The 55743-nt window shown below is 66.9% G+C and carries 52 protein-coding genes (2 of these 52 cut by a window edge); 29 read left to right on the top strand and 23 right to left on the bottom strand.

The annotated features are described in order from the left end of the window. Positions 1-7, top strand: the end of a protein-coding gene (locus I8J34_RS06605) for an acetyl-CoA C-acyltransferase family protein (RefSeq protein ID WP_214360595.1). Its footprint begins 1175 nt before the window's first position; only the last 7 of its 1182 coding nucleotides appear in the window; the start codon falls outside the window, past its left edge; the stop codon is at positions 5-7. A 55-nt stretch (positions 8-62) separates the two neighbouring features. Here the strand turns inward: I8J34_RS06605 and rsgA are convergent, their stop codons facing one another. Together rsgA and I8J34_RS06595 are read right to left on the bottom strand one after the other, a co-directional pair. Beyond that, positions 63-953, bottom strand: coding sequence for a ribosome small subunit-dependent GTPase A (rsgA, locus tag I8J34_RS06600; RefSeq protein WP_214360594.1), 891 nt, complete (start codon positions 951-953; stop codon positions 63-65). Positions 954-963: 10 nt separating this feature from the next. Then, a complete protein-coding gene (locus I8J34_RS06595; RefSeq protein WP_214360593.1) occupies positions 964-2217 on the bottom strand; it encodes a M48 family metallopeptidase in 1254 nt (417 codons plus the stop codon). Positions 2218-2301: 84 nt separating this feature from the next. On the opposite strand from I8J34_RS06595, the gene orn reads away from it, so the two are divergent. Next, positions 2302-2853 (top strand): oligoribonuclease, encoded by a 552-nt coding sequence (orn, locus tag I8J34_RS06590; protein ID WP_214360592.1) that lies wholly within the window; start codon positions 2302-2304, stop codon positions 2851-2853. Between the two features lie 18 nt (positions 2854-2871). Here the strand turns inward: orn and I8J34_RS06585 are convergent, their stop codons facing one another. The 3 genes from I8J34_RS06585 to arsC all read right to left on the bottom strand — a co-directional run bounded on the left by I8J34_RS06585 (position 2872) and on the right by arsC (position 5302). After that, a complete protein-coding gene (locus I8J34_RS06585; protein ID WP_214360591.1) occupies positions 2872-4470 on the bottom strand; it encodes an ArnT family glycosyltransferase in 1599 nt (532 codons plus the stop codon). Positions 4471-4596: 126 nt separating this feature from the next. After that, complete coding sequence (rpmE, locus tag I8J34_RS06580; protein WP_214360590.1) at positions 4597-4815, bottom strand: 50S ribosomal protein L31; 219 nt, start codon at positions 4813-4815, stop codon at positions 4597-4599. Between the two features lie 133 nt (positions 4816-4948). After that, positions 4949-5302 (bottom strand): arsenate reductase (glutaredoxin), encoded by a 354-nt coding sequence (gene arsC, locus I8J34_RS06575; protein ID WP_214360589.1) that lies wholly within the window; start codon positions 5300-5302, stop codon positions 4949-4951. A 54-nt stretch (positions 5303-5356) separates the two neighbouring features. On the opposite strand from arsC, the gene I8J34_RS06570 reads away from it, so the two are divergent. The 5 genes from I8J34_RS06570 to I8J34_RS06550 all read left to right on the top strand — a co-directional run bounded on the left by I8J34_RS06570 (position 5357) and on the right by I8J34_RS06550 (position 9698). Continuing rightward, positions 5357-6337 (top strand): tRNA dihydrouridine synthase, encoded by a 981-nt coding sequence (locus I8J34_RS06570; protein WP_214360588.1) that lies wholly within the window; start codon positions 5357-5359, stop codon positions 6335-6337. A 10-nt stretch (positions 6338-6347) separates the two neighbouring features. Beyond that, a complete protein-coding gene (gene trmB / locus I8J34_RS06565) occupies positions 6348-7025 on the top strand; it encodes a tRNA (guanine(46)-N(7))-methyltransferase TrmB (RefSeq protein ID WP_214360587.1) in 678 nt (225 codons plus the stop codon). 79 nt (positions 7026-7104) lie between these two features. Further along, complete coding sequence (locus I8J34_RS06560; protein WP_214360586.1) at positions 7105-7731, top strand: UPF0149 family protein; 627 nt, start codon at positions 7105-7107, stop codon at positions 7729-7731. 187 nt (positions 7732-7918) lie between these two features. Continuing rightward, positions 7919-9148, top strand: a complete 1230-nt coding sequence (locus tag I8J34_RS06555) for an ABC transporter substrate-binding protein (RefSeq protein ID WP_214360585.1) — start codon at positions 7919-7921, stop codon at positions 9146-9148. A gap of 190 nt (positions 9149-9338) precedes the next feature. Further along, positions 9339-9698, top strand: coding sequence for a YkgJ family cysteine cluster protein (locus tag I8J34_RS06550; protein WP_214360584.1), 360 nt, complete (start codon positions 9339-9341; stop codon positions 9696-9698). Here I8J34_RS06550 and I8J34_RS06545 read toward each other — a convergent pair whose 3' ends face one another. Continuing rightward, complete coding sequence (locus tag I8J34_RS06545; protein WP_214360583.1) at positions 9699-10541, bottom strand: DUF4922 domain-containing protein; 843 nt, start codon at positions 10539-10541, stop codon at positions 9699-9701. It lies immediately after the preceding gene. Positions 10542-10639: 98 nt separating this feature from the next. Between I8J34_RS06545 and I8J34_RS06540 the strand changes: the two genes are divergently transcribed. Next, complete coding sequence (locus I8J34_RS06540) at positions 10640-11029, top strand: response regulator (RefSeq protein WP_214360582.1); 390 nt, start codon at positions 10640-10642, stop codon at positions 11027-11029. On the opposite strand, the gene I8J34_RS06535 is transcribed toward I8J34_RS06540, so the two are convergent. The 3 genes from I8J34_RS06535 to I8J34_RS06525 form a co-directional block, all read right to left on the bottom strand. Then, positions 10991-12709, bottom strand: coding sequence for a potassium channel family protein (locus I8J34_RS06535; protein ID WP_214360581.1), 1719 nt, complete (start codon positions 12707-12709; stop codon positions 10991-10993). The genes I8J34_RS06540 and I8J34_RS06535 overlap by 39 nt on opposite strands. Continuing rightward, a complete protein-coding gene (locus I8J34_RS06530) occupies positions 12706-13089 on the bottom strand; it encodes a DUF6394 family protein (RefSeq protein WP_214360580.1) in 384 nt (127 codons plus the stop codon). Before I8J34_RS06530 ends, I8J34_RS06535 begins: the two co-directional genes overlap by 4 nt. Positions 13090-13153: 64 nt before the next feature. Next, on the bottom strand, positions 13154-13543 hold the full coding sequence (locus I8J34_RS06525) for a YchJ family protein (RefSeq protein WP_214360579.1): 390 nt from the start codon (positions 13541-13543) through the stop codon (positions 13154-13156). A gap of 273 nt (positions 13544-13816) precedes the next feature. Here I8J34_RS06525 and I8J34_RS06520 point away from each other — a divergent pair, with 273 nt between their 5' ends. From I8J34_RS06520 to acnB, 5 genes are all read left to right on the top strand, one after another. Then, positions 13817-15949, top strand: a complete 2133-nt coding sequence (locus I8J34_RS06520) for a TonB-dependent receptor (RefSeq protein WP_214360578.1) — start codon at positions 13817-13819, stop codon at positions 15947-15949. 3 nt (positions 15950-15952) lie between these two features. Further along, a complete protein-coding gene (locus I8J34_RS06515) occupies positions 15953-16246 on the top strand; it encodes an iron transporter (protein WP_214360577.1) in 294 nt (97 codons plus the stop codon). 1 nt (position 16247) lies between these two features. Continuing rightward, positions 16248-17786: a PepSY-associated TM helix domain-containing protein gene (locus I8J34_RS06510; protein WP_214360576.1), complete on the top strand. Its 1539-nt coding sequence runs from the start codon at positions 16248-16250 to the stop codon at positions 17784-17786. Beyond that, on the top strand, positions 17779-18102 hold the full coding sequence (locus I8J34_RS06505) for a DUF3325 family protein (protein ID WP_214360575.1): 324 nt from the start codon (positions 17779-17781) through the stop codon (positions 18100-18102). Before I8J34_RS06510 ends, I8J34_RS06505 begins: the two co-directional genes overlap by 8 nt. Before the next feature lie 656 nt (positions 18103-18758). Then, on the top strand, positions 18759-21356 hold the full coding sequence (gene acnB / locus I8J34_RS06495) for a bifunctional aconitate hydratase 2/2-methylisocitrate dehydratase (RefSeq protein ID WP_214360574.1): 2598 nt from the start codon (positions 18759-18761) through the stop codon (positions 21354-21356). 184 nt (positions 21357-21540) lie between these two features. Here the strand turns inward: acnB and I8J34_RS06490 are convergent, their stop codons facing one another. After that, entirely contained in the window at positions 21541-22461 is a 921-nt protein-coding gene (locus I8J34_RS06490) for a LysR substrate-binding domain-containing protein (protein ID WP_214360573.1), read from the bottom strand. A 263-nt stretch (positions 22462-22724) separates the two neighbouring features. Between I8J34_RS06490 and I8J34_RS06485 the strand changes: the two genes are divergently transcribed. Then, entirely contained in the window at positions 22725-24080 is a 1356-nt protein-coding gene (locus I8J34_RS06485; protein WP_214360572.1) for a dicarboxylate/amino acid:cation symporter, read from the top strand. Further along, positions 23995-25677, top strand: a complete 1683-nt coding sequence (gene cuyB / locus I8J34_RS06480) for a cysteate racemase (protein WP_230411735.1) — start codon at positions 23995-23997, stop codon at positions 25675-25677. The genes I8J34_RS06485 and cuyB overlap by 86 nt, the downstream gene beginning before the upstream one ends. A 33-nt stretch (positions 25678-25710) precedes the next feature. Here the strand turns inward: cuyB and I8J34_RS06475 are convergent, their stop codons facing one another. The 4 genes from I8J34_RS06475 to I8J34_RS06460 form a co-directional block, all read right to left on the bottom strand. Then, the gene (locus I8J34_RS06475) at positions 25711-27144 is read right to left on the bottom strand and encodes an aldehyde dehydrogenase family protein (protein ID WP_214360571.1); all 1434 of its coding nucleotides are present in this window, start codon (positions 27142-27144) and stop codon (positions 25711-25713) included. Between the two features lie 161 nt (positions 27145-27305). Further along, the gene (locus I8J34_RS06470; protein ID WP_214360570.1) at positions 27306-27707 is read right to left on the bottom strand and encodes a tautomerase family protein; all 402 of its coding nucleotides are present in this window, start codon (positions 27705-27707) and stop codon (positions 27306-27308) included. A gap of 47 nt (positions 27708-27754) precedes the next feature. Beyond that, on the bottom strand, positions 27755-28363 hold the full coding sequence (gene gstA, locus I8J34_RS06465) for a glutathione transferase GstA (protein ID WP_214360569.1): 609 nt from the start codon (positions 28361-28363) through the stop codon (positions 27755-27757). A 35-nt stretch (positions 28364-28398) separates the two neighbouring features. Beyond that, a complete protein-coding gene (locus I8J34_RS06460) occupies positions 28399-28830 on the bottom strand; it encodes a DoxX family protein (protein WP_214360568.1) in 432 nt (143 codons plus the stop codon). 125 nt (positions 28831-28955) lie between these two features. Here I8J34_RS06460 and I8J34_RS06455 point away from each other — a divergent pair, with 125 nt between their 5' ends. Continuing rightward, complete coding sequence (locus tag I8J34_RS06455) at positions 28956-29846, top strand: LysR family transcriptional regulator (protein ID WP_214360567.1); 891 nt, start codon at positions 28956-28958, stop codon at positions 29844-29846. Positions 29847-29850: 4 nt separating this feature from the next. Here I8J34_RS06455 and I8J34_RS06450 read toward each other — a convergent pair whose 3' ends face one another. After that, positions 29851-31344, bottom strand: a complete 1494-nt coding sequence (locus I8J34_RS06450; RefSeq protein WP_214360566.1) for a CoA-acylating methylmalonate-semialdehyde dehydrogenase — start codon at positions 31342-31344, stop codon at positions 29851-29853. 22 nt (positions 31345-31366) lie between these two features. Then, on the bottom strand, positions 31367-32701 hold the full coding sequence (gene aptA / locus I8J34_RS06445; protein WP_230411734.1) for an omega-aminotransferase AptA: 1335 nt from the start codon (positions 32699-32701) through the stop codon (positions 31367-31369). A 66-nt stretch (positions 32702-32767) separates the two neighbouring features. On the opposite strand from aptA, the gene I8J34_RS06440 reads away from it, so the two are divergent. Next, the gene (locus tag I8J34_RS06440) at positions 32768-33685 is read left to right on the top strand and encodes a LysR family transcriptional regulator (RefSeq protein WP_214360565.1); all 918 of its coding nucleotides are present in this window, start codon (positions 32768-32770) and stop codon (positions 33683-33685) included. On the opposite strand, the gene I8J34_RS06435 is transcribed toward I8J34_RS06440, so the two are convergent. Next, on the bottom strand, positions 33673-34908 hold the full coding sequence (locus I8J34_RS06435; protein WP_214360564.1) for an MFS transporter: 1236 nt from the start codon (positions 34906-34908) through the stop codon (positions 33673-33675). The two genes, I8J34_RS06440 and I8J34_RS06435, sit on opposite strands and share 13 nt — an antisense overlap. Positions 34909-35009: 101 nt before the next feature. Between I8J34_RS06435 and I8J34_RS06430 the strand changes: the two genes are divergently transcribed. Continuing rightward, positions 35010-35909, top strand: a complete 900-nt coding sequence (locus tag I8J34_RS06430) for a LysR substrate-binding domain-containing protein (protein WP_214360563.1) — start codon at positions 35010-35012, stop codon at positions 35907-35909. Here the strand turns inward: I8J34_RS06430 and I8J34_RS06425 are convergent. The 3 genes from I8J34_RS06425 to trxA form a co-directional block, all read right to left on the bottom strand. Next, positions 35890-37179 carry a glycerate kinase type-2 family protein gene (locus I8J34_RS06425; RefSeq protein WP_214360562.1) on the bottom strand — a complete coding sequence of 430 codons (1290 nt, stop codon included), beginning with the start codon at positions 37177-37179 and terminating at the stop codon, positions 35890-35892. The two genes, I8J34_RS06430 and I8J34_RS06425, sit on opposite strands and share 20 nt — an antisense overlap. Before the next feature lie 128 nt (positions 37180-37307). Next, positions 37308-38564, bottom strand: coding sequence for a transcription termination factor Rho (gene rho / locus I8J34_RS06420; protein ID WP_214360561.1), 1257 nt, complete (start codon positions 38562-38564; stop codon positions 37308-37310). Positions 38565-38719: 155 nt separating this feature from the next. Next, positions 38720-39046, bottom strand: a complete 327-nt coding sequence (gene trxA / locus I8J34_RS06415) for a thioredoxin TrxA (protein ID WP_214360560.1) — start codon at positions 39044-39046, stop codon at positions 38720-38722. 266 nt (positions 39047-39312) lie between these two features. Here trxA and fdxA point away from each other — a divergent pair, with 266 nt between their 5' ends. The 5 genes from fdxA (at position 39313) to ilvN (ending at position 44320) form a co-directional block, all read left to right on the top strand. Then, a complete protein-coding gene (gene fdxA, locus I8J34_RS06410) occupies positions 39313-39636 on the top strand; it encodes a ferredoxin FdxA (RefSeq protein ID WP_214360559.1) in 324 nt (107 codons plus the stop codon). 160 nt (positions 39637-39796) lie between these two features. Next, the gene (locus I8J34_RS06405) at positions 39797-40246 is read left to right on the top strand and encodes a CBS domain-containing protein (RefSeq protein WP_214360558.1); all 450 of its coding nucleotides are present in this window, start codon (positions 39797-39799) and stop codon (positions 40244-40246) included. 150 nt (positions 40247-40396) lie between these two features. Next, a complete protein-coding gene (locus I8J34_RS06400) occupies positions 40397-42073 on the top strand; it encodes a long-chain-fatty-acid--CoA ligase (protein ID WP_214360557.1) in 1677 nt (558 codons plus the stop codon). A gap of 261 nt (positions 42074-42334) precedes the next feature. Further along, positions 42335-43999 carry an acetolactate synthase large subunit gene (gene ilvB / locus I8J34_RS06395; RefSeq protein WP_214360556.1) on the top strand — a complete coding sequence of 555 codons (1665 nt, stop codon included), beginning with the start codon at positions 42335-42337 and terminating at the stop codon, positions 43997-43999. 12 nt (positions 44000-44011) lie between these two features. Further along, positions 44012-44320 carry an acetolactate synthase small subunit gene (gene ilvN, locus I8J34_RS06390; RefSeq protein WP_370661880.1) on the top strand — a complete coding sequence of 103 codons (309 nt, stop codon included), beginning with the start codon at positions 44012-44014 and terminating at the stop codon, positions 44318-44320. A 49-nt stretch (positions 44321-44369) separates the two neighbouring features. On the opposite strand, the gene I8J34_RS06385 is transcribed toward ilvN, so the two are convergent. The 3 genes from I8J34_RS06385 to I8J34_RS06375 are packed head-to-tail and all read right to left on the bottom strand — an operon-like array spanning position 44370 to position 50165. Continuing rightward, positions 44370-45797 (bottom strand): efflux transporter outer membrane subunit, encoded by a 1428-nt coding sequence (locus I8J34_RS06385; RefSeq protein ID WP_214360555.1) that lies wholly within the window; start codon positions 45795-45797, stop codon positions 44370-44372. After that, the gene (locus tag I8J34_RS06380; protein ID WP_214360554.1) at positions 45790-48987 is read right to left on the bottom strand and encodes an efflux RND transporter permease subunit; all 3198 of its coding nucleotides are present in this window, start codon (positions 48985-48987) and stop codon (positions 45790-45792) included. The genes I8J34_RS06385 and I8J34_RS06380 overlap by 8 nt, the downstream gene beginning before the upstream one ends. 2 nt (positions 48988-48989) lie before the next feature. Then, entirely contained in the window at positions 48990-50165 is a 1176-nt protein-coding gene (locus I8J34_RS06375) for an efflux RND transporter periplasmic adaptor subunit (RefSeq protein ID WP_214360552.1), read from the bottom strand. 27 nt (positions 50166-50192) lie between these two features. Between I8J34_RS06375 and I8J34_RS06370 the strand changes: the two genes are divergently transcribed. The 6 genes from I8J34_RS06370 to leuC all read left to right on the top strand — a co-directional run. After that, a complete protein-coding gene (locus I8J34_RS06370; protein ID WP_214360550.1) occupies positions 50193-50918 on the top strand; it encodes a TetR family transcriptional regulator in 726 nt (241 codons plus the stop codon). 75 nt (positions 50919-50993) lie between these two features. Next, positions 50994-52142: a chorismate synthase gene (aroC, locus tag I8J34_RS06365; protein ID WP_214360549.1), complete on the top strand. Its 1149-nt coding sequence runs from the start codon at positions 50994-50996 to the stop codon at positions 52140-52142. 74 nt (positions 52143-52216) lie between these two features. Beyond that, complete coding sequence (locus I8J34_RS06360; RefSeq protein WP_214360548.1) at positions 52217-52465, top strand: HP1242/YdcH family protein; 249 nt, start codon at positions 52217-52219, stop codon at positions 52463-52465. Between the two features lie 86 nt (positions 52466-52551). Then, positions 52552-53709 (top strand): MFS transporter, encoded by a 1158-nt coding sequence (locus tag I8J34_RS06355; protein ID WP_214360547.1) that lies wholly within the window; start codon positions 52552-52554, stop codon positions 53707-53709. After that, a complete protein-coding gene (locus I8J34_RS06350; protein WP_214360546.1) occupies positions 53702-54520 on the top strand; it encodes a M48 family metallopeptidase in 819 nt (272 codons plus the stop codon). Before I8J34_RS06355 ends, I8J34_RS06350 begins: the two co-directional genes overlap by 8 nt. 89 nt (positions 54521-54609) lie before the next feature. Beyond that, positions 54610-55743, top strand: the 5' portion of a protein-coding gene (gene leuC, locus I8J34_RS06345) for a 3-isopropylmalate dehydratase large subunit (RefSeq protein ID WP_214360545.1). It continues 279 nt past the right edge of the window; 1134 of the gene's 1413 nt are visible here — the first part of the coding sequence; its start codon is at positions 54610-54612; its stop codon lies off the right edge, out of view.

Here is a 55743-nt window from a genome sequence, read left to right as displayed (position 1 = left end):
CATGTAAGTGTTTCTCGCATCAAGGAAAACCCCGCTTCGGCGGGGTTTTTTCATGGCCTTTGCTACCAGCCTTGCGAAAGACGCTTGGCGTTCTGGATCTCGTGTTTCAGCAGCCGGTAGTGATTGAAGCGGCGTTCGGCAATCCGGCCGTCGGCCACGGCGGCGAGCAAGGCGCAGCCGGGTTCGGCGTCATGTTGGCAGTTGCGGAAGCGGCAATGGCCGAGCAAGGGGGCGAATTCGCGGAACCCGTGGAGCAGGTCGTCTTCGGACAGATGCGCCAGGCCGAAGGCCTGCAGGCCGGGGCTGTCGATCAGTGCGCCGCCGTCCGGCAAGGTATAGCGCCGAGTGGCGGTGGTGGTGTGCTTGCCGGTGTCGAGCGCCTCGGAGATCTCCCGGGTGGCGGCGTTGGCGTCGGGGATCAGGGCGTTGGTGAGGGTCGATTTGCCCATGCCGGACTGACCGACCAGCACGCTGGTTTCACCGACAAGCAAGGGCGCAAGCACGCTCACATCGTTCTGGGCCGACAGCTCGATCACGTCGTAGCCGAGCGCGGTGAACATGGCCAGGCGCAGGCGGGCGTCGGCCAAGCCGGCCTGGATGTCGGCCTTGTTGAGCAGGATGCGTGCTTTCAGGTGCTGATGCTCGGCGGCGCACAGGCAGCGTGAGATCAACTCGTCGCTGAAGCTCGGTTCGGTGGCCACCACGATCAGGATCTGGCTCACATTGGCGGCGAGGAGCTTTTGCCGGAACGCATCGGAGCGGTGCAGCAGGCTGTCGCGCGCCTCGGCGCGCTGGATCACGCCATAGCCGTCGCTGGTGGGCTTGAATTCCACGCGGTCGCCGCAGGCGAAATCGATGCGCTTGCCCCGTGTGACACAAAGCCAGCGTTGCCCCTCGTGGTCCAAGACGTCGAACTGGCGGCCAAACGACGCGACGATGGTGCCGCGCCTCATCGGGGAAGTCTCAAGACAGGCGTTCCTGCAGGTGGTGGATGCGGATGCTGGCCGGCGGGTGCGAATCGTAGATGCGCGAATAGAGCGGATCGGGCGTGAGCGTGCTGGCGTTGTCGCGATACAGCTTGACCAGGGCACTGATCAGCGCCTGAGCATCGGATTGCTCGGCTGCGTAGCTGTCGGCTTCGAACTCGTTGCGGCGCGACCAGGCGCTCATCAGCGGCGCCAGCGGAAAGCTGAACACCGGCAGCGCGACCATGAACAAGGCCAGCGCCATGGCCGTGCCTTGGGCGCTTACGCCGAGCCCGTGAAAGAACCAGGGCGCTTCCATCAGGATCGACAGGAGCCATAGCACGCCCAACATCAATGCGCTCATGACGATCAGGCGCTGGGTCACATGGCGGCGTTTGAAATGGCCCAACTCATGCGCCAACACCGCTTCGACCTCGACCGGCTCGAGGGTCTCGAGCAGGGTGTCGAAGAACACGATCCGCTTGCTTTGCCCGAAGCCCGTGAAATAGGCGTTGCCATGCGCCGAACGGCGCGAGCCGTCCATCACGAACAGGCCGTTGCTGCGAAAGCCGCAACGCGCCAGCAGGGCGTCGATGCGCCCGCGCAGGCGCTCATCCTCGAGCGGGGTGAAGCGGTTGAACAGCGGCGCGATGAAGGTCGGCCAGACAAGCAGCACCAGCACGTTGAAGCCCAGCCAGAACAGCCACACCGACCACCACCAATGCGCGCCCATGACGTTCACCAACCACAGCACGGCGGCGATCAGGGGCAGGCCGATGAGCGCCGCCAGCACCAGGCTCTTGGCGGTGTCGGCCAGGAACAGGGCGAGGGTCATCTTGTTGAAGCCGAAGCGCGCTTCGGTCACGAAAGTCCGGTAGAGCGTGAGCGGCAGATCGACGAGCGCGCCGAGCACGCCGATCGAGGCGAGGAAGGCAGTGCCGTGCAGCAGCGTGCCGGCGGGCCACAGGGCGGTCCAAGTCGAATGCAGCCATTGCAGGGCGCCGCCGAGGGTCAGCAGCAGGATCCAGGCGGCGCTGAGCAGGATGTCGATCCGCGCCAGTCGAAGACGCGCCACGGTGTAGTCGGCCGCCTTGTGATGGGCGGCGAGTGAGATCTGCTGCGCAAACTCGGCCGGTACGTGCTCGCGATGGGCCTGGACGTGCTTCTGGTGGCGTCGGCCCAGCCACAGCTTGAACAGGGCGGTGACCAACAGTACGGCGACAAAGAGACTGGTGAAGAGGGTATCGGTCATGCGCGGTCAGGAAGGGGGCGGGCCCGCCGAAAGGTGGGCGAACTATGACACAATGCGCGATTCTCAACGCTTCGCGGCAAAATTATGGCACAGGATCCCAATCACCTGATCTGGATCGACATGGAGATGACCGGGCTTGAGCCGGACTCCGACCGGATCATCGAAGTGGCCATCGTGGTCACCAACAGCGAACTCGAAACCGTGGCCGAGGCGCCGGTGCTCACGGTGCATCAGTCCGACGCGGTGCTCGATGGCATGGACGAGTGGAACACCCGCACGCACGGCCAGTCGGGCCTGACGGCGCGGGTGCGGGTATCAACGCTGGACGAGGCGGCGGTCGAGGCGCAGATGCTGGCTTTTCTGGCCGAGCATGTGCCCGAACGGGCTTCGCCGATGGCCGGCAACTCGATCTGCCAGGACCGCCGCTTTCTGGCGCGTCACATGCCGAAGCTCGAAGCCTGGTTCCACTACCGCAACCTGGATGTATCCACGCTCAAGGAGTTGGCCAAGCGCTGGCATCCCGAGGTGTACAAGGGCATCCAGAAGCAGGGCAAGCACGAAGCCCTGGCCGACATCTACGAGTCGATCGAAGAATTGAAGCACTACCGGGCGACCTTCCTGCGCCTGCCCGGCTGAGGTCGATCACCGCCCGCCTCAGTCGGGCGGTTGCGTGACCAGGCTGAGCACTTCGCGCCGGCTGCCGCCGCCGCGTTGGTGATGCCACAGCAGGGTGCCGGTGGTGGGCAAGTCGCTGCCGGAGACCAGGATCCACGGGCAACTGGCGTCGCTGAACGGTTGGGGGCGCAGGCCGGCCCGGTAGTCGAGGCTGACGGTCAGGCTTGGCGACAGGCCGATGCCGGAGATGCATCCCGGCGGCGGATGTGCCTCCAGATACTCGGATAGCGCCGAGACCGCGCTCGCATGCCCCTTGCTGTAGTCGAACCACGGTTGCAGCAGAATCACCGCCAGACACCACAACATGGTCATGCCGGCCGCCGAGTTCTGCGCGCCGCGGTAGGGGCTGCGCTTGGCGATGGCCAGCAGCCAGATCCAGCCGGCGCACAGCGCAAGCGCCAGCAGCGGCGGCCAGAGCCGGCTCTCCAGGGCGAAGTCGGGCGTGATCTTCGCCAGATGACGAGCCAGCCCGGGGGGCCAGTCGAAGGCCATGGCGCTCCAGGCCGTCCACGCCAACAGGGCAAAGGTGGCAAAGGTCATCCCGCCGAACCAATCGAAGGCATTGGCCGCACCGCGGCGCAAGGTGGTAACGCCGGCTGCGGCGGCCAGTGCCAGCGGCAGCAACAGCGGCAGGAAGCCCGCCGGTCGCAGGGTGCCGCTCAGGCTGGTGACCAGCACGGCGAGCACGATGGCCGCGCCGATGGTGCGCCAGGCGCGCCTGCCCAGATGGCGCCTCTCGCGCCACAGTGCCCAGCCGGCAATCGGCCACAGCGGCCAGGTGAACCAGCCGAGCAGACCCAACCAGTCGGCGGCTTCGGCCAGTTTGCGGGTGTGGGGCGTGCTGGCTTCGATGCTGGTCGACCACCACAGCGCCAGGAGGTCGGGCGCCGTCGATGCCATCGGTACGATCCACAGGCCGGCGACCACGAGCGCTGCGACGACGCCGATCAGAATGGCCGTCAGCCCGGGCAGCAGCAAGAGCAGCGGCGCGGTCATCAGCAGCGCGTTCAAGCCGTTGGCCAGGACAGCCAGACCGACGCCGACACCGGCGACGACGGCGCCGACACGCGGACGCTTCAAGGCTCTGGCCATGCCCCACAAGGTGACGGCCTGCGCCGCCATGACCGCCAGCAGCGGCTGGGTTTCATGGACATGCACCACCAGCCCGAGGCTGGCGACCAGCAGGAGCAGGGCGGGGGCATGCGCCTGCTCGCCATGCATGCGCCGGGCGGCGTCGGCCGTCAGCCACAGGGCGAAAGCCGCAAAGAGGGCGCTGGCCAGACGTGCCGCATCGTGCAGCGGCAGCACGGTGCCGAGGGCCGACGCGCTGATCGCGCCGAGCCAGTAGTAGAGCGGGCCGAAATCGAGATGTGGCGCACCGGCTAGATGGGGCACCAGCCAGTGTCCGTCGCGCACCATGCCGAGAATCGGGCCGAAGAAGCGGCCGTCGTCCCCCCGCCAGGGGGCATGGCCGGTCAGGCCGGCCAGCAGGTAGATGGCGATCATCGCCCAGAGCAGGGCGGTGCGCGGCGGCGGCGGCAGGGCGGGGGCGAAGGGATCGTGGCGGCGGGTCGTCATTCGGGGAGCATTGGCCGTTCAGGCGTGCGAATTTTACGCCAGCAGGCGTGCGAGGGGATGCGTGCCCGGGCTGGCGGACAATAAAAAAGGCAGCCAAGGCTGCCTTTTTGCAACGCGGGCGAGTGATCAGCCCAGGCGCTGGACGTTGCCGAATTTCTGGCGGAAGCGCTCGACGCGGCCGGCGGTATCGACGATCTTCTGCTTGCCGGTGTAGAAGGGGTGGCACTCGGAACACACTTCAACCGTCATGGCGGCCTTGCCGACCGTCGAGCGGGTCACGAAGGAGTTGCCGCAGCTGCAGGTGATGGTGACGTCCTGGTACTTCGGGTGGATATCCGCTTTCATGGTGTTCGTCTCTGCTGCGGGCGGCGATTGTGACCGCCCTGATCTGGAAAAACGAGCATTATCCCTGATGATTTCAGCGAAATCAAGCAGGTGGGGCCGCTCCGGGAGTGGTGCTGAGGTAGAATCCGCGGACTCAGTCGAGCAGTTCGAGCACCTTTTCGGGCGGGCGGCCGATGACCGCCCGGTCGCCACAGACCGCAATCGGGCGCTCGATCAACTTGGGGTGATCGGCCAGGGCGTCGAGCCAGGCATCGTCATCGAGGGTTTTGCCCTGGTAGAGCGTCTTGAAAACGTCTTCGCCACGGCGCACCAGCGCCTCGGGGGCGATGCCCAGTTGGCGGGTGATTTGCGCCAGGGCCGCGCGAGTGGGCGGGTTTTCCAGGTAATTCACCACCTCGAGCGGCACGTCGGCCTCTTCGAGCAGGGCAAGGGCGGCGCGGCTCTTGGAGCAGCGCGGATTGTGGTAGAGGGTAATGGCGTCGGCCATGGGTGTCGATCCGGAGAGAAACAAGGGCATGAGTTTACTGTGTTGGAGGTCGTCGTGAAGCTTTTGCTGGCGCCCATGGAAGGGCTGGCCGACGAGGTGCTGCGCGACGTGCTCACCCGGTTGTCGCCCTATGATCAGGCGGTGAGCGAGTTCGTCCGCGTTTCGGCGACCGTGTTGCCGCAGCGCAGCTTCTTCCGCATCAGCCCGGAGCTGGCCCGCGGCGGGCGCACCGCGGCGGGCACGCCGGTGCAATTGCAGCTGATGGGCTCCGATCCGGGGCTGATGGCCGAGAACGCGGCGCGGGCACAGCGCTGGTCGCCGGCTGGCATCGATCTGAACTTCGGTTGCCCGGCGCCGACGGTCAATCGCCATCGCGGTGGCGCCGTGCTGCTCGACGAACCCGAGACCCTGCATGCCGTGGCCTCTGCCGTGCGCGCGGTGATGCCGCGCGGCGGGCCGCCGCTGACCGCCAAGATGCGTCTCGGCGTGCGCGACACGCGGCTGACCCTGGCCTGTGCCGAGGCGCTGGCAGAGGCGGGCATCGAACGTATCGTGGTGCATGCTCGCACCAAGCTCGAAGGCTATCGCCCGCCGGCGCACTGGGCCTGGGTGGGGCGAATCGCCGAGCAGGTGCGTGTGCCGGTGGTGGCCAATGGCGAGGTGTGGTCGGTGGCCGACTGGCAGCGCTGCCGGCAGGAGAGCGGGGTGGCCGATGTGATGATCGGCCGCGGCGCGGTGGCCGATCCGTTTCTGGCGCGCGACATCCGCGCCGGCGTCATCCATGCGGCGGACGATCCGCGCGCAGCCGACTGGGCCGAGTTGCTGCCGGCCATCGCGCTGTTCTGGGCACGGGTGCGCAGCAAGCTGCAGGCGCGTCATGCGCCGGGCCGGCTCAAGCAGTGGCTGGGCTTCCTGCGCCGTCGCTTCGTACAGGCCGAGGCGCTCTACCAGGCATTGCGACCGCTCGACGACGTGCATGCCATCGATGCGGTGCTGGTGCAGGCCGGCGCCGGTCTTCCGGCCCGGGCGGCCTAGGACTTCTGCCATGAGCTACGCCAATTCACGCATTCCGGTCAGTGCCCAGCAAGGGGTGCATGAGGACCTGCTCCGTCAGGTCGAGCGCCATCGCGACCATCCCTTTCGCAAACCTTTTACCGACTACAACCGCGAGGCCTTCGCGCAAGCGCTGGCCGGCTGGGACCGCAGCGCACCGCTGATTCTCGATGCCGGCTGCGGCGTGGCGCACAGCACCATCGCCCTGGCGCGCGCCTATCCCGACCATTGGGTCATCGGTGTCGACCAGTCGGCCGAGCGCCTGGGGCGGCGCAAGCCCTATCCCGAAGCGCTGCTGCCCAAGAACATGGCGCTGGTGCGGGCCGATCTGGTGGATTTCTGGCGCTTGATCGAGACCGAGGGCCTGCGCCTGGCGCGGCACTATGTGCTGTACCCGAATCCATGGCCGAAGATCGGCCATCTCGGGCGGCGCTGGCATGCGCACCCGGTGTTCCCGACCCTGCCGCGGCTGGGCGGTGTGCTCGAATGCCGCACCAACTGGCAGGTGTATATCGAGGAATACGCCGTGGCGCTGGGCGCGCTGATCGGCCAGACGGTGGCCTGGGAAACCTTCGCCGCCGACGTCCCGCTGACGCCCTTCGAGCGCAAGTACCGGGACTCCGGCCAGCCGCTCTACCGCGCCGTGGTGGATCTGGACGCGCGCGGCTGAGTTGTTGTTGCGGCGCACCCCGTCTTGGGGCATGCTGGCGGACGCCGGTGATCACCGGTGTCATCCAAGGGAGAGGCGCATGAACACCACGCAACAGGGCTCCGTTTGCCTGAGCGATTCGGAAATGGACGCCTTCGAGGCGCTGCTCGCGTCGGACGTGGTCCCCGATGACTGCATGAGCCTGGAGATGCTCGATGGCTACCTGGCGGCCGTCATCGTCGCGCCGATGCCGCTCAAGACCGTCGAGTGGCTGCCGTCGGTGTGGTCGGAGTCGGAGGTCGACATGCGTGGTGCCGGGGTGCAGAAGGTGCTCTCCCTGGTCCTGCGTTACCACGACGAGCTGGTCGAGACGCTGGGCGACCCCGAAGGCTGGGCGCCGTTTTTCTATGGCGGCGACGAAGAGGCCGACGGCACCCGCCTGGGCGACGAATGGATGACCGGCTTCGAACTCGGCCTCAGCCTGTGGCCCGAGGATTGGGCCGACGATCTCGACGGCCATGATGCCGCCACCTTCGAAGGCCTGATCGAGCGCGCGATGGCGCCGTGGGCGGACGACGACATGGCCGAGGCCGACGACGACACCCGCATCGAGTGGCTCACCGCCACGGCCGCCGCGGTGCGTGCGATGCGCCATCTGCGCGACGCCTGCGGACTGCCGCCAGTGCCGCACGCGATGGTGGTGCCCGGCGCACCGGTCGGCGCCTGAGCTGCTCGATCCAATGATTTGCCGACCTTGGCCGACACGTTGGGCAGCGACTGTGCGATCCTATTCCCCCTATCGCTTCAGGGGTTTTCCCTGATCGGGAAACACCTGATCAGGGAAAGAAGTGGATTCAATCTAGACTTCACGACGACCGTCATGCCCACAAATGACGGCATGACGGAGACGCTCCATGACCACACCGCAATCCTCCCGGCGCCGGGCCAGCCTGCTGTCGGCCCTGTGTCTTGCGTTCGGCATCGCCGCCGCCCCGGCCCATGCCGACGATCCGATCAAGATCGGCCTGTCCGGCCCCTTCAGCGGCGGCAGCGCGCCCATGGGCAACAGCATGCGCCTGGGCATCCGCATGGCGGTCGACGAAATCAATACCTATGTCGGTGGCGTGCTCGGCCGCAAGATCGAACTCGTCGAACGGGATGACGCCGCCAGCCCCGACAAGGGCGTGGAGATCGCCAAGGAGTTGATCGAGAAGGAAAAGGTGGCGGTGACGGTGGGTATCGTCAATACCGGTGTCGGCTTGAAGACCATCGATCTCTACCAGGCGGCCAAGGTGCCGCTGGTGGTCGCGGTATCCACCGGTTCGGAGCTGACCCGGCGCTTCGCCCCGCCGAATGCGCCGCACAATTTCGTCTTCCGCATGTCGCCGCGCACCGGCGTTTCCAACGCCTTTCTGGCCCGCCATCTGGTCGAGGGGCGCGGCTTGCGGCAGATCGGCATTCTGGCCGACGACACCGGCTATGGCGAGGCCGAGATGGGCGACCTGGTCAAGGCGCTGGCGACCCATGGCGTGAAGCCGGTGCGCGTCGAGCGCTTCGGCATCGGCGATCGCGACATGCGCACCCAACTCGACGCGGTGCGCTCGGCCGGTGCGCAGGCGCTGGTGATGTTTGGTATCGGTCCGGAGCTGGCGGCGATTGCCAAGGGCAAGGCAGAGATGGGATGGTCGGTGCCGACCTTCGCCAGCTGGACGGTGTCGATGCGCAATTTTCTCGACCAGGCCGGGCCGGCCGGCGACGGGGTGATGACGGTGCAGTCCTTCATCCCCGGCAGCGAGAACTCCCGGCACCGGCAGTTCGTCAGCGAGTTCGCCAACCGCTACGGCAAGGACGCCATGGAGTCGGCCATGTCGGCGGCGCAAGGCTATGACGCCATGCGGGTCCTGTTCAACGCGATGTCGACCGCCGGCAGCCTGGAAGGCGACAAGATCCGCAACGCGCTCGAGCATCTCGATCGCGGCGTGGAGGGCGTGGTGACGACCTACATCCGGCCGTTCACGCCGGAGGACCATGACGCCATCACCGAGAACATGCTGGTGCTCGGCGTGGTGCGCCAGGGGCGCATCGAGTACGCCTTCAAGGAAGATGCCCGGCGCAGTTTCGCCATCCGCCGTAAGGGGCAGTAAGTCCCGCCGGAAGCCATTGATTCGGCGGTGGAAGTGGATATAATCCGCGCGCCGGAATCGATGAGTCGCAACCACAATCAGCCCCCGCGGCATCTCCGGATGCCGCAGTCCAGCAGGCGCGAGACGTCGTCGATTCGGCGGCATGCACAGGGTGTGCATGCCGGCGTTTCACTAGCGTGTGTTGGACGACATGAGCGACCCGAATCCGTGTCTTGAGTGCGGCATCTGCTGCACCCATTTCCGTATCTCTTTCTATTGGGCCGAGGCGGACGACGCCCCGGGCGGCTTCGTGCCGGCCCACATGACCGAGAAACTCAATCACCACATGAGTTGCATGAAAGGCAGCAACCAGCTGCCGCGCCGTTGCAGCGCGCTCGAGGGCGAGGTTGGCAAGGCGGTGTCGTGCAGCATCTACGAGAACCGGCCCACGCCCTGTCGGGAGTTTCCGGTGTTCTTCGACGACGGCACACCGAATCCGAAGTGCGACGAGTTGCGTGCGCTGATCGGCCTGCCGCCGATCGAACCGCTCGGGTTTCCGCGCGCGGCCTGATCAGGCCGGCTCGGCGACTGCGCCGAGAATGGCGAGCGGGCCGGCCGCCATCAGGGCGGGCAGGGCGTCGCGCGATTTGACGAAGAACGAGCCGGCAAAACCGAGGGCGTTGACCGACATCTGCTGCCAGCGCTCTGCGCGGCGCGGGATCAGCCACATCCAGTCGCGCGTCATCAGCAGGTTGTAGGGCGGCAGCTCGTCGGCGTTGTCGATGGCCAGTTGCGCCAGCAAGGCGCGGTAGCAGGCGCCCAGATCGGCGCCGGGCGAAGGCGCCTGCCAGGTGCGGGTCGGCAGCGGCGCGTAGGCATGGCGAAAGGCGAAGCGCCCAGGCCCATCGGCCAGGGCCTCGGGCAGCACCTGGGCCAGCGGCGGCAGGTCGGGGATCCACTGCAGGTGTTTGTGGTCCTGACTGGCGCCGGCGCGCTCGCCGGCATTGTAGAAACCGAGCCCGCCATGCACGGCCAGGATGGCGCCGAGGGCGGCGAAGTCGGCGTCGGTGATCGGCGCGGTCTGTCTTTCGAAATGCTCGGTCACCACCAGCAGGTGGCGGGCCATCACGGGATACTTGTTGAGCAGGACCTGATGATGTGGGCCGAGGGCGCCCAGCGTCAGCATCGGCTCGGGGGGCAGAAACGGGTTGTGGTGATCCGAGCGCGACGGCTTGTGGCGATGCCCCGCGGCGGGCGGGGCGGCCATCCATTTGACGACGAAGGGCAGGCCGTGGTCGTCCAGCCAGGTTTTTTCGGTGGCGATGGGGTGGAGCGCACCGTGCCCAAAGGCGTCGCCCAGACGCTGGTCGATGGCGTCTGCGCTCAGGTCTGCGGCGGGCGGTGGTGGCTTCATGGCGGCCCATCATAGCGATTTGCGGCGGCGCGGCAAGCGCATCGACCCAAGATTGAGGCACACTGCCGCATGTACTCACTGACGGTGGGCGAGATGCCATGCGAATCCTGATCGTGGATGACGACTATGTGAACCGGAAATTGCCGGCCGTGGTGCTGGGGCGCGTCGGCCATGTGGTGATCGAGGCGGCGAACGGCACCGATGCGTTGGCGATCGCCGCGCGCGAGACGGTCGATGTGGTGCTGCTGGATCTGACCATGCCCGACATGAGCGGTTACGAGGTCTGCCGGCAACTGCGCGCCCGCGCGGGTGGCGATGCGCTGCGGATCGTGGCCTACACCGCCTATGGCATGGATTCCGTGAACGAGCCGCTGCAGGCGTCGGGCTTCGACGCGCTGCTGCTCAAGCCGGTGACGCCGGCCGACATCCTGGCGGCGATCCGCCCGCCCTCAGCCGATGCCGGAGATCCGCCGTCGCCGCTGGGCTAACCACTCCCACACCCAGCCACCCGGCCGGTCGGCACCGGTCAAGACATAGTCGAGGGTGTGTTCGTTGCTGACGGTGAGCGTAAAGTCGGCCCGCGAACCGGGTTGGCCGACCAGCAGCAGGCGATCGCCCGGGCGGACGAGCGCATCGGCGGTGGGCAGGACGACATGATCGTCGTCATCCCGATGCAGGTAGAGCACCGCGGCGGCCAGTTCCTGCGCCCGATTGTGTGGGTCGCGCATCAGATCCCCGAGCCGCACGGCGCGGCTGTTGCGCATCAGGTGCCGGTAGAGCGCCGGTGCGCGCTGGAGGTTGAGGCGTACGCTCCAGACGGACGGCACGTTCCAGCCGAAGCGCGTGGTGAGGGTGTCGAGTAGGGCGGCGGACCAGGCGTCGTCGCGGGTGGCGATTTCCTGCAGGAAGGGTTCGAGCAGCGGGGTGGTGAGCACCGCCAGGCATTCGTTGCCGATGATCTCGCTGGGCACCACGGTGACGTCGGAGTCGAAGGCGTCGAACAGCGCATGGTTGGCATAGGCGTTCATGCGCAGGATCACGAACAGGTCGGGATTCAACTCGCGGGCGGTGACGGCGATCGACAGGTTGTCGATGTCGTTGCCGGTGCTGGCGACGATGCCCACCGCCTGTTGGATGTTGGCCCGCTCCAGCGTGGCGGCACCGGTGGCGTCGCCGCGCACCACGCGGTGGCCGTGGCCGTCGGGCGCCTCGCGGTCGATGATGATCACCGGCACGCCTTCCTGGTCGAAGGCCTCGACCAGGATCTTGCCGAAGCCGCCGTAGCCGCATAGCACCCACTTGCCGAGCGGCGGGTCGCGATGGCGTTCGACGGCGGTGCCGGGCAGGCCGGTCAGCCAGGTGAGCAGGTGGTAAGTGTTGGGCGCATGCAGCGCCAGCGCCAGGTATTCGGCGAACTTGGCGAAGGGGTTGATGATGTGGCGGGTGCCGAAGGAGGCCATGTTGGCCGCCACGTCGGCCGAGCTGGCGCGGCACATGGCGGGCAGCTTGGGCGCCAGCAGGCGCGCCGAGATGGCGATGGCCAGGTTGGCGTTGTCGTCGTCGGTCAGGGCCAGCACGCCGCGGCAATTCCGGTTGGTCAGGCCGGCAAAGCGTAGCGTCTCGGGTAGGCGCGCATCGGCGGTCAGGCAGGGGATGTCGGTCACATAGCCATGCAGCTCCTGCTCGCTGGCCTTGACCGGGTCATGCTCGACCACCACCGCCCGCTCGCCGAGCCGGTCGAGCGCCTTGCACACCAGGCGGCCGGTTTCACCGTATCCGCAGACCAGATAGAAGGGTTCGTGGATGCGGCGCACCTGGCGGGCGAAGTGCGCGGTGTCGACGGCGTTGCGGAAGGTCTGGTTCTGCAACAGCGCAAACACCGAGCCGATGGTGTAGGCCCAGCCGACCACCGCCATGTAGATGCAGATCGTCACCCACAGCCGCTGCTGCTCGGAGAACACCTCGGGCACTTCGCCGAACCCGATGGTGGTGGCCGTGTAGCTGATGAAGTAGAAGGCGTGGAAGAAGCTCATCCGTTCGCCGTCGATCCCCGGCACCAGGGTGAGCCCCAGGACCGATACCGAGAAGATGACGATGAGCGTGAGCAGCGGCGCGCGCAGCCGCCGCAGGGCGAGAAACAGCGTGCTCTGGTGGCCGGCCGGCGTCATCGACGCTGCATGATGGTCTCGGCGATCAGGATGATCACCGATACGATGTTGGCGAACAGCGCGCCGCCCGACAGCGACACCACCTTGGCGGTGATGTCCGGTGTCATGCCCGTGCCCAGCACATGCGCCCCGTAGCCCCACACCATGGCCGCCGCGATCAGCTGCAGGTCGGCCACCAGCGAGGTGGACAGATGCACCGCGCCGATCTGCGTGCGGTCGCCGAACTTGAGCACGGTGGCGATGAGGTTCACCACGATGGCGGCGAACAGCTCGTAGATGTCGTGGTGGGCGGGGTTGTCGAGATCGCCCACGAAGAAGCCGAAGTTGAGCGTGGCGGCAAGGACGATGAAGAAGCCGAAGATGACCTTCTCGAGATTCATGCGCGGGCGCTCCGGGGCGGCGAAAGACTGGAAGCCTGATTATAGGCAGCGCGGCGGGGCGCTGTCAGTCGCCCAGGATATCGCCGTCGACATAGAACCAGCGCCCGTCTTCATGGACGAAGCGACTGCGTTCGTGAATCTGCCCCGGGCGGCCGCCGCTGCGGTAGCGCGCCACGAACTCGACCGTGGCCGTTGTCGGGCCGGTGGCGACGGCCGATTCGACGCTCAGGCCGGTCCAGCGCGGCCCGTCGGTCAGATCCAGCGTTTCGGGGCGTGTCGAGGGGTGCCAGGTGGCGCGCAGATAGTCGGCCTCTCCCTGGCAGTAGGCGCTGTAGCGCGAACGCATCAGGGATTCGGCATCCGCGGCGACGGTGTCGCCGGCGATCAGACGGCCGCAGCAGGCTGCATAGGTGGCCGGGCGGCCGCAGGGGCAGGGGCGGGTTCGGGTTTTCATGCGGGTGCACGGTAGCGCCCTTGTTCGTCACCGGGAAGTGGCCGGGCGGTGGGATCGAGCTACGAAATTGGTTGTAGTTGAGAATGGTTATCAATTAAAATTCTGCCCTTCGCTTGGTTTCGTCTGCGCGACCTCTCGCCGGAAACCCACCCAAGCCGCCGGAACCGTTGCCGACATGCCGCGCACGGATCGACCCGGCTTTCCGCAGCCAGCCACGAGCACCGCTCTTCGCCAGCCATGGATTCGAACCACGATTGACATGGAGAGTGACCGATGCTGCGTATTTCCCGTCCCACCCCCACCAACCGCCTACCAGCCGTGACGGCCCTCGTCGGGGCGATGCTGGCGCTGCCGGCCGCCGCCGAACCGCGGCCGACCGAGCTCGACAGCGTCACCGTCAGTGCCACCCGTTCGGGCGGCGTGGCGGGCGAGACGGCGCAGAAGATCACCGTCATCTCGCGCGAGCAGATCGAGCGCCAGCTGGCCATCTCGTCGGACCAGGCGCAGGTGCTGAGCAATCTGCTGCCGTCCTACTCACCGAGCCGGCAGAAGCTGTCCAACGCCGGGGAGACCTTCCGCGGCCGCAACCCGCTGTTCATGATCGACGGCATCCCGCAGTCCAACCCGCTGCGCGACAGCTCGCGCGATGGCTACACCATCGATCTGTCGATGGTCGAGCGCATCGAGATCATTCACGGCGCCAGCGCCGAGCATGGCCTGGGCGCTACCGGCGGGATCATCAACTTCGTGACTCGCCGCACCCGCAGCGAGACGCTGCGCCAGCATGCCGGCATCCGTTTCACCGGGCCGACCGATTCGGTGTCCGACGGGTTGGGCTACAAGCTCGACTACCGTGTCGAGGGCATGAAGGACGGCTGGGAATTCCTCGCCGGCGCCAGTTACCAGACCCACGGCCTGTTCTACGACGGGAAGGGCCAGCCGATCGGGGTGGACAACACCCAGGGCGACATCATGGATTCGGTCAGCCATGACATCCTGCTCAAACTTGGCTACTGGTTCGATGACGACCAGAACCTCGCCTTCAGCCTCAACCGCTTCATGCTCAAGGGCAACAACGACTACACCAATGTGCCGGGCGACGCCGATGCCGGCATTCCGGCCACCTCGCGGCGTGGCACGCCGCCGGCCGGCAAGGCGCCGCAGAACGAGGTGACCACCGCCAGCCTGGCATACAAGCACGGCAACCTGGCCGGCAGCGAGCTGGCCGTGCAGCTCTACTCGCAGCGCTTCCGCGCCCGCTTCGGCGGTGGCACCTTCGCCACCTTTCAGGACGCCAGCCTGGCGCCGGTGGGCACCTTGTTCGACCAGTCGCAGAATGAATCCGACAAGCTCGGTGCCAAGTTCACGCTCAGCCGGCACGACCTGTTCTCCAACCGGCTCACGCTCACCGGCGGCTTCGACATGTTGCAGGACACCACCCGCCAGATGCTGATCGCCACCGACCGCGAGTGGGTGCCCGAGACGCAGTTCCGCAACTTCGCCCCTTTCCTGCAGGCTGAGCTGCGCCCCATCGAGCAGCTCAAGCTGCAGGCCGGCGTGCGCCGCGAATACGCCAAGCTGCAGGTCGACACCTTCCGCACCGTCGCCACGGCCAACGGCGTGACGGTGGCTGGCGGCGAGCCCAGCTTCCAGGAGACGCTGTTCAACGCCGGCGTCGTCGTCCAGGCCACCGACTGGGCGCAGGTGTTCGCCAACTACTCGGAGGGCTTCGGCATGCCGGACGTCGGCCGGGTGCTGCGCGGCATCAACCAGCCGGGGCTACGGGTGGACGACTTCCTCGACCTGCAACCCATCGTCACCGACAACCGCGAGATCGGCGTGCGCCTGGCGCACGGCCCGTTCGACCTTGAAGCCAGCTACTTCGAGTCCGACGCCGATCTGGGCTCTCGCCTGCAGAACGTCGGCGGGGTGTACCAGGTGCGGCGCGAACGGACCGAGATCAGCGGCGTCGAGGCCAGCGCCGGCTGGCGCCTGAACGACGACCATCGCCTGAGCGCCGGCTATGCGCGCCTGACGGGCCGCTCCGACACCGACGGCGACGGCAAGGTCGACACCGATCTGGACGGCGCCAACATCTCGCCCAACCGCCTCACGCTGGGCTGGCAGGCGCGCTGGAGCGACCGCCTCGACACCCTGGTGCAGGCGAACCACTTCTTCGACCGCAGCTTCGACAAGGCGTCGCTCGATTTCGACGGCTACAGCCTGCTCGATGCCTCGGTGACCTACCGCCTGAGCGAAGGGCAGGTGAGCGTCGGCGTGGAGAACCTGCTCAACGAAGACTATGTGACCTACTACGGCCAGAGCGCCGACTCGACCACCCGCGACGAGCGCTACTTCAAGGGCCGCGGGCGGACGCTGGCGATCGGCTACCGGGTCGATTTCTGAGCCATGACGAGGCGCGCAGGCCTGATCGTCTCGCGAGTGCTGGCAGCGGTGGGGGCGGGCTATGCCTTCACCGCCAGTGTGGTGGCGCTGGTCGCGGTGGCGCTGCCCGCCATCTTCGGCATGGCGCGCAGCGAGGCCGTGGTGCTGGCCGCCATGCTCGGCTTCGTCATCTATCTGCTCGCGCTGCTGTGGGCTGCGGTCGAGCCGCGCTTGTGGTGGGTGTGGGCCGGGCTGATCGGCGGCGCGGCCGTGAGCTGGGCGCTGTCGCTGGCCGCCCGCCTGCCGGTGGCCGGTTGAGATGACGCCGCGTTGGCGCCACGCCATGGTCGGGCTCCACACCTGGGCCGGGGTGTGCGTGGGTACGCTGCTCTTCGTCATCTTCTGGATGGGCAGCCTGTCGGTGTTCGACCGCGAGATCGACCGTTGGATGATGCCGGCCACCCGGCTGCCGGCGCCCAGCGGGCCGCCGTCGCTGGATGCCACCGTGTTGCCCGTGGCGGCGCGTCTGGCCGGCGGAGCTTCGCCATGGACCATCGTCCTGCCGAGTGCACGCGTTCCTGCGATCGAGCTGCGCTACACCGATGCCCAGGGCGAGCCGGTGCGCCGCCATATCGATCCGGCCAGCGGCGCGCTGCTGCCCGAGGCCGGCAGCCTGGGGGCGAGTGGCTTTTTCTTCCCCTTCCATTTCCGCCTGCACCTGCGCTTTGCCGACATCGGCTACTGGCTGGTCGGCGTGGCCGGTATGGCGATGCTGGTGCTGCTGGTCTCGGGGGTGATCGTCCATCGGCGCATCTTCAGCGACTTCTTCACCTTCCGCCCCCGGCGCGCCCTGCCGCGCGCCACGCTCGATGTGCACAACCTCAGCGGCGTGCTGGCCTTGCCGTTTCACTTTGTCATCACGTTGTCGGGGCTGATCATCTTTTTCGCCATCTATTTCCCCTCGGCCTACCAGATGGCCTACGCCGGGGCCGCGGTGGCGCCGCGCGCGGCCTTCGATCGCGACGCCTTCGGCACCTGGCAGCGGCCCGCCAGCGGCCAGCCCGGGCAGCTCGCCTCGCTCGACGCGATGCTTGCCACGGCGCGAGATACTTGGCAGGGCAGGGAGGCGTATTTCGTCCGCGTCTGGCATCCCGGCGATGCCGCCGCCTATGTCGAGCTGCGCCGCAGCGTGGCCGAGGGCATCCCGATGAACGTCGACCGGCTCGTGTTCGACGGCGCCAGCGGCCGGCTGCTGCACCGGCACAAGGCCCAGCCGGTGATGGCCGTGCAGCGCTTCATCGCCGGCCTGCACTTCATCCAGTTCCGCCACGGCCTGCTGCGTGCGCTGTACTTCGTGGCCGGCCTGGCCGGCTGCGTGATGATCGCCTCCGGCCTGCTGTTCTGGCTGGCGGCGCGTCGGCGCCGCGCGGGCGGGGTGGGGATGCGCCTGGTCGATGCGCTGACCGTTGGCGGCACGACGGGCACCATTCTCGCCACGCTGGCCTTCCTGATCGCCAACCGGGTGTTGCCCGGCGATGGGGCGGCGCGGGCGGCGCTGGAGATGCAGGTGTTTTTCGCGGTGTGGGTACTCGGCTTCTGCCATGCAGGGCTGCGCCCCGAGGGCGCCTGGCGGGTGCAAAGCCGCGCTATCGGCGTGGCGGCCGCGGTCGCCGTCGTGCTCAATGCGCTCACGACCGGCATGCATCCGCTGGCGGCCATGGCCGGCGGGCAGTGGGCGGTGGCGGGCGTGGACGGCGTGCTGCTGCTGACCGCCGCCCTTGCGTGGGGCGTGGCCCGCCGCGGCGGCCGGCAGCCCGCCTCGGCGGCGAGCGCCGTGGCCGGCGCCGATCATGGCTGAGGCACTGCTGCTGGCGGCCTGCCTGGCCGGCTATGCCGGCTTCGGCCTGCTGGCGGTGTCGATGGCCCGGCACTGGCGCGAGCTGGCGGGCGATGCCGCGTTGCCGCCGGCGCGGTGCCGAGCGCTCCGGCGGGTGGGCGCGCTGGCCATTGCCGGCAGCTTCGCGCTGGTGCTGTGGCGCGACGGCGGCGGTTTCGGCAGCCTGCTCGGCATCTTGCTGCTGAGCGCCTGCGCCACGGCTGTTGCCTTCACCCTGAGCGCCCGACCGCGCTGGTTGACCGGTTTCGCCGAGCGCCTGGCCGAACGCTCGCGCTGAGCGGCGCTGCGCCAGGCTCTCATCCGGCTTGGTCGATGACCGACAGGCCGGTGATGCCCCGCCGACGAACGCGACGAAGGTGCTGACCCCGTTTTCGCGGCGCAGCATTTCGGCCCGGTATGCACCAGATCGGTGGTCGTGCTGCCCTCGGGCAGGGCGCCGGTTAGTCCGATACCGATCACCTCCTGCGTGAGGAGGTACACCGGCTGGCCGTGCATCGCCGCCTCGGCTTCGATATCGCTACGCCGTTGATCATGGCGGTGTGCGAGTCGGTGCCGACTCGGCGTGTCGGGGTCGTGCTGATCGTCGCCGTTCGAGTGCTGCCGGGGAACAGCTGCGCGAGATTGACCCGACGCAGGATGCCGATGCCCGGCGGCACCACCTTGAAGGTGGGCAGCGTGCTTGGCGGCGAATCGGGCCCGGCGGACGCCGGGCGGTGAGGGCGCTACATCGGCAGTAGACCGGCTGGAGAGGGCGTCTGTGTTCCCCCTCCCGTTACGCACTGCAGCAAGAAGCGTACAATGCTGCGGGTGCGTAAGGGCGCCGTAAGTCGCCTCGCCCAAACTAAGTCTTATAAAAGATATATAATTCGCCCGTTTGCCTCGGAGCCCTCGCTCCGGGGTGCCCTGCCACCGTGTAACAGGAAGGATGTCGCCGTGCTACAAGCCTATCGTCAGCATGTCGCCGAGCGCGAGGCGCTTGGCATTCCCGCTCTGCCGCTGGACAAGCCGCAGACCGAAGAACTGGTTCAACTGCTTCAGAACCCGCCCGCCGGCGAAGAAGCGTTTCTGGTGGACCTCCTGACCCACCGCGTGCCGGCCGGTGTCGATGACGCCGCCAAGGTCAAGGCCGAGTTCCTGGCCAAGGTCGCCAAGGGCGAACTGGCCTGTGGTTTGGTGTCGCGCGCCAAGGCCACCGAATTGCTGGGCACCATGCTCGGCGGTTTCAACATCAAGCCGATGATCGACCTGCTGGATGATACCGAGGTCGGCACCATCGCTGCCGGGGGCCTGAAAAAGACCCTGCTGATGTTCGACTACTTCCATGATGTCAAGGAACTGGCCGCCAAGGGCAGCGCCAACGCCAAGGAGGTGATGCAGTCCTGGGCCGATGCCGAGTGGTTCACCAGCCGCCCCGAAGTGCCGGCCTCGATGAAGATCACCGTGTTCAAGGTCACCGGCGAAACCAACACCGACGACCTGTCGCCGGCGCCGGACGCCTGGTCCCGCCCCGACATCCCGCTGCATGCGCTGGCCATGCTGAAGAACCCGCGCCCGGGCATCGAGCCGGAAGAAGCCGGCGTGCGTGGCCCGGTCAAGTTCCTCGAAGACCTGCGCGCCAAGGGCAACCTGGTGGCCTACGTCGGCGACGTGGTCGGCACCGGTTCCTCGCGCAAGTCCGCCACCAACTCGGTGCTGTGGTTCACCGGCGAAGACATCCCCTTCGTGCCGAACAAGCGCTTCGGCGGCGTGTGCCTGGGCTCCAAGATCGCCCCGATCTTCTTCAACACCATGGAAGATGCTGGCGCGCTGCCGATCGAGATCGATTGCGGCGAAATGAACATGGGTGACGAAGTCGAGCTGAAGGTCGACCAGGCCACCGCCGTGGTCACCGCCTTCAAGAACGGCGAGAAGATCGCCGAAGCCGCGCTCAAGACCCCGGTCATCCTCGACGAAGTGCGCGCTGGTGGTCGCATTCCGCTGATCATCGGCCGCGGCCTGACCGCCAAGGCGCGCGAAGCGCTGGGCCTGCCGGTGTCGACCCTGTTCCGCCTGCCGCAGGATCCGGCCGATTCGGGCAAGGGTTTCTCGCTGGCACAGAAGATGGTGGGCCGCGCCTGCGGTCTGCCCGAAGGCCAGGGCGTGCGCCCGGGCACCTACTGCGAGCCCAAGATGACCACCGTCGGCTCCCAGGACACCACCGGCCCGATGACCCGCGACGAGCTCAAAGACCTCGCCTGCCTCGGCTTCTCGGCCGACCTGGTGATGCAGTCCTTCTGCCACACCGCCGCCTACCCGAAGCTGGTCGACGTCAAGATGCACCGCGAGCTGCCGAGCTTCATCAGCACCCGCGGCGGCGTCTCGCTGCGCCCGGGCGACGGCGTGATCCACTCCTGGCTCAACCGCCTGCTGCTGCCCGACACCGTCGGCACCGGTGGCGACTCGCACACCCGCTTCCCGATCGGCATCTCCTTCCCGGCCGGCTCCGGCCTGGTGGCTTTTGCCGCCGCCACCGGCGTAATGCCGCTGGACATGCCCGAATCCGTGCTGGTGCGCTTCAAGGGCAAGATGCAGCCCGGCGTCACCCTGCGTGACCTGGTCAACGCCATCCCCCTGTACGCCATCAAGGCCGGCCTGCTGACGGTCGAGAAGAAAGGCAAGAAGAACATCTTCTCCGGCCGCATCCTCGAGATCGAAGGTCTGCCGGATCTCAAGGTCGAACAGGCCTTCGAGCTGACCGACGCCTCGGCCGAGCGCTCCGCCGCCGGCTGCACGGTGCACCTCAACAAGGCGCCGATCGTCGAGTACATGAACTCGAACATCACGCTGATGAAGTGGATGATCGCCAACGGCTACCAGGATGCCCGCACCCTCGGCCGTCGCATCAAGGCCATGGAAGCATGGATTGCCAACGGCGAACTGCTGTCGGGCGATGCCGACGCCGAGTACGCGGCCGTCATCGACATCGACCTGGCCGACATCAAGGAGCCGATCGTCGCCTGCCCGAACGATCCGGATGACGTGAAAACGCTGTCCGAAGTCGCCGGCGCCAAGATCGACGAAGTGTTCATCGGCTCGTGCATGACCAACATCGGCCACTTCCGTGCCGCCGGCAAGGTGCTCGAAGGCAAGAGCGACATCCCGACCCGCCTGTGGATCGCCCCGCCGACCAAGATGGACGCCATGATCCTCAACGAGGAAGGCTACTACTCCATCCTCGGCAAGTCCGGCGCCCGCATGGAAATGCCGGGCTGCTCGCTGTGCATGGGCAACCAGGCACAGATCCGCAAGGGCTCGACCGCCATGTCGACCTCGACCCGCAACTTCCCCAACCGTCTCGGTATCGACACCCAGGTCTACCTCGGCTCCGCCGAACTGGCCGCGGTGTGCGCCCTTACCGGCAAGATCCCGACGGCCACCGAGTACCTGGCGCAAGTCCAGTCGCTCGAAGCCAAGGCGGCCGACGTCTATCGCTACATGAACTTCGACCAGATCGAAGAGTTCAAGAGCGTGGCGGATACCGTCGCGGTGTAAGTCGCAGACCTGAACGGGTCGGTGTAGACCGACCTGTGGGTTGTATTGAAGCCATCCGCAGGAAACTGCGGGTGGCTTTTTTCGTTGGGGTGAACTCAGCGAGGCGCGGACAGTGCGCGAGGGCGATGCTGACAATATTCGCACCGCCCTCGCGCGCCACGCGCCCGGTCACCTCGGTGCGACGCTATGCCGGCGATGCATCCGGCGCGACGGCATCCGGGGCGCAGGCAGCCCAGATGCGTTCGACCTCGCTGCAGGCGGGCATCGATTGCCTAAACAGTGTGATCGTCAGAGGCGCGGTGTGTCGGTCTGCGCCGGCCTGGACGAGCAGGCCGGCGGCCAGCTCGTCACGCACGGCGAGTTCGGGGATCCACGCTATGCCGGCCCCGGCCAGCGCGCCACGCTTGAGGACGTCGGACATCGAGCACTCATAGCTGAATTCGAGCTGCTTCGCCAAGTCTTCTCGCTCGATTACCTCTGCCGCGACCCGGCCCAGGTAGCTGTTGCTCGAATAGCACAGGTAGGGCAGCGTATGGCCATGTCGCAGGTCGTGCAGGGCGCGGCCGTTGCCATCGGGGGCGCTGACCGGAATCAGGCGATCCCGCGCCAAGGGGGTCGAGGGGTATCGGCCGATCTCGCTGAGGCTTGGCACGGCGGGGCTGCTGTACGAGAGCATCAATTCGCAGGAACCGGAAATCAGCGCCTCCACGCAGCCGGCGACATGATCGGCGATGACCCGCGCCCTGACCGGACCGATCCGTGACTGCAGGCCGGCATGCCAGTCGCCGAAGAAGCTGACGGCGATCGTGTGCGAGGCGGCGATGGACACCACCTCGCCGGCTCGCGGCACCAGGCCCTGGGCCTCTTCTCGCCCCACGCGAAGCGTGTCGAGCGCTTCTTGGGCGGTTTTCCGGAAGGATTCGCCGGCTTGCGTCAGGCCTACGGGGAACAGGCTGCGGTCGATCAGTACGGCGCCGACCCAGTACTCCAGATTGCGGATGCGACGACTGAAGGCGGGTTGGGTGACGTTGCGCAACTCGGCCGCGCGGGAGAAGTTCCGCGTGACGGCCAAGGTGAGGAAATCCTCCAGCCAGTTCATTTCCATACAGATCCCTCATCGATGCGTAACCCGTGCGACTGGGCGCAGATTACACCGTGTGAAACCGCTGGGTTGGCGCCATGCAAATTTTGCATGGCGCATCGAAAAGAAGAATTGGGCAAAGCGGACAGGGCTCCGTATAACGATTCTCACCGGCAGATCTGCGACATGGCACGACTGCCCGACAGAGAGACGGTGTGGCCGGTCGTCGCGCCGTTTGACCACAGACACCGTTCGCCCTGCACCGGCGGGCGGGCCAGGAGACTCGGATGACAAGGACAAACACGCCTGTATCGCGCGGCCCATTTGCGTTCTGGACAGGCATGCAGCTGTGGAAGCAGATATTCATCGCCCTCGTGGTGGGACTGGTCATCGGCGTCCTGCTGAACCAGACGGGGAATGCGGACATCGCCAAGAGCGTCAAGCCCCTGGGCGATCTGTTCATTCGTGGCATCAAGATGCTGATCGTGCCGTTGATCTTCGTGTCTTTGGTGACCGGGGTGGCCTCGCTGCAGAACCTCTCCACCATGGGCCGGCTCAGCGTCAAGACCGTGGCCCTGTATCTCGGGACGACGGCGGTCGCGATCTCGATCGGACTTGGACTGGCGGTGGTGTTTGAACCCGGGGTCGGTGTCGATCTCGGCTCGGCCCAGGCGGTCACCGCCAAAGAGGCCCCGAATCTGGTCGACATTCTCCTCGGTATCGTGCCGACCAATCCGGTCGAGGCGCTGGTCAGCGGAAATGTGTTGCAGATCATCGTGTTCGCCATCTTCTTCGGCGTGGCCATCACGATGGCGGGCGATGCGGCCAAGCCGGTGCGCGCCTTTTTCGAATCCGCGGCCGAGGTGATCTACAAGCTGACTTCGGTGGTGATTTCCTTTGCTCCGTATGGCGTGTTCGCCCTGATGGTCTGGGTGGCGGGCACTTACGGCATGGACGTACTGGCGCCGCTGGCGAAAGTGATCGGGATGGTCTATCTGGGCTGTGCGGTTCATGCCGTGCTGGTCTATGGCGGCCTGATCCGTCTGATGGCGCGCCTGAATCCGGTGCGCTACTTTCAGGGTTGCATCGAACCGGTGATGGTGGCCTTCACCAGCACCTCCAGTTCGGGAACCTTGCCGGTCACCATGATGGCGGCCGAGCGCAACCTCGGTGTGCCGCGAAGCGTGTCGAGCTTCGTCCTGCCGCTGGGCGCGACCGTCAATATGGACGGCACCGCCTTGTACCAGGGCGTTTGCGCGGTGTTCATCGCCCAGGCCTACGGGGTCGATCTGAGCTCGGGCCAATACCTCACGATCGTGCTGACCGCGACGCTGGCCTCGGTCGGCACGGCTGGCGTCCCCGGTGCCGGCTTGATCATGTTGTCGCTGGTGCTGGCCTCGGTGGGGCTGCCCCTGGAAGGCATTGCGATCATTGCCGGTATCGATCGCGTGCTCGACATGGCACGCACGGCGTTGAACGTGGCGGGCGATTGTGCGGTGAGCTGCCTCGTGGCCCGCAGCGAGGGGCAACTCGATCAAGCGGTGTATGACACCGCTCATGTTCTGCGCGCAGACGACCTGCGCACGGTCGCCGCGGGTGAGGCGTCGATGCCGGCAGCCGGCCCGGCCCGGGTGGCCTCGTAGGCGGCTGAGGCTTCGCGGTCACGAAAGAGCCGGCCGTCGTCCGTCGAACGTTCGATCGACGATGCGCGGCCGGCGTCCGATCATCCCGAATGGAATGAAGTCCGTGGTGCATCACGCCTTTCTCGATCCCAAAAAACGACGCTTCGGCATCGTCGGTGGTCTGGGCGCACTGGGTGGCGCCGACGTCCTGCTCAAAATGATCCGGAGCGCCCAGCGTATGTCGAGCCTGTCGGGGACGGATATCGCCTTCGAGCAGCGACACTTCGGCGAAGAAGCGATCGTCGCCGACGGCAGCTATGATCCGACGCGCCGAAAGTTCTACATCTACAATGCGCTCAAGGACATGGAGGCGCGGGGCATCGATACGGCTCTGGTGCCATGTTTCCTGTCGCACACGTTTCTGGGCGAGATCACGCCCGAAGTCGGTCTCCAGGTGGTCAGCGTGTTCGATGCCTTGTGCCGGCACTTCACGAGCGAGGTGGTCGGCGTACGCAAGATCGGCGTGCTGACGTCGACCTACCTCAAGCGCGCTGGCATGTTCGAACGCGAGTTGGGGCGGTTCGGGCAGGTGATCTACCCGGATGACGACACCCAGGCGAGCACAGTCATGCAGGCGGTCTATGGGGCGAGGGGCCTGCGGGCGGGCCACCACGGTGGCGAATGCCAGCATCTGCTGCTCGACGCCTGCCTGCATCTGGTGGACGCCGGGGCCGACATCATCGTCCCCGGCATGACCGAAATCCCGGTGCTCATCGATTCGCTTCGCCCGCAGGTGCCGGTGCCGATACTCGATGCCAATCTGTTGTATGCCGAGTACGCACTGGGGATCGACGCCGCCGCGCCGCGCCGCGGGTTCAAGCTCGGCGTGGTGGGCGGTGTCGGCCCCGCGGCAACGGTCGACTTCATGCACAAGGTGGTCAAGCTGACCGCCGCGACCCGCGACCAGGATCACATCAAGATGGTTGTCGAGCAGAATCCGCAGATTCCGGACCGTACCGCCAATCTCATCGGTAGTGGCGACGATCCGACCATTGCGCTGCTCGCGACCTGCATGCGGCTCAAGGCCGATGGCGCCGACGCGGTCGCCATTCCCTGCAACACCGCGCATGCCTATGTCGATCGTATTCAGCCGTATCTGGATATCCCCATCGTCAACATGCTCTCCGAAGTCGTGCGCTACATCCGCGAGACCCTGCCTGCGGTGACGCGGGTGGGATTGCTCGCGACGTCGGGAACGGTCGCCAGCGGCGTGTACAAAAGCGCGACCGAAGCCGCCGGGCTCGAACTGCTCGTGCCGGACGGGGCGGTGCAGGCGAGTGTCATGGAGGCCATCTACGGCAGGCGTGGCGTCAAGGCCGGCTTCACCCGGGGCGCGTGCGCGGCGCACCTGGTCGATGCGATTGTCCATCTGCAATCGTGCGGCGCCGAGGTCATCGTGCTGGGCTGTACCGAACTGCCCCTGATCGAACTGACGAATATCGACGCACAGCGTCTGCCCTTGATCGACCCGACTGCCATTCTGGCGCGGTGCTGCGTGGCCCTCGCGGGCGCATCATGCGACGCGCGGCCCGACACCGTCGAGGCCGAGGCGTTGTGATGACGCGCCCGTTGCCGCCGCGTGGTCGGCGGCCTAGTGCCAATCGCTGACCGCCTTCACCTCCAGAAACTCCTCCAGCCCCCACGCGCCGCCTTCGCGGCCGTTGCCCGACTGCTTGTACCCGCCAAACGGCGCGCCGGCGCCGAGCGACTGGCCGTTGACCTCGACCATGCCGGCACGAAGCGCGCGGGCGACGCGCTTGGCGCGGGCCGTATCCTGGGTCTGCACGTAGTGGGTGAGGCCGTAGGGGCTGTCGTTGGCGATGGCGATGGCTTCGTCTTCAGTATCGAAGGGGATGATGCTGAGTACCGGGCCGAAGATCTCCTCGCGCGCGATGGTCATGGTGTTGTTCACATCGGCGAACACGGTGGGGCGCACGAAGTAGCCGGTGCCGTGGCCTTCGGGCTTGCCGGGGCCGCCGGCGACGAGGCGGGCGCCTTCGTCGATGCCGGCCTGGATCAGGCGCTGGATCTTGTCGAACTGGGCGGCCGAAACCACCGGGCCGATATGCGTGCCTTCCTGCCCGGGCTGGCCGACGGCGGTGCTGCGTGCCACGTCCGCGGCGGTGGCCACCGCCTGGTCGTAGCGCGCGCGCTCGACCAGCATGCGCGTCGGCGCATTGCACGACTGGCCAGAGTTGTTGAAGCAGCGGCGCACGCCGCGCACCACGGCTTTCTCGTCCGCATCGGCAAAGATCAGGTTGGCGCCCTTGCCGCCGAGCTCCAGGCTGACGCGCTTGACGGTGTCGGCGGCGTTCTTGGAGATAGCGATGCCGGCGCGGGTCGAGCCGGTGAAGGAGATCATGTCCACGTCCGGATGGCCCGACAACTGCGTGCCGACCCCGGCACCGTCGCCGTTGACCAGGTTGAACACGCCGGCCGGGAAGCCGGCAGCGGCGATCATTTCGGCGAATAGCATCGACGACAGCGGTGCGATCTCCGAGGGCTTGAGCACCACCGTGCAGCCGGCGGCCAGCGCGGGGATGACCTTGAGCGTGACCTGGTTCATCGGCCAGTTCCACGGCGTGATCAGGCCGCACACGCCGATCGGCTCGTACAGGATGCGGGTGTTCGGCGCGTGTTCGCCGAGCGGCCGCTCGAAGGCGAAGCCGCGCAGCGTGCGGATGAAGGTTTTGATGTGGCCGGCGCCGGCGGCGGCTTGGGCGGCCTTGGCGAGGCTGATCGGGGCGCCCATTTCCTGCGAGATGGCGGCGGCCATTTCGTCGGCGCGTTCGGCGTAGATGCGGGCGAGGGCTTCGAGGCGGACGAGGCGCTCGTCGACCGGGGTGTCGCGCCAGGCCGGGAAGGCGGCGCGGGCGGCGGCGACGGCGGCATCGGTGTCGGCGGCGCTGCCGAGCGAGATGACGGCGCAGGCGGTTTCGGTGGCGGGGTCGATGACTTCAAGATCGTGCGCGACGGCGGGGGCGACCCAGCGGCCGTCGATGAAGAACTGGCGTTTGTCGAGCATGGGCGGATCCTCCCTGTTCGGGGTTGGCGTGGCCGCGACCGGCGTCGCGACGATGAGGGAATGATGCCCGCTTTTCGTGTTCGGCGTCGTGCGAGGGCGTGGCGTCCCGGCATGCGAAAAGGCCGCCGGAAAAACCGGCGGCCCGAGGAGAAAACGCGGCTTTACAGCGACTGGCTGTCGATGAAGCGCGCTTCCTGCGTGCGCCCGCCAAAGCCCCAGGCGTCGGCGCGCACATCGTCGATGACGATGTAGCTGGCCGGATCGAGCGTGGGCAGCAGCGCGGCCAGATCGTCGAACACGCGCCGCAGGTAGGCCGCCTTCTGGGCCTTGGTGTTGGTGCCGTCGGTGATCTTCACGTCCAGATGAAAGGCGCTGTGGCCGCTGTCGGCCAGACGGGTGCCGCCGATGCGCCAGCGTCGCGGATCGACGAATTCGACTGTGACCGAGGTCACTTCCGGCTTCTTGCCGAGCAGGGCGGTGGTGTGCTCGAGCAGCACGGCGCTGGCGCGCTCGGCGAGCGTGTCCGACGCCTCGGCCGCGAGGCGCAGGTGCAGATAGGGCATGGCGGATCTCCGGTGTGCCCGCCCCGGGGCCGGGGCGGGCGATGGGCTTAGCGGTCGAGGCCTTCGGCTTCGCGCGCGGCCTTGACCGACGCTCGGGCGCCAACGCGTTCCATGAAGGCAGTGATGGCCGGCCAGCGGCTCACATCCACATCCACGAACTGTCCCCAGCCGAGCACCGTGTAGAGGTAGCCGTCGGCCACCGTGAATTGGCTGCCGGTGAGGTAGTCCTGGCCTTCGAGCCGCTGGGCGATGGTGCCGATGCGGTTGGCCAGATGCGTCTTGGCCGCGGCCTTGGTGGCCTCGGGCGTATCCGGCTTGAAGAGCGGCGAGAAGCCTTTGTGGATCTCCGAGTTGATGAAGCCGAGCAGCGACTGCAGCTGATAGCGGGGCAGCGTGCCGTTGGCCGGGGCCAGACCGCTCTGCGGCGCCTGATCGGCGATGTACTGCACGATGGCCGGGCCTTCGGTGAGGATGGTGCCGTCGTCCAGCTCCAGCGCGGGCACATAGCCGTTGGGGTTGATGGCCAGGTAGTCGCGGCCGTCGGCGGTTTTCTTGGTCTTGAGGTCGACGCGGACCAGATCGAAGGCCAGGCCCGCCTCGCGCAGGGCGATGTGCGGGGAGTGGGCGCAAGTGCCGGGGGCGAAATAGAGCTTCATGGTTTTATCTCCGTTGGGTTGTGCTGCTTTGGGGGTCAGGCGGCCTGGCCGATCAGGGCATGCCGATGCGGACGCAGGTTGTCGAGGGCGAAGGCACCGCTGCCGAGCAGGACCTGGGCGAGCGCGGCAATGGCGAGGTAGACCGGATATTCCCACCCGCCGTTCGCGGCGCTGAACACCCAACCGTTGCCGGCATGGACGCTGGCGGCGCCGAGCAACACCGGCAGCAGGGCCAGGCTCACCCAGCGCGTCTTGAGTCCGGCCACCAGCGCCAGTCCGCCGAGCAACTCCATCGGCGCGACGACATAGGCCAGGGCGCCGGGCAGGCCGACGGATTCAAAGAAGCCGGCGGTGCCGGGCAGGGTGAAGACCAGAATCTTGAGCAGGGCATGGGCAATGAACATGATGCCGAGCGTGACGCGCAGCAGGGCGATGCCGAGGGCAGTGGTGTCGATACGGTTTGTCATGGGGAACTCCTTGGTGTGCGGTGGCGCGACAGCATGTCGCGCGTTGGAGTGAACTCTAGTCATCCCTTGTTGGCGGATAAACAGGCGTGCTATCAATTCACTATTGCACGTTTTGGGATAGTCGAATGGACCGGATCGAAGCCATGCGGGCTTTTTGCGAGGTGGTGGAGGCGGGCGGTTTTGCTGCAGCGGCGGCACGGATGGGGCTGTCGACCTCGGCCATCTCCCGCCAGGTGGCGCAGCTCGAGGCGCATCTGAACGTGCGCCTGCTCAACCGCACCACCCGCAAGGTGAGCCCGACCGATGCCGGCCAGGCCTATTTCGAGCGCTGCGTGCAGTGGCTCGCCGAGCTGGACGAGACCGAGGCGGTGATGGCCGGCGAGGCGCGGCGCCCATCCGGCCGGCTGCGCCTGTCGGCGCCGATCGCCTTCTCGGTGCATCGGCTGGCGCCGGCCTTTGCCGCCTTTTTGCAGCGCTACCCGGAGGTGACGCTGGATGTGGCGCTGTCCGACAACGTGGCGGATTTCATCGACGAGGGGCTGGACCTGGCGATCCGGATCGGGCGGCTCGGCAGCGAGAACCTGGTGGCGCGGCGCATCGATTCGGCACGGCTGATGCTCGCCGCCTCGCCCGCGTATCTCGCGGCACGCGGCACGCCGGCGCACCCGGAGGCGCTCACCGAGCATGATTGCTTCGTCTACAGCTATGCCGCCTCCGGCAGCTTGTGGCAGTTTCAGGGGCCGGACGGTGAGACCATCGCGGTGCGGGTCAATGGCGCGGTGCGTGCCAATAACGGCATCTTGCTGGCCGAGATGGCCAGTTGCGGCCGCGGCATCGTGCAGGTGCCGGATTTCCTCGTCCAGCCCCTGCTCGACAGCGGTCGCCTGATGCCGGTGCTGACCGGCTGGGAGCCGCCGCCGTTGCCGATCCATGCGGTGTATCCGACGCGCCGGCACCTGTCGGCCAAGGTGCAGGCGCTGGTCGGCTTCCTGGCCGAATGGTTCGCCGCCCGGTGAGGTCTCAGCCGTGGCTGGGAAAGGCGAACTGCGCCTTGCCGACGCTATCGACCGCCCAGCGCTGCGTCAGTGTCTTGCGCCGGGTGTAGAAACGGATGGCGTCCGGGCCGTAGGCGTAGAGGTCGCCGAACAGCGAGCGCTTCCAGCCGCCGAAGCTCTGGCAGGCCACCGGCACCGGCAGCGGCACGTTGATGCCGACCATGCCGACCTGCACCGCGTCGCTGAAGTAGCGCGCCGCCGCACCATCGCGGGTGAAGAGGCAGGTGCCGTTGCCGAACTCGTGGGCGTTGGTCAGCGCGATGGCGTCTTCCAGCGAATCGACGCGAACCACCACCAGCACCGGGCCGAAGATTTCCTCGCGGTAGATGCGCATTTGCGGTGTGACACGATCGAACAGCGTGCCGCCGACGAAGAAGCCGGCCTCGCTGCCGGCCACGTGCAGCCCGCGCCCGTCGACCACCAGCTCGGCGCCTTCGGCCGCGCCGGCGTCGATGTAGCCGACCACCTTGTCGCGATGCGCGGCGGTGACCAGCGGGCCCATGTCCAGCCCGCGCGTGCTGCCGTTGCCGATGTTCAGTTCGCGCACCCGCGGCGCGAGCTTGGTGACCAGCGCGTCGGCCACCGCATCGCCGACCGCGACCACCACCGAGATCGCCATGCAGCGCTCGCCGCAGGAGCCGTAGGCCGCGCCCATCAAGGCGTTGACGGCGGCGTCGAGATCGGCGTCGGGCATCACGACAGCGTGGTTCTTGGCGCCGCCGAGGGCCTGCACGCGCTTGCCATGGGCGGTGCCGGTGGCATAGATGGTCTCCGCGATCGGCGTCGAGCCGACAAAACTGACGGCCTGCACGCGCGGGTCGGTGAGCAGGGTGTCGACCGCTTCCTTGTCGCCATTGACCACGTTGAACACGCCCGGCGGCAGACCGGCTTCGGAGAGCAATTCGGCGAGGATCTGCGCCGCCGACGGGTCTTTTTCGCTCGGCTTGAGCACGAAGGTGTTGCCGCAGGCGATGGCCATGGGGAACATCCACATGGGCACCATGGCCGGGAAGTTGAAGGGCGTGATGCCGGCCACCACGCCCAACGGCGGGAATTCGGACCACGAGTCGATGTCCGGCCCCACCTCGCGCGAGTGCTCGCCCTTGAGCAGCTCGGGCGCGCCGCAGGCGTATTCGACCACCTCGATGCCGCGCGCCAGTTCGCCGTGGGCGTCTTCCCACACCTTGCCGTGCTCCTCGACGATGGCCGCGACGATGCGGTCGGCGTGCTGCTCGAGCAGCGCCTTGAAGCGGAACAGCACGCGGGCGCGCTTGAGCGGCGGTGTCTTGCGCCAGGCGGGGAAGGCCTCGGCCGCCGCGGCGATGGCGGATTCGACCGTGGCCCGGCTGGCCATGGCCACCTGCCGTACCGGGCGGCCGAGGGCCGGGTGGAAGACGGGCTGAGGGCGGTTGGCGTCGGGGCGGCGTTCGCCGTTGATGTAGTGGCCGAGCGTGTCCATGGTCGATTCCTGTGTGTCGTGTTCAGGCGGTGGTGGCGAGCGCCTGGCGCACCGTGGTGAAGATCTGCGCCAGCTCGTCGGGCGTGGCGTTGAGGAAGGGCGAGAACTGCAGCACGTCGCCGCCGTTGCGGATCACCACGCCGGCCTCGAAGCATTTGAGGAACACCTCGTAGCCACGTGCGCCCGGCGCGCCGGCGCGCGGTGCCAGTTCGACCCCGCCCATCAGGCCGAAGTTGCGGATGTCGACCACATGCGGCGCGTCGCGCAGCGCGTGCAGGGCTTCTTCAAAGGCCGGTTCGAGCGCGCGGGCGGTGGCGAACGTGTGCTCCTCGGCATAGACCTCGAGCGTGGACAGCGCGGCCGCGGCGGCCAGCGGATGGCCGGAGTAGGTGTAGCCGTGGAACAGCTCGACGGTGTGTGCCGGCCGCTGCATCAGCGCCTGATAGATGGCGTCGCGCACCAGCACGGCGCCCATCGGCATCACGCCGTTGGTGATCCCCTTGGCGGTGGTGATGATGTCGGGCGTGACGCCGAAGCGCTCGGCGGCAAAGGGCGCGCCGACGCGGCCGAAGGCGGTGATCACCTCGTCGAAGATGAGCAGGATGCCGTGCCGGTCGCAGAGCTCGCGCAGGCGCTGCAGGTAGCCGATGGGCGGCACCAGGATGCCGGTGGATCCGGCCACCGGCTCGACGATCAGCGCGGCGATGTTGCTGCCGTCATGCAGCGCGCACAGGCGTTCGAGGTCGTCGGCCAGGTGCGCGCCCCAGCTCGGCTGGCCGCGCGAGAAGGCCATGTCGGGCAGCGAGTGGGTGTGGCGGATGTGATCGACGCCGGGCAGCAGCGCGGCGCTGAACACCTTGCGGTTGGCCGGGATGCCGCCCACCGACATGCCGCCGAAGTTCACCCCGTGGTAGCCGCGTTCGCGCCCGATCAACCGGGTGCGCTGGCCCTCGCCGCAGGCCCGGTGGTAGGCCAGGGCGATCTTGAGCGCGGTGTCGGCCGCCTCGGAGCCCGAGTTGGTGAAAAAGCACTGCGTGAAGCCGGCCGGTGCCATGGCGGTGAGGCGATTGGCCAGTTCGAACACCTTCGGATGGCCCACCTGGAAGCTCATGGCGTAGTCCAGCTCGGCCACCTGCCCCTGCACCGCGGCGACGATCTTCGGGTGGCAATGGCCGAGCCCCGAGGTCCACAGGCCGGAAAAGCCGTCGAGCAGTTCGCGGCCGTCGTCGGTGGTGTAGTAGTGGCCGCGGGCGCGGCTGATCATGCGCGGCGCCGCTTTGAAGGCGCGGTTCATGGTGAAGGGCATCCAGTAGGCGTCGAGCGGGTTCATGCCGGTCTCCAGAGAGGTTGGGCTCATGCTAGTCGCGCCAAACGATGCATAAAACTACAATCATCGTCAGTTAAGTTTCGGATATATGAAACCATGAAGCCCCGTGCCCTGCTGAGCCATCTGGCTGAAGCCGACCTGCGCCTGCTGCGCGTATTCATTGCCATTGCCGAATCCGGCGGGCTGGCGGCGGCCGAGTTGCGGCTCAACATCAGCCGCTCGGTGATCAGCCGGCATCTCAAGGCACTGGAGACGCGGCTCGGGGTGCGCCTGTGCGAGCGCGGCCGGGCCGGCTTTGCGCTGACCGAGGAGGGGGTGACGGTGCTGGCTTCGGCGCGACGGCTGATCGCGCAAATCGATGCCTTCCGCACCGAGATCGGGGAATTGCATGCGCACTTGCGCGGCGAGCTGAACCTGGCGGTATTCGACAAGTTCGTCACCAATCCGGCCTGCCACCTGGCCGAGGCGATTGGCCGCTTCGGCGCCGAGGCGCCGGCGGTACGCATCAACCTGCATGTGGCGCACAGCAGCGAGCTGGAGTCGGGCCTGCTCGACGGGCGCTTCCAGCTGGGCATCCAGCCGCTGCACCGGGCCAGCGACAGCTTCGACTCGGTGAGCCTGTTCGGCGAACCGATGCAGCTTTATGCGGCGACCACGCATCCGCTGCTGGCCGGTGGTGGTGCGCCGGATGATGCGGCCATCCGCGCGGCGGCGCTGGTCGGGCTGGGCTATCACTCGCCGAACATGGAAACCTTCTGGCGCCTCGGCCTGCAGCCGACGGCCCGGGCCTTCGACCAGGAGGCGACGGTGGCGCTGGTCCTGTCGGGGCGCTACCTGGGCTTTCTACCGGTGCACTACGCGCAGCGCTTCGTGGATGAAGGCAGGATGCGCTGCGTGGGCGAGCACAGCTTCCACTACCACTGCGACTGGCACGCCTTCGTGCTGCGCCACCCCGGCCCACCGCGGGTGGTGCGGCGCTTTCTCGAAGTGCTGCGCGCCTGTCACGCGGCCTGAGCGGCGATGCGCGGGATCTTCGCCAGGCGCCGCGCCACCAGCAACACCAGCACGACCAGCGCCACCAGCAGGCCGACCACCGCCGACCAGCGCCCGGCATCCCAAGCGAAACCGACCGTGGTGCCGAGCACGCTGCTGCCCAGGTAGTAGCTGGACAGGTACACCGCGGCGGCCAGCGCGCGGCTGGCGCCGGCGCGCCGGCTGACCCAACCGCTGGTGGTGGTGTGGGCGCCGAAGAAGCCGAAGGTGAACACCGCAATGCCGAGCACCACCCAACCCAGCTGCGCCGGCAGGGTCAGGAGCAGGCCGGCGAGCATCAGCCCGGCCATGATCCACAGCACCTGCCGGCGACCGATGCGGTCGACCAGCTGACCGACCCAGGCCGATGACCAGGTGCCGACCAGGTACAGCAGGAAGATCGCGCCGATGGCGGTCTGCCCCAGGCCGAAGGGCGGCGCAACCAGGCGGAAGGTGACGAAGTTGTAGAGCCCGACGAAGCTGCCCATCAGCAAAAAAGCGCATAGGAACAGCCAGGGCAGGCCGGCGTCGCGCAGCAAGGCGCGGGTGTCGGCGAGCACCTGGGCCGGCGAGATCGAGCGACGGCGGAAGTGGCGCGAGGCGGGCAGGCCGAACCAGAAGGCCAGGGCGGCGACGGCGCCGAGGATGCCGAGCACCAGCAAGGCGATCTGCCAGTTGGCGATGTCGGTGGCCCAGGCGGTGAGAAAGCGGCCGGTCATGCCGCCGAAGGCGTTGCCGGCGATGTACAGCCCCATCGCCCGGCCCTGGGCGTTGGGCGCAACCTCTTCGCCGAGGTAAGCCATGGCCGCCGCCGGCAGGCCGGCCAGCGCCACGCCGAGCAGGGCGCGCAGCACCAGCAGTTCGTTGAAGGAGCTCACCCACGGACACAGCAGCGACAGCACGGCGGCCGCGGCCAGCGACAGCGTCATCATCGGCCCGCGCCCGAAGCGGTCCGACAGCAGGCTGGCGGGGATGAGCGCCAGCGCCAGTGCCCCGGTGCTGACCGACACTGACAGGCTGACCTCGGTCGCCGAGGCGCCGAATACCTGCGCCAGCAGCGGCAGCAGCGGCTGCGTGCCATAGAGCATGGCGAAGCAGGCGAAGCCGCCGAGAAAGACGGCGAGGTTGGCCAGCCGGTAGTCGGTGGTGCCGGCTTGCAGGTAGGCGCTGGCGTCGTTCGGTGAGGCGGTGGCGGTCAGGTGCATGCAGGCTGCGTTCGGTGGGGTGAGTGTGCTGGCATGCTAGATCGGCAGAAAACCGCGGTCCAATATATATTTATCGGCTAAACGATATCGTGGAGATATGAATGGACTTGCGTCGTCTGCGCTACTTCGTGACCGTGGCGGATGAGTTGAACTTCACCCGCGCGGCCGAGCGCCTGCACATGGCACAACCGCCCTTGTCGATGCAGATCCGTGCGCTGGAAGAGGCGCTGGGCACCGCGCTGTTCGTGCGCAGCAAGCGCAAGGTGGCACTCACGCCCGCCGGCGAGCATCTGCTCGAGCGGGCGCGCCGTCTGCTGGCGGACACGGCGGCGGCGGCCGACGAAGTGCGCCGCATCGCCCGTGGCGAAGCAGGGCGCTTGCGGGTCGGCTTCACTTCGTCGATGCCCTACAGCGCGGTGCTGGGCGATGTGCTGCGCCGCTACCGGGCGCAGTATCCGGCGGTGGATCTGCAGCTGCGCGAGATGTTTACCCGCGATCAGTTCGCGGCACTCGGTCGGGGCGAGCTGGATGTCGGTTTCGTGCGCCATCCCGCGACCATGGCGACCGAGGGCGTGGTGCTGCGCGAGATCGGCCGCGACCCGCTGCGCCTGGTGATGGCCGCCAGCCATCCGGCGGCAACGGGTAGCGCGGTACGCATGGTGGACCTGCGGGACGAAGGCTTCATCACCTTTCCGCCCGACGTGGGCACCGGCCTGCCGAGTCTGTTGCAGCAGCTGTGCCGCAGTGCCGGTTTCGAGCCGCGCATCGTTCAGACCGCGCGCGAGGCCACCACCCAGATCGGGCTGGCCGCCGCCGGCCTGGGCATCGCATTGCTGCCGGCGCAGCTGGAATGTGTGCACATTCCGCGCGCCCGCTACCTGCCGATTGCCGACGCGGCGGCGGTGTTTTCGCTCTCGGTGGCGATGGCTGAGGGTGAGGTCAGCCCGTTGCTGGCGGGCTTTCTCGAGGTGCTGGACGCGGTCAGGGCGTCGGTGCCGTGACCAGGATGGCGCGGAAATCGTTGACGTTGGTGAGCGTGGGGCCGGTGTCGAGGCTGTCGCCCAGCGCCTGAAACAGGCCGTGGCCGTCGTTGTCGTCGAGCACGCGCAGCAGCGGTCGGCCGGCGGCCAGGGCGCGGGCGGGCGTGGTCGGGTCAATGACCGCGCCGGCCAGCTCGGCGGCGCCGTCGACCCCGTCGGTGTCTGCCGCCAGGGCGTGAATCTGTGGATGTCCGTGCAGGGCACGGGCCAGCGCGGTGAGGAACTCCACATTGCGACCGCCGCAACCCGTGCCGCGCACGGTGACGGTGGTTTCGCCGCCCGACAACAGCACGCAGGGCGCGGTGAAGGGCTGTCCGCGATCGGCCACCTGGCGGGCGATGGCGGCATGCACGAAGGCCACGTCGCGCGATTCGCCCTCGATGGCATCGGACAGGATGTGGGCGCGCAGCCCCATCGACTCAGCGCATGCGGCGGCCGCTTCGAGCGCCAGTTGCGGTGTGGCGAGCAGGCGCACTTCGGCCGAATCCAGCCCGCCCTGGCCGGGTTTGGGGGTCTCGCCCGCGCCGCTTTCGAGGTGGTGACGCACGGCGGCGGAGATCTCGATGCGGTGGCGCGCCAGGATCGCCAGCGCGTCGGCACAGGTGCCGGGGTCTGCGAGGGTGGGGCCGGAGGCGATCAGCGAGGGGTCGTCGCCGGGTACATCGGAGATCAGCCAGGTCACCAGCTTCGCCGGCCGGCAGGCCAGGCCGAGCCGTCCGCCCTTGATGGCCGACAGGTGCTTGCGCACGGTGTTGATCTCGCCGATGGTGGCGCCGCTCTTGAGTAGCGCACGGCTGATCGCCTGCTTGTCGTCGAGCGTGATACCCGGCGCCGGCAGGGCGAGGAGGGCGGAGCCGCCCCCGGAGATGAGGGCGAGCACCAGGTCGTCTTTGTTGAGCTCTGACACCGTCTCCTGCAGCATTCGCCGGGCGGCGTCGCGACCGCGCGCGTCGGGCACGGGGTGCGCGGCCTCGACGATCTCGATGTGGCGGCAGGGCACGGCGTGGCCGTCGCGGGTGACCACCAGGCCGCTGATCCGGTCGGCATGGTCGGCCCAGTGCTGCTCGACGATCTGCGCCATGGCGGCCGAGGCCTTGCCGGCGCCGATGACCACGATGCGGCCGGCAGGCGGGGCGAGGGCGTCGAGCGCGGGCGGGATGATCCGGGCCGGGTCGGCGGCGGCCAGGGCGGCTTCGAAGAGGGCGGAGAGCTGATCGCGCGGTGTCGTCATGGGCGGCGGCGTGGGGTGGAAAGCCCTGATGATTGCTGCTGTGCCGGCGATCGGCAAGCGGGATTTCCCGTGTCCGAAAACGAAAACGCCACCCGGAGGTGGCGTTTTGCGGTGAGGCGCGGGCGGAATCAGCGACGCATGGCGTCGAAGAACTCGCCGTTGCTCTTGGTCTGCTTGACCTTGTCGAGCAGGAATTCCATCGCGTCGATGTCGTCCATGCCGTAGAGCAGCTTGCGCAGCACCCAGATCTTCTGCAGCACGTCGGCCTTCATCAGCATCTCTTCGCGGCGGGTGCCGGAGCGGTTGACGTTGATGGCCGGATAGACCCGCTTCTCGGCCATGCGGCGGTCGAGGTGCAGTTCCATGTTGCCGGTGCCCTTGAATTCTTCGTAGATCACATCGTCCATGCGGCTGCCGGTGTCGATCAGCGCGGTGGCGATGATGGTCAGCGAGCCGCCTTCTTCGATGTTGCGGGCTGCGCCGAAGAAGCGCTTGGGCTTTTGCAGGGCGTTGGCATCGACACCGCCGGTGAGCACCTTGCCGGAGGCCGGCACCACGGTGTTGTAGGCGCGCGCCAGGCGGGTGAGCGAGTCGAGCAGGATGACCACATCCTTCTTGTGCTCGACCAGGCGCTTGGCCTTTTCGATGACCATCTCGGCCACTTGCACGTGACGCGAGGCGGGTTCGTCGAAGGTGGAGGCGACCACCTCGCCCTTGACCGAGCGCTGCATCTCCGTCACTTCTTCGGGGCGCTCGTCGATGAGCAGCACGATGAGGACGACGTCGGGATGGTTGGCGGTGATGGCATGGGCGATGTTCTGCAGCATCACCGTTTTACCGGTTTTGGGCGGGGCCACCAGCAGGCCGCGCTGGCCCTTGCCGATCGGCGCGATCATGTCGATGACGCGGGAGGTGACGTTCTCGCCGCCCTTCATGTCGCGTTCGAGCTGAAGGCACTCGGTCGGGTGCAGTGGCGTGAGGTTCTCGAACAGGATCTTGTGCTTGCACGCCTCGGGCAGCTCGCCGTTGATCTTGTCCACCTTGACCATGGCGAAGTAGCGTTCGCCGTCCTTCGGGGTGCGGATCTCGCCCTCGATGGTGTCACCGGTGTGCAGGTTGAAGCGGCGCACCTGGGAGGGCGACACGTAGATGTCGTCGGTGCCGGCCAGGTAGGAGGCTTCAGGTGAGCGCAGGAAGCCGAAGCCGTCGGGCAACACCTCCAGCACGCCGTCACCGAAGATCGGCTCGCCTTTCTTGGCGCGGTTTTTCAGCAGGGCAAATACGAGTTCTTGCTTGCGCAGGCGATTGGCGCCGTCGATGCCGTTGGCCTGGGCCATTTCCAGCAATTCGCTGACGTGGAGATTCTTGAGCTCCGAAAGTTGCATGGTGATCTACAGGGAGGGGAGAAGAGGAGAACGACGGACCGGAAGCCGTGATAAACGGAGGTACGCAGAAGGGAGAGTGCGACCGCGACGCCGGGGGAGGGGGCGGGGCGCCCGGAAGTCAGGGCGTCGCGGGAAGTGAGCGGAATCTAGCCCGATCAGAGGTTGCTGTCAATGAAGGCGGTCAATTGCGACTTGGACAGTGCGCCGACCTTGGTGGCTTCGACGTTGCCGCCCTTGAACAGCATCAGGGTCGGAATGCCGCGGATGCCGAACTTGGCGGGCGTATCCTGGTTCTCGTCGATGTTCAGTTTGGCGACTTTCAGCTTGCCTTCGTATTCCTTGGCCACTTCGTCCAGGATCGGCGCAATCATCTTGCACGGGCCGCACCACTCCGCCCAGTAGTCCAGCAGGACGGGCGTGGAGGATTGCAGGACCTCGGCATCGAAACTGCCGTCGGTGACGTAATGGATATGCTCGCTCATGATTCCTCGCATCAGGGGTGATGACTGGGTGTGATCAGACAGGGCCTTGGCGGCCGATTCGGTCGAAACGATACGCGCGAAGGGCGAATCGAGTGTGGTTGTGTGGGGGAAGTTATGCCAAGCCACGGCGCACGTCAAGCAATCTGCCCGCTCGCGCTGTCCGGGATTGTGCGGTGGGGCGGCACCAGGCGCGTTATAGTTCGCGCTATGGGGCGTGTCCCGGCCGTCAGGCTGTTGTGCAATTGCAACAATGGAGAGATTGAATCATGACTTATGTAGTGACCGAAGCCTGTGTCAAATGCAAGTACACCGACTGCGTGGACGTGTGCCCGGTCGATTGCTTCCGCGAAGGGCCCAATTTCCTGGTGATCGATCCGGACGAGTGCATCGATTGCACGTTGTGCGTGGCCGAATGCCCGGTCGAGGCGATCTACGCGGAGGATGACGTGCCGGACGATCAGCAGGATTTCATCGCGGTCAATGCCGAGTTGGCCAAGCAGTGGAAACCGATCATCGAACGGAAGGATGCCCTGTCCGACGCCGACGAATGGGCCAAGGTGACCGAGAAGCGTCACCTGCTCGAGCGCTGAGTTCGGACCCGTTGCGATGTCGATCGCCGGCCGCTGCCTGGATGTGCGCTTCCGCGTTGTGGGGCGGGGCTTGCGGCTTCCCCCGGGGTGCGCAATCGACTACCATCCGGAACGAACAAGCGCACCCGAAGAGTGCATCACGTCAGGCAAGGGGTAAATCATGCAGGTGAGTGAAATCCTGGCGATCAAGGGCAAAGTGCTCTACACGATCGCTCCGAACCGCAGCCTTTCCGAGGCCGTTGCCATCATGACCGAGCAGGATGTCGGCTCGCTGGTGGTCTTCGAGCACGGCAAGATGGTCGGCATGCTCACTTTCCGCGAGGTACTCAAGCATGTCTACGGTGCCGGCGCGGGCTGGCAGGACGTGGCCATTGCCGATGTGATGGTGCACGATCCGCTGAGCGCCGGCCCCAACATGGAAATGGACGAGTTGCGCCGGCACATGGTGGATCACCACCAGCGGTACCTTCCGGTCATGGACGGCGACACTCTGATGGGCGTGATCTCCTTTCACGACGTCGCCAAAGCGGTGCTCGAAGAGCAGAGCTTCGAGAACCGCATGCTCAAGAACTACATTCGCAACTGGCCCGAAGACGCGAACGAGGCCTGAATCGAATGGGACCGGTCTGACGCCTCAGGGGGGGCGACGGGCCGGAGAAGTCGTTGGACAAGGTCGCCGTCGATGGATGGCGCACCTGCCTTGGGAGGGCGGGGTCCGGCCGTGGCCGGATCAAAATCCGACGCACCAAAAGGAGACATCATGGATAAAGTCTGGCTCAAGAGCTACCCCCCTGGAATTCCCGCGGAGATCGACGTCACCGAGTTCGATTCGATCGGCGACATGTTTCTGCAAAGCTGCAGCCAGTTCGGCGAACGCACGGCCTACATCAACATGGGCAAGTCCATCAGCTTTACCGAGCTGGAGAGGCTGACCGGGCAGTTCGCGGCCTATCTGCAAGGCGAGCTCAAATTGCCCCAGGGCACGCGCGTCGCGTTGATGATGCCCAATGTGCTTCAGTACCCGGTGGCCATGTACGGCGCCTTGCGCGCCGGCTACACCGTCGTCAATTGCAACCCGCTCTATACCGCCCGCGAGCTTGAGCACCAGCTCAAGGATTCGGGGGCCGAAGCGATCGTCATCCTCGACAACTTCGCGCACACCTTGCAGCAGGTCCTGCCGCGCACTGCGATCAAGCATGTGGTGGTGACCCGGCTCGGCGACATGCTCGGCGGGCTCAAGGGAGGGCTGGTCAACTTCGTCGTCAAGTACATCAAGAAGATGGTGCCGGCCTGGGAGTTGCCGGGCCACAAGCGCTTCAACGAGGTTCTCGCCGCGGGGGCGCGGCACGCGCTCAAGCCGGTCAAGGTCGGTCATGAGGACATCGCCTATCTGCAATACACCGGTGGTACGACCGGCGTGGCCAAGGGGGCGATCCTCACCCACCGCAACATCATCGGCAACCTGCAGCAGGCGCATGCCTGGATCAAGCCGTACCTGAGCGAGGGCGGCGAAATCATCATCACCGCCTTGCCGCTCTACCATATCTTTTCGCTCACGGCGAACTGCCTGACCTTCTTCAAGATCGGCGCCACCAATGTGCTGATCACCAACCCGCGCGATATCCCGGGCTTCGTCAAAGAGCTGGCCAAGGTGCGCTTCACGGCGATCACCGGGGTCAACACCCTGTTCAATGCGCTGCTCAATCATCCGGAATTCGCCAAGCTGGACTTTTCGGCACTGCGCATCGCCCTCGGTGGTGGCATGGCCGTGCAGCAGGCGGTGGCCGAGAAGTGGCAGAAGACCACCGGCAAGCCGCTGGTCGAGGCCTACGGACTGACCGAGACCTCGCCGGCGGTGTGTATCAATCCGCTCGATCTCAAGGCCTTCAATCATTCGATCGGGTTGCCGATCAGTTCGACCGAGGTCAGCATCCGCGACGACAACGGGGCCGAGGTGGCGCTAGGCCAGCCGGGCGAGCTGTGCGTCAAGGGGCCGCAGGTGATGGCCGGCTACTGGAACCGCCCCGAGGAGACCGCCAAGGTCATGACGGCCGATGGTTTCTTGCGTACCGGCGACGTGGCCACCGTCGATCCGGAAGGTTTCGTGCGCATCGTCGATCGCAAGAAGGACATGATCCTGGTGTCCGGCTTCAACGTGTATCCGAACGAAGTCGAGGATATCGTCGCCGGCCATCCTGGCGTGATCGAGGTGGCGGCCGTCGGTGTCCCCGACGAGCGCTCGGGCGAGACGGTGAAGGTGTTCGTGGTGCGCAAGGATCCGGCGCTGACCAAGGAGGCGCTGATCGCCTATTGCCGCGAAAACCTTACCGGCTACAAGGTGCCGCACCATGTCGAGTTCCGCGACGAGTTGCCCAAGACCAACGTTGGCAAGATCCTGCGGCGTGCGCTGCGCGACGATGAGGTCAAGAAGCCATGATGCAAGACGCTTGCCTTTTGGGCGCAGACATGGTTTGATCGCCTCGTTACTCGAACCCAGTATCTGTTGACCCCATGAACCGTTTCACCATTGCCCTCGACGTAGTTGTCGTAGTACGCGTAGTCAGCGTAGGCATGGTCGCGTCGTAACGGGTCACCCAGAGAATCAGATTCTGAAAACCCCCGCCGGCGCGAAGCCGGCGGGGGTTTCGTTTTTTCTCCTGCCGGTTTTCAAGCCCGGATAGAAACCAGGAGAAGAACAATGATGCAGATGACCGGCGCCGAACTGATCGTGCGCCTCCTTGAGCGGCAAGGCATCGAGACGGTGTGCGGCATCCCCGGTGGTGCCATCCTGCCGTTCTACGATGCGCTGGGTCAGTGCGACACCATCCACCATGTGCTGGCGCGCCACGAGCAGGGCGGCGGTTTCATGGCGCAGGGCATGGCGCGGGTGTCGGGCAAGCCGGAAGTGTGCCTGGCCTCGTCCGGCCCGGGGGCGACCAACCTGGTCACCGCGATTGCCGATGCCAAGCTCGATTCGATTCCGATGGTGGCCATCACCGGCCAGGTGCCGCTGGGCATGATCGGCACCGACGCCTTCCAGGAGGTCGATACCTATGGCATGACCATCCCGCTGACCAAGCACAACTTCCTGGTGCGCGATGCCGCCGAACTGCTCGAAGTGATCCCCGAGGCCTTCCGCATTGCCATGTCAGGCCGGCCCGGCCCGGTGCTGGTCGACGTGCCGAAGGATGTGCAGTGCCAGATGGTGAGCTTCGAGGACTACCCGCCGGTGGCCGTGCGCGACATCCCGCCGGTGCCCGAGCTGGCGGCGATCGAGCGCGCCGCCGAGATGATCAACGCCGCCGAGCAGCCGGTGTTGTACCTGGGCGGCGGCGTGATCCACTCCGGCGCCTCGCATCTGGCCGTGACACTGGCCGAGCAAGGCGGTCTGCCGACTACCATGACGCTGATGGCGCTGGGTGCCATGCCCATCGACCATCCGCTGTCGATCGGCATGCTCGGCATGCATGGGGCGCGCTACACCAACTATGTGCTCGAAGAGGCGGATCTGCTGATCTGTGTCGGCGCCCGCTTCGACGACCGGGCGATCGGCAAGGCGGCGCAATTCTGCCCCAAGGCCAAGATCATCCATGTCGACATCGATCCGTCCGAACTCGACAAGATCAAGACTGCCCATGTCGGCATCACCGGCGACGTGACGCAGGTGATCGAGGCCTTGCTGCCGCGGGTGCAGGTCAAGCTGCGCAAGCGCTGGCTGTCGCATGTGGCCGGGCTCAAGGACCGCTTCGGGCTGGCCATGCCGAACCTCGAGAACCCGCGTTCGCACTACGGCTTGGTGCAGGCGGTGGCCGATGCACTGGACGACGAGGCGGTGATCGCCACCGATGTGGGTCAGCACCAGATGTGGGTGGCGCAGGCCTACCCCTTCCGCCGGCCGCGCCAGTGGCTCACCTCCGGCGGGTTGGGCACCATGGGCTTCGGCCTGCCGGCGGCGATCGGTGCGGCCTTGGCCGAGCCGGCGCGCACGGTGGTGTGCTTTACCGGGGACGGTAGCCTGAAGATGAACATCCAGGAGATGGCGACGCTGGCCGAGGAGGATCTCAACGTCAAGATCGTGCTGATGAACAACAACTCGCTGGGGCTGGTGTACCAGCAGCAGAATCTGTTCTACGGCAAGCGCACGGTCGCCTCCAAGTACAAGCGGGCGGTGAACTTCCTTAAGGTTGCCGAAGGCTTCGGCCTGGATGCGGTGGACCTCGATACCGCCGAAAACCCCGCCGCCACCCTGGCGGAGGCGCTCAAGCGACCCGGTTCGTGCCTGATCCATTGTTCGATCGACCGGGACGAGTTCGTCTATCCGATGGTGCCGCCGGGTGCCGCCAACACTGAAATGATCGGCTAAGGAGTCAATCGCATGTCTATGGTTATCGATCGCGCCCAGGCCGGGCTGGTCAAGGTGGTGCTGGAGCTGGAAGTGGCCAACCACGCCGGCGTGATGTCGCACATTTGCGGCCTGTTTGCGCGCCGCGCCTTCAACGTCGAGGGCATCCTGTGCATGCCGCTGGCCGACGCCACGCGCAGTCGCATCTGGCTGCTGGTGTTCGAAGACCAGCGTCTGGAGCAGATGATCAAGCAGGTCGAAAAGCTGGAGGATGTCATCAGCGTGGCGCGCCACGGGGCCGAGCACAAGGTGTTCGAGCGGCTCGAAGAGTTCTTCCGCTAAACGCGCTGACGATAAAAAACGGCCGGCATTGCGCCGGCCGTTTTTTTGTTTATTGCACGCTGGCGGTCGATGCCAGCGGGGGTTGCCAGCCACCGCCCAGGGCGCGGAAGAGATCGGCAATGGCGGTTTTCTGTGCCGCCGAGGCGCGGGTCAAAGCGATTTGCGCGTCGAGCAGGTTGCGCTCGGTGTCGAGCACTTCGAGACGGCTGACCACGCCGGCGTCGAAGCGCATCCGCGCCTGCGTCAGCGCTTCTTGCAAGGCGGCGACGCGCGCCGTCTGCGCGACGCGGCTGTCCATCGCCCCGCGCTGCGCGGCCAGTGCGCGACGCACATCGGCAAAGGCGCCGGCCACCGCCTGGGTGTAGCGCGCGCGGGCCTGGTCGGCGCGCGCTTGTGCGACATCGACATTGCGCTTGAGGCGGCCGGCGTCCCAGATCGGCTGGGTGAGGCCGGCGGCCAGCGAGAAGACGCTGGCGCTGCCGTCGAGCAGGCGGGAAAAGTCGGTCGACTCGCGCCCCAGCGCAGCGGTCAGGGTGATGGCCGGCAAGCGCTGCGCCTGGGCTTCGCCGATGCGCGCAGTGGCTGCCACCAGCGCTTGTTCGGCCTCGAGCAGATCGGGCCGGCGGGCGAGCAGTTCGGCCGGCAGACCGGCAGGGACGGCGACCGGGGTGTCGCCGCCGGTACCGCGCGCCACGCTCTCTTCGAAAACCGCGCGCGGCGAGCGGCCGAGCAGGACGGACAGCGCGGCTTCGGTGGCCTGCTGGGAGCTGAGGGTGTCGGCCAAGGTGGCCTCGGCCTCGGCGATGGCGGCGTCTGCCTGCAGCACGTCGATCTGTGCGGCGCTGCCGGCATCGACACGGCGGCGCAGCAGTGCCGCCGAATCGCGTCGGGTGGCCAGGGTCTGGGTCAGCACCTGCAGGCGCTCGTCGGCCGACATCAGCGCGAAATAGCGAGTCGCCACTTCGGCACTGAGCGATAGGGCGACGGTGCGCCGGGCCGCCTCGGCGGCCAGCAGTTCGGCGCGCGCGGCGTCGCTGGCCTGGCGGTAGCGTCCCCACAGGTCGAGCTCGTAGCGGGCGTCCAGTCCCAGGCTGTGCAGGTTGCCGGTGCGCGGATCGGTGGGCACGCCTTCGAGACTGCTGCGCGCCCGGCGGCTGCTGGCCGACGCGCTGACGGTGGGGTAGCGGTCGGCATCAACGATGCCGGCACGTGCCCGCGCTTCTTCCAGCCGTGCTGCGGCGATCTGCACGTCGGCGTTGTGGCTCAGGGCTTCGGCCATCAGGCGGTCGAGCACCGGGTCGCGATAGTGCAGCCACCAGGCATCGCCCAGCTCGGTGGCCAGCGTGGCGCCCGCGGCCGGCGGCGCGAAACGCTCGGGGAGGGCGAAGTCAGGGGCCTGATACACCGGGCCGACGGCGCAGGCACTGAGGACCAGTGCGGCGATGAGCGGCGCGAGGCGGTTCAGCGGCTTAGTCATGGCGGGGCTCCTTGCCATTGGCGGCCGCTTCGGCGACCAGCTTTTCGTGGGCGATGGCATGGCGAGCACGGATTTCCTCGAACAGTTCGTCGCGCGAGCGTCGTTCGGACAGCTTGCGCTCGGTGATGAAGCGATAGAACAGCGGGATGAAGAACACCGCCAGGAAGGTGGCGGCGAGCATGCCGCCGACCACCCCGGTGCCGACCGCGTGGCGCGCGCCGGCGCCGGCGCCGGTCGACAGCACCAGCGGCGTGACGCCGAGGATGAAGGCCAGCGAGGTCATCAGGATCGGGCGGAAGCGCAGGCGCGCCGCCTCGATGGCCGCCGCCGCCGCACTCATGCCTTCGCGGTGTTTGTAGATGGCGTACTCGACGATCAGGATGGCGTTCTTGGCCGCCAGACCGAGCAGGGTGACCAGGCCGATCTGGAAGTACACATCATTGGTCATGCCGGTCAGCCAAACCGCGGCCAGTGCGCCGAAGGTGCCGAAGGGCAGGGCCAGCAGCACCGCCAGCGGGAGCGACCAGCGCTCGTACTGGGCGGCGAGGATGAGGAAGACCATCAAGGCGCCAAGTACCAGCGTGAAGCCGGAGGACCCGCTGGATCGCCGTTCCTGGTAGGCCGCGCCGCTCCAGTCGAGGCTGAAACCGGTCGGCAAGGTCTTGGCGGCGATGTCTTCGAGCCGGGCGATGGCCTGCCCGGTCGAATACCCCGGCGCCGCACTGCCGATGATCTTGACGGCCGGCAGGTTGTTGAAGCGCTCCAGCGTGTCCGGCCCGGCTTCGTTGCGCACGGTAGCCAGCGAGGAGACCGGCACCAAGGCGCCCTTGTCGGAGCGCACATAGGCGGCGGCGATGTCCTGGGGCGTGTTGCGATAGGCTGGGTCGGCCGACATCAGCACCTGCCAGGTACGGCCGTACTTGTTGAAGTCGTTCACATAGTAGCTGCCGAGGTTGGCGCCCAGCGTGGCGAACAGGCCGTCGAGCGGCACGCCGAGGGTCTTGGCCTTCTCGCGGTCCACATCGACGAACAACTGCGGCGTGCTCGCGCGCCACAGCGTCTGCGCCATGGCGAACATCGGATCCTGATTCACCGCACCGAGGAACTGGTCCTTGGTCTCGGCCAGCTTCTTGGCGTCGCTGCCACCGCGGTTCTGCAAATAGAACTCGAAGCCCCCCGCGTTACCCAGACCGAAGATGGCCGGCGGGTTGAAGGACAGGATCAGCGCTTCCTGGATGTGGGCGGTGGTGGCGTAGGTCTTGCCGACCAGTTCGGCCGCCGTGGTGGTGCGCTCGTCCCAGTGCTTGAGCGTGACGAAGAAGGTCGCCGCGCTGTTCTTGAAGCTGCCGCCGAGGAAGTCGAAACCGGTGAAGGCCACGGTGTAGGCGACGTTCGGATCGCTGCGGATGATCTTCTCGACCTCGGCCACGACCTTGTCGGTGCGCTCCAGCGAGGCGCCGTCGGGCAGGAACACGGCGGTGATGTAGTAGCCCTGATCTTCGTCCGGCACCAGGCTGCCCGGCGTGGTGCGCCACAGCTGGGCGGTGATGGCGACCATGCCGACGAACAGCAGCAGGCCGAGCGCGCCGCGGCGGATCAGCCAGGCCACGCCATGGGTGTAGCGCCGGGTAACTGCGTCGAATGCGCTGTTGAAGGCGCGGAAGAAACGATTGGTGGCCTTGTGCTCGTGACGCAGGATGAGCACGCACAGCGCAGGCGTGAGCGTCAGTGCGACCACGCCGGAGATGCTCACCGCGATGGCAATGGTCACGGCGAACTGGCGATACAGCTCGCCGGTCAGCCCGCCGAGGAAGGCGATCGGCACGAACACGGCGCACAGCACCAGCACGATGGCGATGACCGGGCCGGTCACTTCGCGCATCGCCTGGATGGCGGCCTGGCGCACCGTCAGGTCTTCCTCGTGCATGATCCGCTCGACGTTCTCGAGTACCACGATGGCGTCGTCCACCACGATGCCGATGGCCAGCACCATGCCGAACAGGGTCAGCGTGTTGATCGAGTAGCCCAGCATCAGCAGGCCGGCGAAGGTGCCGATCAGCGACACCGGCACGGCCAGTGTGGGGATCAGCGTGGCGCGCCAGTTCTGCAGGAACAGGTAGACCACCAGGAACACCAGCACCATGGCTTCGCCGAGCGTCTTGAGCACTTCGCGGATCGACACATTGACGAAGTCGGTGGTGTCGTAGGGCACCGAGTAGGTCAGCCCGTCCGGGAAGCGCGTGCGCAGTTCGGCCAGGGTCTGCTTGACGTCCTCGGCCACGTCGAGCGCATTGGCGCCGGGCTTGAGGAAGATGCCGACCAGGGTGGCGGGCTGGCCGTTGAGGCGGCCGATGAAGTCGTAGTCGCGCGCGCCGAGCTCGACCCGCGCCACGTCCTTGAGACGTAGCTGGGCCCCGTTGGCGTCCGCGCGCAGGATGATGTTTTCGAACTCGCTGGCCTCGGCCAGGCGGCCGCGGGTGTTGACGGTGAGGGCCATGGCCTGGCCGGTGGCGACCGGCGGCTGGCCGATGCGGCCCACGGCGTACTGGGCGTTCTGCTCCTCGATGGCGCGGATGACGTCGGTGGTGGCCAGGTTGTGATGGCGCAGGCGGTCCGGATTGAGCCAGACGCGCATCGCGTAGTCCTTGGCACCGAAGATCTGCACGTTGGTGGTGCCGGGCACGCGCTTGAGCACGTCGAGCACGTTGAGCGTCACATAGTTGCTGGTGTAGACGTCATCGTAGCGCCCGTCGGGCGAGGTGAAGGCGACCACCTGCAGGAAGGCGGACGAGCCCTTTTCAACGCTGATGCCCTGGCGGCGCACCTCCAGCGGCAGGCGCGGCTCGGCCTGTTTGACGCGATTGTTGACGTTGATCACCGCCTGGTCGACATCGGTGCCGATGTCGAAGGTCACCTGGATCTCGACGCGGCCGTTGGAGGCCGAGGTCGAGCTCATGTAGAGCATGTTCTCGACGCCGATGATCTGGGTCTCGAGCGGGGCGGCGACGGTCTTTTCGATCACGTCGGCCGAGGCCCCCGGATAGGTGGCGGCCACCGTCACCACCGGCGGGGCGATCTCCGGATACTGCGCGATCGGCAGGCCGCGCATGGCGGCCAGACCAGCGATGATGATGAACACCGAGAGGACCGTCGCGAAGATCGGACGGTCGATGAAGAAGCGCGAGAACATGGTCAGGCTCCCGGCTTGGCAGCGGCGGTGTCGGCGGGTGCGGTGACGGCAACGGGCGCACCCGGCCCGATTTTGAGCACGCCGTCGGTAATCACCTGGTCACCCGCGCTCAGGCCATCGACGACAACGCGGTCGCCCACCCAGTCATGCGGCGTGACCGGGCGCACCGCGGCCTTGCCTTCGGCAATAACGTAGACGAAGCGGCCCGTCGGCCCCTCGAGTACGGCGCGCTGTGGCACGGCGATGGCGTCGGGCCGGACGGCACCCTCCAGGCGCACCCGGACGAACTCGCCCGGACGCAGCTGACGCTCGGGGTTGGGCAGGTCGGCCTGCGCCTCGCTGCTGCCGGTGGCCGGATCGATGCGCACGTCGGTGAAATCCAGGCTACCGGTGGTCTTCAGGTTCGGATGCGCCGGCCCCAGCACGCGGACCCGGAAGCGACCGTCGTCCGGCAGTTTCAGGCGGCCGGAGGCGATGTCGCCGTCGATGCGCGCCCGATCGCTGTCGGGCAGGCCGAAGCGCACCTGGATCGGGTCGGTCTGGGTGACCACGGCGAGCAAGCTCTCGGGGCCGGTCAGCAGAGTGCCTTCCGGCTGCAAGGCGCGCGAGGTGACGCCGTCGATGGGGGACTCGACCCGGGTGTACTTGAGATCCAGCCGTGCCGACTTGAGGCGTGCGCGTGCCGCGAGCACATCGGCGGCGGCAACCTCTTGGCTGGAGACGGCGTCGTCATAATCGCGCTGGGGTGTGGCCTTGGCGGCGACCAAAGGCTTGAGGCGCTCGGCTTCGCGGCGGGCCTGTTCGAGTCGGGCGCTGGCCGCGGCCAGATCGGCTTCGGCACGCGCCACGGCGGTTTCGCTGGGCACCGGATCGATCTGGAACAGCGACTGGCCTGCCTTGACGCGAGCGCCTTCCTCGTACTTGCGCTTGAGGAGGATGCCGCTGACGCGCGGCCGGATCTCGACTTCGCGCGCACCGTGCAGGCGGGCTGGGTATTCGAAGCTCACCTCGATGGCTTCGGGGGTGGCGGTGATGACGCTGACCGCGGCTGGCGGGTGGGCGCTGCTCGGATTGGCCGGTGCATCACGGCCGCAGGCGGTGAGTGTCAACGTGGCGGCGGCAATGGCCGCGACGACCGGGGCGGATGCCATTCGCTTGACGAAAGGGGAGGCAGGCATTGGGGAGAGTTCCAGGGTTGTCGTTGTATGAGCGTGATTGTAGAAACATTCATGAATGTATGTAAAGTGACAGCGAAGGATTTGTGTGATTCAATCCGTGGCAACAACTGTCAGGAACAGGCCGGTGAGCGGATGGTAAGAAAGACGAAGGAAGAGGCGCAGGAGACGCGCAACGCGATTCTCGATGCGGCCGAATCCGTGTTTTATCGCAAGGGCGTGGCCCGCACGACGCTGTCGGATATTGCGACGGAGGCGGGGGTGACGCGCGGGGCTATCTACTGGCACTTCGCCAACAAGGGCGAGGTGTTCGACGCCATGATGCGTCGTGCCATCGATCCGCTCGAGGAGATCTCGGAAGTCGACTACACCACCAGCGAGCGGCCGCTCGAGGAGTTGCGCGCCCGCGTACTGGGCGTGATCGAACGCATCGACGCCGATCCGCGTTACATCCGGGTGTTCGCGATTGCCATGCATAAGTGCGAGTACGTCGATGAGATGGTTCCGGTGGTCGATCAGTGCCTCGAATGCTGCGACCGCCACCTGCTGCGCCAAGAGCAGGCCTTCGCCGAGGCGCGCGACCGGGGTGATCTGCCCGACGATGTCGACCCGCATCGCGCCGCGCTGTCGTTGTCGGCCATGATCGACGGCCTGATCGCCGGTTGGTGCCTGCAACCCGATGTGTATTCGCTTGATCTCTCCGGCAGCATGATCGACTGTTTTCTTTACGGCTTGAAGACCGGCGCCTGTCGCTGACAATGCGCCGGCAGCGTGGGCGCCCGACGCGGCATTTGCTAAACTTGCACGCTTTCCCTGCTCGCGGTTGATCCCATGTCCGGCAATACTCTTGGCAAGTTGTTCTGTGTGTCGTCATTCGGCGAATCGCATGGTCCGGCGATCGGCTGCGTGGTCGATGGCTGCCCGCCGGGGCTGGCGATTTCGGAGGCCGACATCCAGGCCGAACTCGATCGGCGCAAGCCGGGCACCTCGCGGCATGTCACGCAGCGGCGCGAGCCGGACACCGTCGAGATCCTCTCCGGCGTCTACGAAGGCGTGACCACCGGTACACCGATCGCGCTGCTCATCCGCAACCAGGACCAGCGCAGCAAGGACTACTCCAACATCGCCGAGACCTTCCGCCCGGGGCATGCCGACTATGGCTACTGGCAGAAGTACGGCATCCGCGATCCGCGCGGCGGCGGCCGCTCCTCGGCACGCGAGACCGCGGTGCGCGTGGCGGCCGGCGCGATTGCCCGCAAGTGGCTCACCGAACGCTACGGCATCGTGATCCGCGGCTACATGGCGCAGCTGGGGCCGATCGAAATCCCGTTCAACAGCTGGGATGACCTGGATGCCGAAGGCAATGCCTTCTTCGCGCCCAATCTGGCCATGTTGCCCGAGCTCGATGCCTACATGGACGAGCTGCGCAAGTCCGGCGATTCGATCGGTGCGCGCATCAACGTGGTCGCCAGCGGCGTGCCGGTCGGCTGGGGCGAGCCGGTGTACGACCGCCTCGATGCCGACATCGCCTACGCGATGATGAGCATCAACGCGGTCAAGGGCGTCGAGATCGGCGCCGGGTTTCGCAGCATCGTCCAGCGCGGCACCGAACATTCCGACGAGATGACGCCGGCGGGTTTCCTGTCGAATCATGCCGGCGGCGTGCTCGGCGGAATCTCCAGCGGCCAGGATGTGATGGTGAGCGTCGCGATCAAGCCCACCTCCAGCATCCGCCTCGACCGCCGCTCGATCGACAAGGCGGGCAACCCGGTGATCGTCAATACCCATGGTCGCCACGATCCCTGCGTCGGTATCCGCGCCACGCCGATCGCCGAATCGATGCTGGCGCTGGTGCTGATCGATCATGCCTTGCGCCACCGCGCGCAGAACGGCGACGTGCAGTGCCCGACGCCGCGCATCGCCGCGCTGGCGCCGGAGGGAACGCAGGCCGTTGCGTCGCCCCGGGCCAGGGGCGATTGACCTGAGTCAAGCGCAGGGGCAGGGCGCCGGCGTAGGCTGAAGTCATCCCGAGGACGAACCGATGAGGACGACCGATGACTTTGCAATCCCATGACCTGCATACCGAGTTTCCCGAGTACCGGGAGGCCATCCACGCGCTGAAGGTGTCCGACAGCCACTTTTCGCGGCTGTTCGATCGCTACCATGACGTCAATCGTCGTGTGGTGCGCATCGAGGTGGAGGCCGAAGTGGCGACCGATCAGGCGCTTGAGGATCTGAAGAAGGAGCGCCTCAAGCTCAAGGACGAGTTGTTCGGCCTGCTGCAACGCTACAGCCCGGCCTGAGCCGGCGGCATCACCCGTCAAAGCGCCTGCGGGCGCTTTTTTCATGCCCGCTCCTGTCGCCGCGCCGCGTCGGTACAATGCCGGCCATGCTTCCCTACTGGCGCCTGTCGGGCTACTACTTTTTCTACTTCGCCTTCATTGGCGCGTTCTCGCCGTACTTCACGCTCTACCTGCAGTCGCTGGCTTTTTCGGCGGCCGATATTGCCATTCTGATGTCGCTGATGCAGGTCATGCGGATCCTGGCGCCCAACCTGTGGGGTTGGCTGGCCGATCGCCTCGGCGCCCGCATGCCCATCGTGCGCGTGTCGGCGCTGGCCTCGCTGGCCGGGTTCGCGGTGTTCTTCCAGACCACGAGCTTCGCCGGGATCTTCGTCGGCATGGCGGTGATGGCTTTCTTCTGGAGTGCAGCGCTGCCCTTGATCGAGGGTCTGACCTTTGCCCATTTGGCCGGCCAACCGGGGCGCTACGGCAAGATCCGGCTGTGGGGGTCGGTCGGCTTCATTGTGGCCGTGCTGGGTATCGGCCATGCACTGACCTGGCTGCCGGTCGATAGCCAACTGGCGATGACTGCCGCGTTGCTGGCGGGCATCGTGGTGTTCGCGCTGTGCGTGCCCGAGGCGCCGCGCCCGCCCCATCACCATGACACGCCGGGCCTGTCGGCAGTGTTGCGCCGCCGCGAGGTGAAGGCGCTGCTCTGCGGCGCCTTCTTCATGTCGGCCGCGCATGGCGCCCTGTATGTCTTCTATTCGATCCTGCTGGTCGACGCCGGCTACTCCAAGGCGCTGGTGGGCTGGATGTGGACCCTCGGGGTGGTGGCCGAAATCGGGGTGTTCATGCTGATGCCGCGCCTGACCCGCCGCTTCGGTCTGCGCCGTATCCTGCTGGCCGCTTTTGTCGCCGCGGTGCTGCGTTTTGCCATGATCGGTTGGGGCGTGTCGTCGCTCGAGGTGCTGGTGCTGGCGCAGTTGCTGCACGGCGCCACCTTCGGCGCCTATCATGCGGCGGCCATCGCCGCGGTGAACCGGTGGTTTCCGGGGCGCCTGCAGTCGCGCGGGCAGGCGCTCTATGGCAGCCTCAGCTTCGGTGCCGGCGGAATGCTGGGCGGATTGATCAGCGGTTACACTTGGGACTGGATAGGCGCTGCCTGGACCTTCACGCTCGGCTCGGTGTTCGGCCTGATCGGTCTGATCTGGGTGTGGCGGGGCTGGCGGACGGACGGATTTCAGGAGACGGAACATGCTTAGACGGTGGATTCGGTGGGGCGGCGTGGCCGCGGCAGTGTTGTTTCTGGCTGGGTGCCAGACGGTTCGGACCACGCAGGGCGGCGCGGTCGGCGTCGATCGCGGCCAGTCGATGCTGGTGTCGGCCGCAGAGGTCGAGCAGGCATCGGCGCAGCAGTACGCGCAAGTGATCGAGGCGGCGCGCAAGAAGGGCATGCTCAACCGCGACCGTCGGATGCTGACCCGTGTGCGGGGCATCGCCAATCGTTTGATTCCGCAGACGGCGGCGTTCCGGAGCGATGCCCCCGCGTGGCGCTGGGAAGTGAATGTGATCGAGTCGAACGAGCTCAACGCCTGGTGCATGGCGGGTGGCAAGATCGCGATCTATCGCGGGCTGATTGACCGGCTCAAGCTGAGCGACGATGAAATCGCGGCCGTGATGGGGCACGAGATCGCCCACGCGCTGCGCGAACATGCCCGCGAACGGGTGTCGCAGGCGATGGTTACCAATCTTGGCGTCTCGGTGTTGAGCGCGGCGGTCGGCCTGGGGCAGCCCGGTGCCGAGCTGATGGGGACGGTGGCCAAGGTCAGTTTCGAGCTGCCCAACTCGCGCCTGCATGAAACCGAGGCCGACAGCATGGGCGTCGAGCTGGCGGCGCGTGCCGGCTACGATCCGCGGGCGGCGATCGGCCTGTGGGACAAGATGTCGGCGCAGAGCAATGGCGCGCCGCCGCAGTGGCTGTCCACCCACCCCTCGCATGCCAGTCGCAAGGCCGAACTGGCGCGCGATGCCGCGCGCGTGATGCCGATCTACGAGGCCACCCGGCGTCGCTGAAAACCCGCATGGCGCAGCGCAGCATATCGGCTATCCAGCAGGAAACAGCTGTGGTTTAATCAAACGTTCACGGTGTGTTGGAAGACAAGATGCAACAGGCTCAAACGCTCTACGAAAAGTTGTGGTCCAGCCATGTGGTTCGCGAAGACGCGGACGGCACGGCGCTGATCTATATCGACCGTCATCTGGTGCACGAAGTGACCAGTCCGCAGGCCTTCGAGGGGCTCAAGCTGGCTGGGCGCAAGCCGTGGCGCGTCGGTTCGATCGTCGCGACGGCCGATCACAATACGCCCACGGATCACTGGGAAGAGGGCATCAAGGACCCGATCTCGCGCCAACAGGTCGAGACGCTGGACGCCAACATCCGCGAAGTCGGCTCGCTGGCGTACTTCCCGTTCAAGGACGAACGCCAGGGCATCGTGCACGTCATCGGCCCGGAAAACGGCGCCACGCTGCCGGGCATGACCGTGGTGTGCGGCGACTCTCACACCTCGACGCATGGCGCGTTCGCCTGCCTGGCGCATGGCATCGGCACCTCCGAGGTCGAGCATGTGCTGGCGACCCAGTGTCTGGTGCAGAAAAAGTCGAAGACCCTGCTGATCAAGGTCGAGGGCGAGCTGGCTCCGGGCGTGACCGCTAAGGACGTGGTGCTGGCCATCATTGGGCGCATCGGCACGGCCGGCGGTACCGGCTACGCGATGGAGTTCGGTGGCAGCGCGATCCGGGGTCTGTCGATGGAAGGCCGGATGACCATCTGCAACATGGCGATCGAAGCCGGTGCGCGCGCCGGCCTGATCGCGGTCGACGACAACACCATCGACTATCTCAAGGGCCGCCCCTATGCGCCGTCCGGCGAGGAGTGGGACCGCGCCGTGGCCTACTGGCGCACGCTCACCTCCGACGATGGCGCGGTCTACGACAAGATCGTCGAGATGGACGCGGCGGCGATCCGCCCGCAGGTCACCTGGGGCACCTCACCCGAAATGGTCTCCGACATCAACGGCGCGGTGCCCGATCCGGCGGCCGAAAAAGACCCGGTCAAGCGCGAAGGGATGACCCGTGCGCTGGCCTACATGGGGCTCGAAGCCGGCACGCCGATCAAGCGCATTGCGGTGGACCGCGTGTTCATCGGCTCCTGTACCAATTCGCGCATCGAGGATTTGCGCGCCGCGGCCGAAGTGGCCAAGGGGCGCCAGAAGTCCGACTCGGTCAAGCAGGTGCTG

It is taken from the genome of Denitromonas iodatirespirans, from assembly GCF_018524365.1.
GTDB classification, from domain to species: Bacteria; Pseudomonadota; Gammaproteobacteria; order Burkholderiales; family Rhodocyclaceae; genus Nitrogeniibacter; species Nitrogeniibacter iodatirespirans.
Note: the sequence above shows the minus strand (reverse complement) of the source record. Positions and strands in the feature narration are given on the sequence as shown.

What these genes read in the sequence shown, in the direction of transcription:
- rsgA (WP_214360594.1), bottom strand. Translation starts at nt 953, where the DNA reads ATGAGGCGCGGCACCATCGTCGCGTCGTTTGGCCGCCAGTTCGACGTC.
- I8J34_RS06595 (WP_214360593.1), bottom strand. Translation starts at nt 2,217, where the DNA reads ATGACCGATACCCTCTTCACCAGTCTCTTTGTCGCCGTACTGTTGGTC.
- orn (WP_214360592.1), top strand. Translation starts at nt 2,302, where the DNA reads ATGGCACAGGATCCCAATCACCTGATCTGGATCGACATGGAGATGACC.
- I8J34_RS06585 (WP_214360591.1), bottom strand. Translation starts at nt 4,470, where the DNA reads ATGACGACCCGCCGCCACGATCCCTTCGCCCCCGCCCTGCCGCCGCCG.
- rpmE (WP_214360590.1), bottom strand. Translation starts at nt 4,815, where the DNA reads ATGAAAGCGGATATCCACCCGAAGTACCAGGACGTCACCATCACCTGC.
- arsC (WP_214360589.1), bottom strand. Translation starts at nt 5,302, where the DNA reads ATGGCCGACGCCATTACCCTCTACCACAATCCGCGCTGCTCCAAGAGC.
- trmB (WP_214360587.1), top strand. Translation starts at nt 6,348, where the DNA reads ATGAGCTACGCCAATTCACGCATTCCGGTCAGTGCCCAGCAAGGGGTG.
- I8J34_RS06560 (WP_214360586.1), top strand. Translation starts at nt 7,105, where the DNA reads ATGAACACCACGCAACAGGGCTCCGTTTGCCTGAGCGATTCGGAAATG.
- I8J34_RS06555 (WP_214360585.1), top strand. Translation starts at nt 7,919, where the DNA reads ATGACCACACCGCAATCCTCCCGGCGCCGGGCCAGCCTGCTGTCGGCC.
- I8J34_RS06550 (WP_214360584.1), top strand. Translation starts at nt 9,339, where the DNA reads ATGAGCGACCCGAATCCGTGTCTTGAGTGCGGCATCTGCTGCACCCAT.
- I8J34_RS06545 (WP_214360583.1), bottom strand. Translation starts at nt 10,541, where the DNA reads ATGAAGCCACCACCGCCCGCCGCAGACCTGAGCGCAGACGCCATCGAC.
- I8J34_RS06540 (WP_214360582.1), top strand. Translation starts at nt 10,640, where the DNA reads ATGCGAATCCTGATCGTGGATGACGACTATGTGAACCGGAAATTGCCG.
- I8J34_RS06535 (WP_214360581.1), bottom strand. Translation starts at nt 12,709, where the DNA reads ATGACGCCGGCCGGCCACCAGAGCACGCTGTTTCTCGCCCTGCGGCGG.
- I8J34_RS06530 (WP_214360580.1), bottom strand. Translation starts at nt 13,089, where the DNA reads ATGAATCTCGAGAAGGTCATCTTCGGCTTCTTCATCGTCCTTGCCGCC.
- I8J34_RS06525 (WP_214360579.1), bottom strand. Translation starts at nt 13,543, where the DNA reads ATGAAAACCCGAACCCGCCCCTGCCCCTGCGGCCGCCCGGCCACCTAT.
- I8J34_RS06520 (WP_214360578.1), top strand. Translation starts at nt 13,817, where the DNA reads ATGCTGCGTATTTCCCGTCCCACCCCCACCAACCGCCTACCAGCCGTG.
- I8J34_RS06515 (WP_214360577.1), top strand. Translation starts at nt 15,953, where the DNA reads ATGACGAGGCGCGCAGGCCTGATCGTCTCGCGAGTGCTGGCAGCGGTG.
- I8J34_RS06510 (WP_214360576.1), top strand. Translation starts at nt 16,248, where the DNA reads ATGACGCCGCGTTGGCGCCACGCCATGGTCGGGCTCCACACCTGGGCC.
- I8J34_RS06505 (WP_214360575.1), top strand. Translation starts at nt 17,779, where the DNA reads ATGGCTGAGGCACTGCTGCTGGCGGCCTGCCTGGCCGGCTATGCCGGC.
- I8J34_RS06490 (WP_214360573.1), bottom strand. Translation starts at nt 22,461, where the DNA reads ATGGAAATGAACTGGCTGGAGGATTTCCTCACCTTGGCCGTCACGCGG.
- I8J34_RS06485 (WP_214360572.1), top strand. Translation starts at nt 22,725, where the DNA reads ATGACAAGGACAAACACGCCTGTATCGCGCGGCCCATTTGCGTTCTGG.
- cuyB (WP_230411735.1), top strand. Translation starts at nt 23,995, where the DNA reads ATGTTCTGCGCGCAGACGACCTGCGCACGGTCGCCGCGGGTGAGGCGT.
- I8J34_RS06475 (WP_214360571.1), bottom strand. Translation starts at nt 27,144, where the DNA reads ATGCTCGACAAACGCCAGTTCTTCATCGACGGCCGCTGGGTCGCCCCC.
- I8J34_RS06470 (WP_214360570.1), bottom strand. Translation starts at nt 27,707, where the DNA reads ATGCCCTATCTGCACCTGCGCCTCGCGGCCGAGGCGTCGGACACGCTC.
- gstA (WP_214360569.1), bottom strand. Translation starts at nt 28,363, where the DNA reads ATGAAGCTCTATTTCGCCCCCGGCACTTGCGCCCACTCCCCGCACATC.
- I8J34_RS06460 (WP_214360568.1), bottom strand. Translation starts at nt 28,830, where the DNA reads ATGACAAACCGTATCGACACCACTGCCCTCGGCATCGCCCTGCTGCGC.
- I8J34_RS06455 (WP_214360567.1), top strand. Translation starts at nt 28,956, where the DNA reads ATGGACCGGATCGAAGCCATGCGGGCTTTTTGCGAGGTGGTGGAGGCG.
- I8J34_RS06450 (WP_214360566.1), bottom strand. Translation starts at nt 31,344, where the DNA reads ATGGACACGCTCGGCCACTACATCAACGGCGAACGCCGCCCCGACGCC.
- aptA (WP_230411734.1), bottom strand. Translation starts at nt 32,701, where the DNA reads ATGAGCCCAACCTCTCTGGAGACCGGCATGAACCCGCTCGACGCCTAC.
- I8J34_RS06440 (WP_214360565.1), top strand. Translation starts at nt 32,768, where the DNA reads ATGAAGCCCCGTGCCCTGCTGAGCCATCTGGCTGAAGCCGACCTGCGC.
- I8J34_RS06435 (WP_214360564.1), bottom strand. Translation starts at nt 34,908, where the DNA reads ATGCACCTGACCGCCACCGCCTCACCGAACGACGCCAGCGCCTACCTG.
- I8J34_RS06430 (WP_214360563.1), top strand. Translation starts at nt 35,010, where the DNA reads ATGGACTTGCGTCGTCTGCGCTACTTCGTGACCGTGGCGGATGAGTTG.
- I8J34_RS06425 (WP_214360562.1), bottom strand. Translation starts at nt 37,179, where the DNA reads ATGACGACACCGCGCGATCAGCTCTCCGCCCTCTTCGAAGCCGCCCTG.
- rho (WP_214360561.1), bottom strand. Translation starts at nt 38,564, where the DNA reads ATGCAACTTTCGGAGCTCAAGAATCTCCACGTCAGCGAATTGCTGGAA.
- trxA (WP_214360560.1), bottom strand. Translation starts at nt 39,046, where the DNA reads ATGAGCGAGCATATCCATTACGTCACCGACGGCAGTTTCGATGCCGAG.
- fdxA (WP_214360559.1), top strand. Translation starts at nt 39,313, where the DNA reads ATGACTTATGTAGTGACCGAAGCCTGTGTCAAATGCAAGTACACCGAC.
- I8J34_RS06405 (WP_214360558.1), top strand. Translation starts at nt 39,797, where the DNA reads ATGCAGGTGAGTGAAATCCTGGCGATCAAGGGCAAAGTGCTCTACACG.
- I8J34_RS06400 (WP_214360557.1), top strand. Translation starts at nt 40,397, where the DNA reads ATGGATAAAGTCTGGCTCAAGAGCTACCCCCCTGGAATTCCCGCGGAG.
- ilvB (WP_214360556.1), top strand. Translation starts at nt 42,335, where the DNA reads ATGATGCAGATGACCGGCGCCGAACTGATCGTGCGCCTCCTTGAGCGG.
- ilvN (WP_370661880.1), top strand. Translation starts at nt 44,012, where the DNA reads ATGTCTATGGTTATCGATCGCGCCCAGGCCGGGCTGGTCAAGGTGGTG.
- I8J34_RS06385 (WP_214360555.1), bottom strand. Translation starts at nt 45,797, where the DNA reads ATGACTAAGCCGCTGAACCGCCTCGCGCCGCTCATCGCCGCACTGGTC.
- I8J34_RS06380 (WP_214360554.1), bottom strand. Translation starts at nt 48,987, where the DNA reads ATGTTCTCGCGCTTCTTCATCGACCGTCCGATCTTCGCGACGGTCCTC.
- I8J34_RS06375 (WP_214360552.1), bottom strand. Translation starts at nt 50,165, where the DNA reads ATGCCTGCCTCCCCTTTCGTCAAGCGAATGGCATCCGCCCCGGTCGTC.
- I8J34_RS06370 (WP_214360550.1), top strand. Translation starts at nt 50,193, where the DNA reads ATGAGCGTGATTGTAGAAACATTCATGAATGTATGTAAAGTGACAGCG.
- aroC (WP_214360549.1), top strand. Translation starts at nt 50,994, where the DNA reads ATGTCCGGCAATACTCTTGGCAAGTTGTTCTGTGTGTCGTCATTCGGC.
- I8J34_RS06360 (WP_214360548.1), top strand. Translation starts at nt 52,217, where the DNA reads ATGACTTTGCAATCCCATGACCTGCATACCGAGTTTCCCGAGTACCGG.
- I8J34_RS06355 (WP_214360547.1), top strand. Translation starts at nt 52,552, where the DNA reads ATGCTTCCCTACTGGCGCCTGTCGGGCTACTACTTTTTCTACTTCGCC.
- I8J34_RS06350 (WP_214360546.1), top strand. Translation starts at nt 53,702, where the DNA reads ATGCTTAGACGGTGGATTCGGTGGGGCGGCGTGGCCGCGGCAGTGTTG.